This window comes from Phaeobacter gallaeciensis, assembly GCF_001678945.1.
Lineage (GTDB): Bacteria > Pseudomonadota > Alphaproteobacteria > Rhodobacterales > Rhodobacteraceae > Phycobacter > Phycobacter gallaeciensis_A.
In genome coordinates, this window is sequence record NZ_CP015124.1 from 1,714,048 (window position 1) to 1,771,231 (window position 57,184).

A 57,184-nucleotide genomic window follows, 5' to 3' on the forward strand; every position below is an offset into this window, starting at 1 on the left:
AGCCGATCTATCATCGCTCGACCCCGGACTGGCTGCCCCACGAGGCACGTCTCGCGTCAGCATTCGAGCAGTTGAACCAATTGGGGCTGTAGCAGCGCCGGAACGAAGTGTTCCAATTAACACATGGCATCCTGCGGCAGTGCATCAGCTGCACTGCTGCCCCCGCCTGATGCGGCAAAAATCAGGCTCTAATTGGGGTAGTTCAACGCTTTTCATTGATTCGGGCACTGTCTATAGTCCGCACAAAATCGCTCCCGCGGCGCGGGGAACCAAAGGGATCATTGAATGGCGCATATCATTGTCGTCGGCAACGAAAAGGGCGGTGCGGGGAAATCCACCGTCTCCATGCATGTGGCAACCGCTCTGGCACGGCTGGGGCACAAGGTGGCGGCGCTGGATCTGGATCTGCGGCAACGCTCGCTTGGTCGGTATCTGGAGAACCGCAAGGCCTTCATGACACAGGCCGGGCTGGAATTGCCCATAGTGGATCTGCACGAATTGCCGGACATTGACCCCGACAGCCTGCAACCGGGCGAAAATATCTATGATCACCGCCTGTCCGCTGCAGTCTCCAGCCTTGAGCCGGACAATGATTTCATTCTGATCGACTGTCCCGGCTCGCACACCCGGCTGAGCCAGGTGGCGCATTCGCTGGCCGATACGCTGATCACGCCGCTGAACGACAGTTTCGTCGATTTCGACCTGCTGGCCCATACCGATGACAAGGGCGACAAGATCACCGGCCCGTCGGTCTATTCGGAAATGGTCTGGAATGCGCGCCAGTTGCGGGCGCAGGCCGGGCTGAAACCCATCGACTGGATTGTGATCCGCAATCGCGTCGGCACCCAGCGCATGGTCAATAAGGAAAAGATGGAGCGCGCCATCAACATGCTGTCCAAACGGATCGGCTTTCGCGTTGCGCCGGGCTTTTCCGAGCGGGTGATTTTCCGCGAGCTCTTCCCGCGCGGCCTGACCTTGCTGGATCTCAAGGACGTGGGCGTCAAACAGCTGAACATCTCCAACATCGCCGCCCGGCAAGAGCTACGGGACATGATGAAAGAGCTGAACCTGCCCGGTGTCGAGATCAATATCTGAGTCCTGCCCGGCTCGCTCCCCTCTTTGGCGCCGGATCAGTCCTTACCGAGGCTGATTCAGCGTCTCGTAGATGGTGAACAACTCGATCGGCTCGGCCACGCTGCGCAGCATGTAGCGGCCGAGAGACACCAGATCGTGCCCCGCCTCTGCCCCGGCGCGCTGCACCTCCTGTGACAGGATCACGCTTTGCCCGACCGAGTGGTGCAAGCCGGAAATCCGCGCCGTCTGGTTGACGATCGGCCCGATCACGGTGAAATCCAGCCGGTTTTCCGAACCGATATTGCCATAAAGAATGTCCCCGGCGTGCAGCGCCAGGGTGAACCCCGGCGCAGGCAGTCCTGCCTCGGCCCGCTCGATATTGCGCAGGCGGATCTTCTGACGCAGCTCACTCGCCGCATCCAAAGCCGCCTTGGCGTCCTTGCTGAGCGAGCCGAGGTTGAACATCGTCAGCATCCCATCGCCCATGAACTTCAGGATATTGCCCCCGTGGGACTGGATCACGGTCACGGCAATGCCGAAATAATCGTTCAGCATGTCGATCACCTCGGGGCCCGGCACCTGCTCGGCGAGGCTGGTAAAGCCTTTGAGATCGAACAGGCAGATGACCGCGTTGATCCGGTCCGACGACCCGCGCTGGATTTCGCCAGACAGCACTCGCCGCCCGGCATCGCGCCCCAGATAGACCTGCAACAGATCCTTGGCCATCTGCTGGTTTGACATCGACTTCAGCGCCAGACCCAGATGCGGCGCGATACTGCGCAGCAAGGACAAATCGCGTTCGCTGAAACCGTCCGGGTGATCGCTGCTCAGGGAAATCAACACCCCTTCGGACGGCCGGCTGGGATCCAGCGGGACCTTTTCGTCGGAAAAACGCAGGCCAAAGGCGAAATAGTCGGTCACGCCCTGCGCCCGCAGATCCCCCAGCATTGGGAAACGGATGACATGCTGATCATTCAGATCCGAGCGGAATTCCTCCAGATCCTCAGCCAGAAGATGGAACAGCGGGCTTTGCAGCCAGGCATCGCGCGGCGCCTGCCGGTGCTCGTAGCGTTCCTGAGACATCCCACCAGTGCGGGTCCAGCTGAACCCGATCCCGCCGAACTGCGGGTGAAAGGCGCGTTGCGCCAGATGAAACCGCCACAGGGGCATGCCGAGGGCGACCATCTGCTCGCAAAACGCCTGCAGGAAACCTTCGCGCTCATGGCTGCGCAGCCCTTGCTCGGTCAGCCAGGAGATCAGGGCGGGGGCTCGGCTGTCTGTCTGATCCACGGGAAAGGGTCCTCGGTTTGCGCGGGTGTTTTGCCAGTATCCGGCACTCTCTGTGTCCGGCAGTATCTGGGGTGCCGAAGCCCGAATGTCTATTCCTCGATTCCAGCCAGTTGACGCAACATGCGCCGCAGGGTCTGTTCCTCTTCTGGGCTGAACCGGGCCGCCAACTGCTTGTCATAGCTTGCCGCCTGCCCGCGCAGGTCGCGATAAGCCGCCTCCCCCGCCGGGGTCAGCTTCAGGTGCTCTGACCGCCGGTCCGCCGTATCCCTGTTGCGGGTGATGAAGCGGCGCTCAGTTAGCTTGGCCACCGCGCGGCTGATCTTGGTCTTGTGGATCTTGGCGCGCTGACCGATCTCCTTGGCCGTCATGGTGCCATAGGTGCCAAGGTGGAACAGTACCCGCCATTCGTTGCGCAGCATCCCATAACGGTTCTTGTAATAGGACTGAAAGGCAAGCGAGCTTTCCTCGGCCGCACGGTTCAGAAGGAACGGCAGGAAATCCTGCAAAGCGAAATCATCTTTTTCGGTCATTTGCCCCTCCATACCCTTGTTAGTTACAAAATCAACTATTACCCCGGCAAGCGGAAAAGGAGGAACGCGCCATGAATCGACCCACAAATCCCCATGAGATGATCCAGGCCCCTTCGCTTGCTGGCCCGCACGAGGGCTATATGCCCGGCTTTGGCAACGACTATGAAACCGAGGCTCTGCCCGGCGCCCTGCCCCAGGGCATGAACAGCCCGCAGAAATGCAATTACGGCCTTTATGGTGAGCAGCTGAGCGGCACCGCTTTCACCGCCGAGCGCGTCGAGCGCACCTGGTGCTACCGCATCCGCCCTTCGGTGAAGCACTCGCACCGCTATGAAAAAATCGACCTGCCCTATTGGAAATCCGCGCCCTGTGTCGATCCCGATGTGACCTCGCTCGGTCAGTATCGCTGGGATCCAGTGGCCCACAGCGGCGAGCCGCTGACCTGGCTGACCGGCATGCGCACCATGACCACCGCAGGCGATGTGAATACGCAGGTCGGCATGGCCAGCCATGTCTATCTGGTCACAGAATCGATGAAAGACAGCTATTTCTTCTCGGCCGACAGTGAGCTCTTGGTCGTCCCGCAAGAGGGCCGTCTGCGCTTCTGCACCGAACTGGGCATCATCGATCTGGAGCCGAAGGAAATCGCCATCCTGCCGCGCGGCCTGCTGTATCGGGTCGAGGTTCTGGAAGGCCCCGCACGCGGTTTTGTATGCGAAAACTACGGTCAGAAGTTCGAACTGCCGGGCCGTGGCCCGATCGGCGCCAACTGCATGGCCAACCCGCGCGACTTCAAGGCACCCGTGGCCGCCTATGAGGACCGCGAGGTGCCCTCGACCGTGACCATCAAATGGTGCGGCCAGTTCCACGAGACCAAGATCGGCCATTCGCCGCTGGACGTGGTCGCCTGGCACGGCAACTATGCGCCAGTGAAATACGACCTGCGCACCTATTGCCCGGTCGGCGCCATCCTGTTCGATCACCCGGATCCCTCGATCTTCACCGTGCTCACCGCGCCCTCGGGCCAGCCGGGCACCGCCAATATCGATTTCGTGCTGTTCCGCGAACGCTGGATGGTGGCCGAGAACACCTTCCGCCCGCCGTGGTATCACAAGAACATCATGTCCGAGCTGATGGGCAACATCTACGGCCAGTATGATGCCAAGCCGCAGGGTTTCATCCCCGGCGGTATGAGCCTCCATAACATGATGCTGCCGCATGGGCCGGACAAGAATGCCTTTGAGGGCGCGTCGAACTCGAACCTCGGCCCGGAGAAGCTGGAGAACACCATGTCATTCATGTTCGAAACCCGCTTCCCGCAGCACCTGACCGAATTCGCCGCCAAGGAGGCGCCGCTGCAGGACGATTACATCGACTGCTGGTCCGACATCGAAAAGAAATTCGACGGCACGCCGGGCCTGAAGTAAGCCTGTAGCCACAGCCGTTTTGCGCCAGGGTGATCCCGGCGCCTGCACATAACGTTTTGGGAGACACCATGCCCCTTTTGAAATCCTGGGTCGCCTCGGCCAATTCCGCCGACACGCCCTTTCCGCTGAACAACCTGCCCTACGGCGTCTTCTCCGTCGGTGACGAAGACCCGCGCTGCGGCGTCGCCATCGGCGACATGATCCTTGATATGCAGGCCGCCGAAGAGGCTGGCCTCGTCGACCTGACCGATTACGCCCTGTTCGAGGTCCCCTTCTGGAACGACCTGATGGAAGAAGGTCCGGCCGTCTGGACCGCCCTGCGCAACCGTCTGACCGCGCTCCTGTCCGAAGGCGCCGCCGAGCAGGCCAAAGTCGAACCGCTGTTGGTGCCGCAGGCCGAGGCGCAGATGCATATGCCCTTCATGGTCAGCGAATACACCGACTTTTACGCCGGCAAACATCACGCCATGAACGTCGGCACCATGTTCCGCGGCCCGGAAAACGCGCTGCCGCCGAACTGGCTGCACATCCCGATCGGCTATAATGGCCGCGCCTCCTCGGTCGTGGTGTCCGGCACCGATGTGCGCCGCCCCTGGGGCCAGCTGAAAGGCCCGAATGACGACGCCCCCCGCTGGGCGCCCTGCGCGCGTTTCGACATCGAGCTGGAAATGGGTGCCATCGTCGGCGTCCCCTCCGAAGGTCCGATCACGGTGCAGGAAGCGGACGACAATATCTTTGGCTACGTGCTGCTGAACGACTGGTCGGCGCGCGATATCCAGGCCTGGGAATACCAGCCGCTTGGCCCGTTTCAGGCCAAGGCAACCGCCACCACCGTCAGCCCCTGGATCGTGACCAAGGCGGCGCTGGAGCCTTTCCGCTGCGACACGCCCGCGCGCGAAGTTGAGCTCCTCGATCACCTCAAGGACTGCGGACCGATGCTCTATGACATCGATCTGGAGGTGACCATGGCGCCAGAGGGCAAGGACGCCAGCACCATCGTGCGCACCAACTACAAGGAAATGTACTATTCCGCCGCGCAGCAGCTGGCCCATCACACCACCTCGGGCTGCCCGATGAACGCGGGTGACCTGCTAGGTTCCGGCACCATCTCGGGCGAGACCAAGGAAAGCCGCGGCTCGCTTCTGGAACTCAGCTGGGGCGGCAAGGAGCCGGTCACGCTGGAAACCGGCGAGGAACGCTCCTTTATCGTCGATGGCGACACGCTGACGCTGAAAGGCGCGGCCAAGGGGGATGGCTACACCATCGGGTTCGGCGAATGTGCGGGCAAGATCCTGCCCGCGCTGGACGATCCCTATAAGCGCTAGACCGTGATCGCCCTCGATCATATCCAGATTGCCATCCCCAAGGATGGAGAGGCCAAGGCCCGCGCCTTTTGGTGTGAGGGCCTTGGTCTGGCCGAGATCGAAAAGCCGGAGGCGCTGAAAGTGCGCGGCGGCCTGTGGCTGTCTCTGGCCGGATCCGAACTGCATCTGGGCGTGGAAGAGGGGTTCACCCCTGCGCGCAAAGCTCATCCGGGCTTTGCCGTAGACGACATAGACACCATTGCTGCGCGGATCACGGCCACCGGCCAATCACCGCGCTGGGATGACACCATAGAAAGCCGACGCCGGTTCTTCGCCGAAGATCCATTCGGCAACCGGCTTGAGTTTCTGCAAAAGGACTAAACACATGGCAAAGGCATTCGCGTCGCAAGGCGACATGACGGAAAAGAAGATCAGCTTCACCGAAGTGGGCGAGGGCCTTTATGCCTTCACCGCCGAGGGCGATCCAAACTCGGGCGTGATCATCGGCGATGACTCGGTGATGATCGTCGAGGCGCAGGCCACCCCGCGTCTGGCGAACAAGGTGATCGAATGCGTGCGTTCAGTGACGGACAAGCCGATCACCCATGTCGCGCTGACCCACTATCACGCGGTGCGGGTTCTGGGCGCCTCCGCCTTTGGTGCGCAGCAGATCATCATGGGCGATGCTGCCCGCGCCATGGTCGTTGAACGCGGACAGGAAGACTGGGACAGCGAATTCCAGCGATTCCCGCGCCTATTCGAAGGTCACGAAAGCATCCCGGGCCTGACCTATCCCACCACCACATTCTCGGAAGACATGACCGTCTATCTGGGCAACCGCCGCGTCGACCTGATGCACCTGGGCCGCGCCCATACCGCAGGCGACATCGTGATCCACGTGCCGGATCAGAACGTCATGTTCACTGGCGATATCGTGGAATACCACTCAGCCTGCTATTGCGGCGACGGTCACTTCAGCGACTGGGGTGATACGCTGGATGCGATCAAATCCTTTGACGTCGACGCCATCGCGCCGGGTCGCGGGGATGCGCTGGTCGGCAAGGAAATGGTCAACGCGGCCATCGAGAACACCCGCGACTTCGTCGAAAGCACCTATCGCCCCGCCGCCCGCGTGGCTGCCCGCAACGGCACCCTGAAAGAGGCCTGGGACGCGGTGCGCGAAGAGTGCGATCCCAAGTTCAAAGACTACGCGATCTACGAACACTGCCTGCCCTTCAACGTTGCCCGCGCCTATGACGAGGCCCGCGGTATCGACACCCCCCGCATCTGGACCGCCCAGCGCGATCTGGAAATGTGGGACGCCCTGCAGGGGTGAGCGGCGTTCCGCAATCGCTCCAGTGGAGCGATTGGGTCGCGAACGGGCGGAGCCCCGGGTTCCATCCAACCTGTGGGGCGGTTTGATCCAGATCGTACCGCCCCGCACAAAGACATGAGACGATGACAACAGCCTCCCGGCCAACCCCATGGCCGGGAACCGGAGAAGCTGTGCCAAGCGGCACCCTTTGGGAGGACACCAGATGAACAAGATCTTTGAAGTGCCCCTGTACCCGTATGAACGCCATGCGGATCAGGACGCCCCGGCGCCGGTGCGGCGCAAGGTGGTGATCATTGGCGCAGGCCCGGTCGGCCTTGCCGCCGCCATCGACCTGGCCCAGCAGGGCATCGAGGCGGTGATCCTGGATGATAACGACAAGGTCAGCTTCGGCTCGCGCGCGATCTGTTTCGCCAAGCGCCCGCTGGAGATCCTTGACCGCCTGGGCTGCGGTCAGCCGATGGTGGACAAGGGCGTGCAGTGGAACATCGGCAAGGTCTTCTTCGATGATCGTCAGGTCTATGACTTCAACCTGCTGCCCGAAGAGGGCCACCAGCGCCCGGCCTTCATCAACTTGCAACAGTATTACTTCGAAGAATACCTGGTGAACCGGGTCAAGGAGCTGCAAGCGGAAGGCGCCCCGATCGAGATCCGCGGCCGCAACAAAGTCTCTGCCATCGGCACCCACCCCGATCACGTGACGCTGGAAATCGATACGCCCGAAGGGTCTTACAATATCGAGGCAGACTGGCTGATCGCCTGCGATGGCGCCGGCTCTCCAACCCGGCAAATGCTGGGGCTCGATTTCGTGGGCCGCGTGTTCGAGGACAACTTCCTGATCGCCGATGTGATCATGGAGGCCGACTTCCCCACCGAACGCTGGTTCTGGTTCGACCCGCCCTTCAACAAGGGCCAGTCGGCGCTGTTGCACAAACAGCCTGATGGCGTCTGGCGCATCGACCTGCAGCTGGGCTGGGACATCGACAAGGAGCGCGAGAAACGCCCCGAGAACGTCATTCCCCGCCTCAAGGAAATGCTGGGCGAGGATGTGAAATTCGAACTGGAATGGGTGTCGATCTACACCTTCCAGTGCCGCCGCATGGAGAACTTCCGCCATGGCCGCGTGTTGTTTGCGGGCGATGCAGCGCATCAGGTCTCTCCCTTTGGGGCGCGCGGTGCGAACTCGGGTCTGCAGGACACCGATAACCTGTGCTGGAAACTGAAACTGGTGATGGAGGGCAAGGCCCCCGAAAGCCTGCTCGACAGCTACGATCAGGAACGGGTCTATGGCGCCGATGAGAATATCCTGAACTCCAGCCGCTCCACCGATTTCATTACCCCGAAGTCGGAAATGTCCCGCGTGCTGCGCGATGCGGTTCTGGACCTCAGCGAACATTTCGAATTCGCCCGCCCGCTGGTGAACTCGGGCCGCCTGTCGGTGCCTTGTACGTATGACGGATCGCACCTGAATTCCGCCGATGCGCTGCCCAATGGGCCGGAGCGCACCCGTCCCGGATCGCCCTGCCCCGATGCGCCGCTTGGTGGTGAGTTCCTGCTGCCGAAACTGGCGGACAAGTTCACTCTGCTGACCATCGACGCCGAGGCCCCCGACATGATCGAGGAAGACGGTATCGAAGTCACCCGGCTGGCGCTGTCGGTCAAGGACGACCGCACCCTCGCCCTGAAGGAACGTTACCTCGGCGACAATGCCAGCGGCGTTTACCTGATCCGCCCGGATCAGCACGTGGCCGCCCGCCGCCCCTCCTATGACGACAACCAGTTCCGCGCCGCCATCCGCCGCGCCGTGGGCAAGGAGTAACACGGATGTCCGACCAACTGATCCTGACCCCGAACATCGACGGCGCCGACGATTTCTACGCCGATCTTCTGGCCGCACACGAGGGCCTTTCCAAGGCCGACAGCGACGCGCTCAATGCGCGGCTGGTGCTGGTCCTGTCCAACCACATTGGGAAACGCGCGATCCTGAAACAGGCGTTGGCTGCCGCCGCGCTTCAGCCTTCGGAGGAGAGCAAGTGAAAATCGAGAAAATCCACCACGTCGCCTATCGGTGCAAGGACGCCAAGGAAACGGTGGAGTGGTACAACAAGATGCTGAAGATGGACTTTGTCCTGGCCATAGCCGAGGATCACGTCCCGTCAACCCATGAACCCGACCCTTACATGCATGTCTTCATGGATGCGGGCGACGGCAATGTCCTGGCCTTTTTCGAATTGCCGACCAAGCCGGAAATGGGCCGTGACCCCAACACGCCGGAATGGGTGCAGCACATCGCCTTCAAGGTGAAGGACCGCGACACGCTGATCGAATTCAAGGACCATCTTGAAACCAACGGTGTCGAGGTGCTGGGTGTGACGGATCATTCGATCTTCCACTCGATCTATTTCTTCGACCCGAACGGCCACCGGGTGGAACTGGCCTGCCCAGATCCCAAGGAAGAGGCGCTGCTGGAAAAACTGGACGCCGTGAAATGGGAGATGCTGGAGGAATGGTCAAAGACCAAGAAGGCGCCCAAACACGCAGACTGGCTGCACGCCAAGGAACTGAGTAACGTCTGAACAACAGACCGAAACACAAAGACCGCATCCGGGGATCCCGGGTGCGGTTTCATATCAGGCAGGCACAAGAGGGAGAGACTGATGACGGATGTGGTGCTTTTTGATTACTGGCGGTCGTCGGCCAGCTACCGGCTGCGCATCGCGCTGAACCTTGCCGGGATCGAATACCAGTCCATCCCTGTCGATCTGGTAAAGGGAGAGCAACGCAGCCCCGAACATCTGGCGCGCAACCCGCAGGGCTTTGTGCCGGTGCTGGAGATCGACGGGCTGCGGCTGACGCAATCCTTGGCAATCCTGGATTATCTGGACCAGACCCGCGAGTTGAACCTCCTCCCCAATGCCCCGGCAGAGCGTGCCAAGGCGCTGGCGCTGGCGCAATCCATCGCGGTGGACCTGCACCCGGTCTGCAACCTCGCCGTTGCCCGCCATGCCACGCAGCTCAGCGGCGGACGCGAGGATATGCCCAAGGCCTGGATGCAGCATTTCATCCGCCCCGGATTGCAGGCGTTCGAGGCGCTGCTGTCGGGGTTTGAACAGGCCCCCTATTGCACTGGTGATGCGCCGGGGCTGGCTGATATCTGCCTGATGCCGCAGGTCTACAATGCCCGCCGCTGGGAAGCGGATATCTCGGACATGCCACGCCTTTTGGCGGTCGAGGAAGCCTGCGCCCAGCATCCAGCCTTTGCTGCCGCCCACCCGGACGCGGTGCAACCCACCGCTTGACCCCGGCGCGCCGCTTCCCCTTACTGTCGGCAACGACAATGGGGAGCGCAGCATGAGCAAACACGGATATGACAGCGGGCGGCTGAACCTGCCTTTCGTCGGCATCTGCACCTTTGGCAAATACCCTTACGTGGAAGACTGGGACGCCATCGATGCGGATGCGGCCGTTCTGGGGGCGCCGTTCGATTTCGGTGCCCAGTGGCGGTCGGGTGCACGCATGGGGCCGCGCGCCATCCGCGAAGCCTCGACCCTGTTCAGCTTTGGTCATGCGGGCGCCTATGATTTCGAGGATGACATCACCTATCTGGACCCGGCCAAGGTGACCATCGTAGACATTGGCGATGCGGATATCATCCATACCGATACCCTGCAGAGCCACGCCAATATCGAATACGGCGTGCGTAAGATCCTGAAGGCCGGTGCCCTGCCGGTGGTGCTGGGCGGCGATCACTCGGTGAATATCCCCTGCATCAACGCCTTTGACGATCAGGAGCCGATCCACGTGGTGCAGATCGACGCGCATCTCGATTTCGTCGACGAGCGTCACGGGGTACGCTATGGCCATGGCAACCCGATGCGCCGCGCCGCTGAAAAACCCTATGTCACCGGGCTGACCCAGATCGGCATCCGCAACGTCTCCTCCACCGCCAAGGACGGCTATGATGCCGCCCGCTCAATGGGGTCGGACATCCAGTCGGTCCGCCATGTGCGCAAGATGGGCACCGAGGCGCTGATCAACCGCATCCCGCAAGGAGAGCGCTATTATCTGACGGTAGATATCGACGCCTTCGACCCCTCAATCGCACCGGGCACCGGCACTCCCAGCCACGGCGGGTTTCTCTATTACGAGGTGTTGGAGATCATCGACGCGCTGGCGCAGCGGGGCGATATCGTCGGGCTTGATCTGGTGGAGGTGGCGCCGGATTACGATACCACCGGCTGCACATCCATTTTGGCGGCGCAACTGCTGATGAACACCATCGGGCGCATCCTGCACCACCGCGATTGAACCTGCTTCGGCGGCTTTATTCTGCGGCGCTTTTGAGGCTGGCCATCAGAGTGTGGAACTTCTCGCCCTGCACCGCGACGTGATCGCGTAGGGCGTTGGCAGCGGCTTCGCCGTCGCCCCGGACCAGCGCCTGCACCACGGCCTTGTGTTCATCCATGGACTGCGCCAGACGCCCGCGAAACCGCAGCTGCTGGCGGCGAAAGGGCTTCAGGCGTTTGTGCAACTTGCAGGCTTCCTGCTCCAGAAACCCATTGCCGGATTCGCGGTAGAGGATGCGGTGGAAACGCTCGTTCTCCACGTAATAGGCATCCGAATCCTGTGCATCGACCGCTGCCTGGCATTTAGCATTGGCATCGTTCAACTCATCCAGCGCCTGATCCGAAATCCGCTTGGCCGCCAGCCGTCCACAGACCGCTTCCAGCTCGGCCATGACTTCGAACATTTCCATCAGTTCGACCGGGCCGGGCTGACGTACAAAGGCGCCGCGTCGCGGGATCAGCTGTACCAGACCAGAGAGCGCAAGCCGCTGAAATGCCTCACGAAGCGGCGTGCGTGAAACGCCGAACTGTTCGGCCAGGCGCACCTCGTCCAAGCGGTCGCCATCCGCAAATGTGCCGTCAAAGATCAGCTCTTCCAGCTCTTCAGCGATACTATCTGCACGACGTTGCCCCATGGATTGTCAGTAGCACTCCGGTTTTGAAAATTCAACATGACTATTCTTGTATACAAAAATATTGACTTGAAAAACACCTGATGTTTACGTTCGGGCATCTCCAGCCATCAAAGGTTGGAATTTCTGGGAGGAAAAAATGAAAACCATGCTGAAAGCTGCGGTCGCTGCCGCGGCGCTCTTGTCGTCGGCCGCGCTGGCCAATGCCACCGAACTGCGCCTGTCGCACCAGTGGTCGAACAAGGACATCCGCCACAAGGTCGCGCAGATCGTCGCCGATGAGGTGGCCGCCGCCGATGTCGATCTGGACATCAAGATCTTCGGCTCCAAATCGCTGTTCAAACCGCGCGAGCAGTATAAACCGCTCAGCCGCGGCCAGCTGGACATGACCGTTCTACCGCTCAGCTATGCTGGCGGCCAGCAGCCCGCCTATAACCTGACGCTGATGCCCGGCCTGGTGAAGAACCACGACCACGCCGCGCGGCTCAGCAACTCGCCCTTCATGGAAGCGCTTGAGGCCAAGATGGCCGACGACGACGTGATGGTTCTGGTGCACGGCTATCTGGCCGGCGGTTTCGCAGGCAAGGACAAGTGCATCACCAAACCCTCCGACATCGAAGGACTGCAGACCCGCGCGGCCGGCAAAGCCTTCGAACAGATGTTGGCTGGGGCCGGTGCCTCCATCGCCTCGATGGCGTCCTCGGAAATCTACAACGCCATGCAAACCGGCGTTCTGCAGGCTGCTAATACCTCGTCATCGTCCTTCGTGTCCTACCGGATCTACGAACAGGTCAGCTGCTACACCCCGGCGGGCGACGTAGCCCTGTGGTTCATGTATCAGCCTCTGTTGATGAACAAGAGCACCTTTGAGGGTCTGAGCGAAGCACAGCAAAACGCGCTGCTGGCCGCTGCCGAAAAGGCCGAAGCCTATTACCTGGAAGAAGCCAAGAAACAGGACGCCGCCTCGGCCAAGGTCTTTGCCGACGCCGGTGTGGAAATCGCCCAGATGAGCGCCGATGACTTCGACGCATGGCGCAAGCTGGCCATGGAAACCTCCTACAAGAAATTTGTGGATGAGGTTTCGGACGGTCAGGCGCTTCTCGATCTGGCGCTCGCAGTCGAGTGATAACACCCGGCGGGGCGGCCTGAAGCTGCCCCGCCTTTTTTGAATATCTCAGAACTTCAGGAGGCGGGAATGGCAGGACAAAGTGCGGCCACGATCGCAAAAACCGGGAACAATCCGTTCCTGCGGGCCGTTGCGGGCCTGTCCACACTTGCCGGCTGGTGCGCGGCTGCCATGATCATGGCAGCGGTTGCGATTACCTGCCAGATGATCGTGATCCGGTTTGTGCTGAACGGATCCACTGTCTGGCAGACCGAGGCGGTGATCTATCTGGTCATCTCGGCAACCCTGATCGGCCTACCCTATGTGCAGCGGCTGCGCGGCCATGTGAACGTCGATCTGATCCCGATTTCGTTGCCGCCGCGCGCGCGGTTTGGACTGGCGGTTCTGACCTCACTCCTGTCGATCAGCATCATGGCGATAATGCTGTGGTACGGGTTCGAGTACTGGCATTTCGCCTGGGATCGCGGCTGGCGCTCGGACACCGTATGGGGCGTGCGCCTGTGGATCCCCTATCTGGCCATTCCCGTCGGGTTTGCCTTGTTCCTGCTGCAACTGATTGCTGACTTCGTGGCGCTTCTGACCGGCGCCGACAAACCCTTTGGCCTGGATCTCTGACTTATGGACCCACTTGTTCTTGGGGGCATTGTTGCCCTTTCCACAATCCTCGTGCTGTTTTCCGGCGTCTCGGTCGCCCTGGGGCTGCTAATCGTTTCGGCCGGTTTCTTGATGATCTTTGACGGGATGCGCAGCCTTGAGCTGATGCCGGAAATCCTGTTCGGGAAACTGGATAATTTCGCCCTGTTGTCGATCCCGATGTTCATCATCATGGGGTCCTCCATCGCCTCGACCCGGGCTGGAGCGGATCTTTATGAGGCGCTGGAACGCTGGCTGACCCGCATTCCCGGCGGGCTGGTGATTTCGAACCTTGGTGCCTGCGCGCTGTTTGCTGCCATGTCGGGATCCTCGCCTGCGACCTGCGCCGCCATCGGCAAGATGGGCATCCCCGAGATGCGCAAACGCGGCTACCCCGAAGGCGTGGCCGCAGGCTCCATCGCGGCGGGCGGCACTCTTGGCATCCTGATCCCGCCCTCGGTCACCATGATCGTCTATGGCATTGCCACCGAAACCTCGATCGGGCGGCTGTTCCTGGCCGGTGTCATTCCAGGTCTCATGCTGGTGGGTCTGTTCATGGCCTGGTCGCTCTATTCAACCTGGCGCTCGGGCGACACCGAGCGTCTTGGCTCGGGCAGCTATACCTGGGCCGAACGGTTCGAGATCCTGCCCCGCGTGGTGCCCTTCCTGCTGATCATCCTTGGCGTTCTATATGCCATGTATGGCGGCATCGCGACGCCTTCGGAAACCGCCGCCGTCGGAGCGCTGTTGTGCCTGCTGATAGCGATGGTGATCTACAAGCTGTGGAACCCGCGCGATTTGTGGGTGGTGCTGCGCGACAGCACCAAGGAATCGGTGATGATCCTCTTCATCATCGCCGCCGCCGGGGTGTTCTCCTACATGCTCAGCTCGCTCTTCATCACCCAGTCGATTGCCGAATGGATCGGTACGCTGGATGTGAACCGCTGGGTGCTGATGGGGGCGGTCAACGTCTTCCTGCTGATCGCGGGATTCTTCCTGCCGCCCGTCGCGGTGATCCTGATGGCGGCACCGATCCTGCTGCCGATCATCACCACCGCAGGTTTCGACCCGATCTGGTTTGCCGTGGTGCTGACCATCAACATGGAGATCGGGCTGATCTCTCCGCCGGTGGGTCTGAACCTTTACGTCATCAACGGCATCGCGCCGGACATTTCGCTGAAGACCATCCTCACCGGCTCGCTGCCCTTCGTGGCCTGCATGGTGCTGGCCATCGTACTTCTGTGCCTGTTCCCCGGTCTGGCGACGTGGCTGCCCAACCTTGTGATGGGAGGTGCAATGTGACCCTTCTCGCAGATCTTCTTTCCACCGTCTTTGAACGCCGCTACCGCTGGTCGGGCGCGGCGGGACAGGACAACCGGCCCATCGCCGAACTGGCCGAAGATCTGGTTGGATCGGCAGGCGAGACGTCTGAGCTGATGCTGGCGCGCGAGGTGATTTCGGGGTTCGAGCAACTGGAGGACGCGGACAAACTGGCGTTCTTCACCCATATCGCCACCAAGCTGAACATCGACCCCGAGGCGGTGCGCAGCGGGTTGGATGCCTATGAGCAAAGCCCGTCAAAGGCGACCTACCGCGCCTTCATGGCTGCGGTCGAACCCAGGCGGCAGGAGTTGATCCGCCGCCTGAACCGGGTGCCGGGCGCCACCGGTGCGCTGGTGCGGATGCGCGCGGATCTGTTGCGCCTTGGGCGGGGCATTCCCGAACTTGAAGCACTGGATCAGGATTTCCGGCATCTCTTTGCCTCCTGGTTTAACCGAGGCTTTCTGGTGCTGCGCCCGATCAACTGGCAAAGCCCGGCGAACATTCTGGAGAAGATCATCGCCTACGAGGCCGTGCACGCCATTCACAGCTGGGACGATCTGCGCCGCAGGCTGCAACCGGCGGACCGGCGCTGTTTTGCCTTTTTCCACCCTGCGATGCCGGATGAGCCGCTGATCTTTGTCGAGGTGGCGCTGACCAAGGGCACACCGGGATCCATTCAGGCGCTTTTGGCCGAGGATCGCACCCCCATGACGGCGGACGAAGCTGATACGGCGGTTTTTTACTCGATCTCCAACTGCCAGTCGGGGCTGGCCAGTATTTCCTTTGGCAACTCCCTGATCAAACAGGTGGCTGCTGATCTGGCGGCGGAACTGGCGGGGCTCAAAACCTTTGTTACCCTCTCCCCCATTCCGGGGCTTGCGGGCTGGATCGAAAAGGAAGGTTTTGATTGGGATCCAACCGATGCGGACCGGATGAAATCGGACGCCGCCCATTATCTGCTTAACGCCAAAGGGCGCGGTGGCCTGCCCTTTGATCCCGTCGCACGGTTTCATCTGGGCAACGGCGCCATTGTCCATGCGGTGCACGCCGATGCGGATACCTCGGACAAGGGGCGTGCCCAGTCCGGCGGCGCGATGGTCAACTACCTGTATGACCTGAAGAAAGTTGCCCAGAACCACGAACAATTCGCCACCACCCAAAAGGTGGCCGCAACGGCAGAGGTGCGCGCCCTCGCCGCCGCATCAAAGCTGCAAAAAACAGAAGAAAGTTAGCCCATGGCAAATCCTCTTTATGACGGGCTGTTTGGTGCCCATGCCGGAAAATCCACCCCGTTTCTGTATTTGCCCGACGGGCAGGTGGTCAGCCATCAGGCATTTCTTGAGATGGCCGCGCAGATCGCCCATGTCCTGACCGGCAAAGGGCTGCAACCCGGCGACCGCGTTGCCGTTCAGGTGGAAAAATCCCCGGAGGCGCTGGCCCTATATGCGGCCTGTGCGCAGGCCGGTCTGGTGTTCCTGCCGCTCAACACGGCTTATACGGCGGATGAGCTGTCCTATTTCATCGAAAACAGCGGCGCCTCGGTCGTGGTCTGCGATACCGGGAAGGAGGCGACCGTCGCCCCCATCACCAAACCTCTCGGCGCGGCGCTGGAGACACTGAACGCAGATGGCTCTGGCACCCTGATGGACCAGGCGGCGGCGATGCCGACTTCCTATGACACGGTCGACCGGGAAAGCGAGGATCTGGCGGCCTTCCTTTATACCTCTGGCACCACGGGGCGTTCCAAAGGGGCGATGCTGACGCAGAACAACCTGCTGTCAAACGCGGAAACGCTGGCGGCCGAGTGGCGGTTCACCCCGGATGATGTGCTGCTGCACGCGCTGCCGATCTTTCATACCCACGGGCTGTTTGTCGCCAGCAATGTGACGCTGCTGGCGGGGGGCGCGATGATCTTCCTGCCGAAATTCGATCTGGATGCGGTGATCGAGAACCTGCCGCGCGCGACCACGATGATGGGGGTGCCAACCTTCTATACCCGGCTTCTGGGAGATGCGCGGTTCACCGGAGATCTGACCCGGCATATGCGGCTGTTCGTGTCCGGCTCCGCGCCCTTGCTGGCGGAGACCCACGTGCAATTCGAAGAACGCACCGGCCACCGTATTCTTGAACGCTATGGCATGACTGAAACCAACATGAACACCTCCAACCCCTATGAAGGCGAGCGCCGCGCGGGCACCGTCGGCTTCCCGCTGCCGGGGGTGGAGCTGAAGATCACCAATCCGGCGTCGGGCGCCCCCCTGCCCGCAGGCGAGGTTGGCCAGATCGAGGTGCGCGGTCCCAACGTCTTCAAGGGCTACTGGCAGATGCCAGAGAAGACAGCAGCCGAATTGCGCAGCGATGGGTTCTTCATCACCGGGGATCTCGGGATGGTGGACGCGGATGGCTATGTCCATATCGTCGGCCGCAACAAGGACCTGATCATCTCGGGCGGATACAACATCTACCCCAAGGAAATCGAACTGGTGCTGGATGAACAGCCCGGCGTGCTGGAAAGCGCGGTGATCGGCGTACCGCACCCGGATTTCGGCGAAACCGTGCTGGGCGTTCTGGTCCCGGCGCCGGGCGAAACCCCCGACACGGATGCGATCATGGACGCGGTGCGTGACGTTCTGGCCCGGTTCAAACACCCGCGCAAACTGGTGGTGCTGGATGAGTTGCCCCGAAATACCATGGGCAAGGTGCAGAAAAACATCCTGAGAGAGCAGTACCAGGACGCCTTCAAGGTTTCCTGACGCCACGGAAGATGGCCCGGATATGCGCCCCAATCTTGCGGGGTTGTCGGGCAGAATCAGATCTTCTGCAACGCACCCCGGCCGCCCCAACGGCGCCGGGGTGTTGTACTTTTTGACGATCTCAGATGGCGCTTTTCAACAGAAAATAACGGCTCCCGGGCCTGCTCACGACATCGTCAGCCCTGCCTCAGCCGCGGATTTTGGCACATAAAATTCTAAAAACTTCAATCATATACCGCCGCCGCAAGGCCGGTTGGGAGTGAAAGATTATTAATTGGGCAGACTATGTCCGTCTTGACGAAATGTTCACCTGAACGCAAAGTGAATTCATATGAGCGTTACAAAGACAGAATAATGCGCCTCATGTGAGTGATTGAACTCATACGGAATCAATAACGGGGAATTGCTGCGGACAGGACTGATCTGCCGTGGCCTCAGGAGATGAACATGAAACTCAAATCCATTCTTTCGGCGACCACTGCATTTGCCATGGTCGGCACCACCGCATTCGCCGAGAAGGCCGAAGTGCAGTTCTGGCACGCCATGGGCGGTCAGCTGGGCGAAATCGTCGACAAATTCGCTTCCGAATACAACGCTGGTTCGGACAGCTGCCACATCAACGCTGTCTACAAAGGCAACTACACCGAGAACATGACCGCCGCCATCGCCGCCTTCCGCGCCGGTGAGCAGCCGCACGTTGTGCAGGTCTTCGAAGTTGGCACCGCCACCATGATGGCCGCCGGTGACAAGGGCGCGATCTACCCGGTCTACAAGCTGATGGAAGACGCAGGCGTCGATTTTGATCCCTCTGCCTACCTGCCTGCCGTGATCTCCTACTACACCGACACCGACAACAACCTGCTGTCGCTGCCGTTTAACTCCTCCACCCCGGTTCTGTGGTACAACAAGACAGCGCTGGACGCTGCCGGTGTTGACGTTCCCACCACCTGGGACGAAGTCGAAGAAGCCGCCCGCGCCCTGAAGGCAAACGGCGTTGAAAAGCCCTTCTCCTTTGGCTGGCAGTCCTGGTCGAACATCGAAAACTACTCGGCATGGCACAACCTGCCCATGGGCACCGAGGAAAACGGCTTTGCCTCGTTGAAAACCGAGTTCAGCTTCAACAACGACGCGGTTGTGAACCACATCCAGCGTATCGCCGACATGGGCAAAGAAGGCCTGTTCGCATACGGCGGCCGTCGCGGTGACAGCCGTGGTCAGTTCGTGAACGGCGAAACCGCGCTGTGGATCAACTCCTCGGCCTATTACGGTGGCTTCAAGAAAGACATCACCGATTTCGAATTCGGCCAGACCATGCTGCCGGTTGACACCGCAGTGGCGGACAAGCCGCAGAACTCGATCATCGGCGGTGCAACCCTGTGGGTTCTGAACGGTCACGAGCAGGCGGAATACAGCTGTGTCGCCGACTTCTTCCAGTTCGTTTCTGCCCCCGAGCAGCAGGCCTACTGGCACCAGAACACCGGTTATGTTCCGATCACCACCGCGGCCTACGATCTGTCCAAGGAACAGGGTTTCTATGAATCCGATCCGCTGACCGACACCGCGATCAAGCAGCTGTCCCTGAACGCACCGACACCGGCCTCCAAAGGCGTCCGTTTCGGTAACTTCGTGCAGGTGCGTGACATCATCAACGAAGAGCTGGAAGCCGTATGGGCAGGCGACAAAGACGCCAAGACCGCCCTGGACGAAGCTGTAGAGCGCGGCAATGCCCTGCTGCGCAAGTTTGAAAAAGCCAACGACTGATCATCCCCACATGTTGGCTATAGGGAGGTCCCTGGCGGGGCCTCCCCTTTTTGAAAAAGACCACCCCAAAGGTTCCTGCCCGTGCAAAAGCGTGTCGTCTTCCGCTCCCGGTTGCTGCCATACCTGCTGGTACTGCCGCAAATCGCGATCACCATCGCCTTCTTCTTCTGGCCCTCCTATCAGGCGCTTGAAAGTTCATTCTTCATCGAAGACGCCTTTGGGTTTTCCCGTGAATGGGTCTGGCTGGACAACTATTACGAACTGTTCAGCGATCCCGGCTACCTGAAGTCCTTCCGCACGACGCTGCTGTTCGGTTTCTCGGTTGCCTTCCTCGCCATGGCCATCTCCCTGATCCTGGCGGTTGCCGCCAACCGCGTGATCAAGGCCGCGACCGGATACCGGACCCTGCTGATCTGGCCCTACGCCGTCGCGCCCGCCCTTGCCGGTGTGATCTGGTACTTCCTGATGAACCCCTCGCTTGGCATCGTTGCCTACTGGCTGAAAGGGATCGGGATCGAATGGAACCACTATGTGAACGGTGATCAGGCCCTGTTGCTCGTCGTGGTGGCCGCCGCCTGGAAACAGGTCAGCTACAACTTCCTGTTCTTCCTTGCCGGGCTGCAAAGCATTCCCAAGTCCCTGATCGAGGCAGCCGCCATCGACCGGGCCGGGCCGGTGCGCCGCTTCTGGTCGATCACCTTCCCGCTTTTGACGCCCACCACCTTCTTCCTGCTGGTCGTCAACCTCGTCTATGCCTTCTTTGACACCTTCGCCCTGATCCACGCCACCACCGAAGGTGGCCCCGCAGACGCCACCTCGATCCTGGTGTTCCGCGTCTACAACACTGGCTTTATTGGTCAGGACTACGGCTCCTCGGCTGCTCAGTCGGTGATCCTGATGGGCATGGTGATCCTGATGACCTTCATCCAATTCCGTTACGTCGAGCGCAAGGTGCAATACTGATGGTCGAAAATCGCCCCATTCTGACGTTCTTTACCCATGCCATCCTAATCGCCGGCGTCCTGTTCCTGTGCTTTCCTGTCTGGATGGCGCTGGTTGCCTCGACCCACGGTCCCGGCGCACTGTCGCAATCGCCGATCCCGCTGTGGTTCGGGGATCAGGCCTGGGAAAACTATTCCCAGCTTCTGGCCGGTGGCCTGCCCGAGGCCGGCGGTGTGCCAATCGGCATGATGATGTTCAACAGCCTGATCATGGCGCTGGTCATAACCTTCGGTAAGATCTTCATCTCGATCCTGTCGGCCTATGCCATCGTCTATTTCCGCTTCCCCTTCCGCATGGGCTTTTTCTGGATGATCTTCGTCACCCTGATGCTGCCCGTCGAAGTGCGGATCCTGCCCACATTCGATGTGGTGGTGAAGATGGGTCTTCTAAACACCTACGCGGGCCTCACCGTGCCGCTGATTGCCTCGGCCACGGCAACCTTCCTGTTCCGCCAGTTCTTCCTGACCGTCCCGGATGAGCTGGTCGAGGCCGCCCGCATCGACCGCGCAGGTCCGATCCGTTTCTTCAAGGACATCCTGCTGCCGCTGTCGCGCACCAATATCGCGGCGCTCTTCATCATTCTCTTCATCTACGGCTGGAACCAGTATCTCTGGCCGCTTCTGATCACCACCGACGAAAGCCTCTACACCGTCGTCATGGGCATCCAGCGCATGGTCAACTCGGGCGAGTCGCTGCCGGTCTGGCACTACATCATGGGCACCGCCGTCCTTGCCATGATCCCTCCGGTTCTGGTCGTCGTTCTAATGCAAAAGCTCTTTGTCAAAGGGCTGGTCGAAAGCGAGAAATAAATGGCTACTCTCAACATCAAATCCCTGGGCAAGACCTATCCCGGCGGCGTTACTGCCGTATCCGATGTGAACGCGGATATTGCCGACGGAGAGTTCATCGTGCTGGTCGGCCCGTCGGGCTGCGGCAAGTCCACCATCCTGCGGATGATTGCGGGCCTGGAAAGCATCACCGCAGGTGATCTGAGCATCGGTGAGCGCCGTGTGAACGATCTGGAACCGGGTGAGCGTGACATCGCGATGGTGTTCCAGAACTACGCGCTTTATCCGCATATGTCGGTGCGCGGCAACATGGAGTACGGCCTCAAGAACGAAGGCCTGCCGAAGGACCAGATCGCCGAACGCATCGCCGAGGCCGCCCGCACCCTGCGGCTTGAGGAATATCTCGACCGCAAACCGGCGCAGCTCTCGGGTGGTCAGCGCCAGCGGGTCGCCATGGGCCGCGCCATCGTGCGCGATCCCAAGGTGTTCCTGTTCGACGAACCGCTGTCGAACCTCGATGCCAAGCTGCGCACCCAGCTGCGCGCCGAGCTGAAGGCCCTGCACCAGCGCCTTGGCGCCACCTTCATCTACGTGACCCACGATCAAGTCGAAGCCATGAGCCTTGCGGACCGGATCATCATCATGAACGCGGGCAAGGTGGAGCAGATCGGCACGCCGATGGATCTCTACCTGCGTCCTGCCAGCCGGTTTGTTGCCGATTTCATCGGCAGTCCCGCGATGAACGTGGTCGAAGGCACCGTCACCGAGGATCGCCGCAGCCTGCTGGTTGATGGCAGCCGCGACATCCGCTTTGCCGATGAGATCCCCACAATGGCAGGCGCCAAGATCGCCATGGGCATCCGCCCCGAGCATCTGTCGCTTGATGCCTCGGGCGCAGCGCAGTTCCATCTGGAAGTCGATTTCGTCGAACAGCTGGGCGCAGATACCGTGGTCCACGGCAAGGTCTCCGGCACCTCGGTCCCGCTGGCCGTGCGCCTGCCCGGCGTGCAGCAGCATGACAGCGGCGAGACGCTGGAACTGGGCTGTGGCGCCGATCAGCTACACCTGTTCGATCTGGCCTCTGGCAAACGACTGGCCTGAGGACGGATCATGCAGTTGCCCAAGATATTCGGACATCGCGGCGCCCCGGATGTTCTCCCCGAGAACTCTCTGGACGGGTTCGCGCATACCATCGCCTCCGGCGCGGATGGGATCGAGCTGGATGTGCTGTTGACCAGCGACGGCGTGCCCGTCGTCACCCACAATCACCATCTTCTGGCCGACACCACCCGCGACAGCGCGGGTGTGTTCCTGTCAGAGGAAGGCCCGGCCATCGGCGCGCTGACCTACGAGGAGCTTTGCGCTTTTGACGTGGGCGGTATTCGTCCGGGTTCGGAGTACGCGAAGAAGCACCCGCAGCAGCAGGACCTGCCCGGCGCCCGTGTGCCCCGCCTGTCCGAGGTGCTGGATCTGGTGGCCAAGGCCGACCGTCCCGTCGATGTTCTGGTCGAGCTGAAGCACGACCCCGAAGACGCCGCAGAACCCGCGCCCGAGGATTTCGTGCGCGCTGCGGTCGATGTCATCACCGCCACGGGAACCCAGGATCACTGCCTGATCCATGCGTTTGACTGGCAGATCCTGTCGGCGGCTAAACGCGTAGCACCGCAGTTCCGCCGCTCGCACCTGTCGATGAGCCGCGAAATCCACGCCTCTGGCAACCTCTACGACGGCTCGCCCTGGCTGGACGGCGCCCCTGCCGATCCAGAGGCGATGCTGCGCCATCTTGCCGACACCGGCGCGACTGTCTGGAGCCCGCTGTTCTGGGAATTGACGCCTGCCCATCGGGAGCTGGCCCGGAGCCTTGGCCTGCAGGTCATGGTCTGGACCATGCGCGGCGCAGATGCGATCCGCAAAGGTCTGCTGGCGGATGTGGACGGGGTGATCACCGACGATCCTGCACTAGCCGTGCGCCTGCGCAAAGAGCTGTCGGAAGCCGGGGAATTGGCATCATGACCCCCGAAATGGCTTTCGCCAGATACGAGGAAATCCGCGCCCACCTGCCCGTCAGCAGCCACAAGGGGCAGGCCAAGCCCGTCTCGGGCATTGACCAGGTGATGGATCAGACCGACGCCTTCGTCTTTGACGCCTATGGGGTGCTCAACGTTGGCGACAGCCCGATCCCCGGCGCCCATGAACGGGTGCAGCAGTTGCGCAATAGCGGGAAATCGCTGCTGGTTCTGACCAATGCAGCGAGCTTTACCCGCACCCAGACAACTGAGAAATTCGCCCGTCTCGGCTTTGACTTTGCCCCGGAAGAGATCATTTCCAGCCGCGAGGTCTGCGAGACCTGCCTGACCGACATCGCCCCGGACGGCACCTGGGGCGTGATGGCGCCAGCCGGGTTCGAAGCCGCCGAATTGCCGGTGGCCGCCGTGGCGCTGGAGGATACGCCCGACACCTATGACGCCGCCGATGCCTTCCTGCTGCTCAGCACCTCGGACTGGACCGACGTGCGGCAGGAGATGCTGCGCGCCAGCCTGGCGCGCAATCCGCGCCCGCTGGTGGTGGCCAACCCGGATCTGGTCGCCCCGCGCGAAACCGGGCTGACGCTGGAACCGGGGTTCTACGCCGTCGCCCTGCGGGATCAGCTGGGTATTGCGCCGGTGTTCCACGGCAAGCCCTTCCCCTCGGTCTATGCTGCAGCGCAGGCCCGACTTGGTGACATAGCGCCGCAGAGGATCACCATGGTTGGCGACACCCTGCACACCGATGTGTTAGGGGCGCAGGCGCAGGGCTGGAACACCGCCCTGATCACAGCGCACGGGCTGTTCGCCGGTCACGATGTCACCGGCTACATCGAGCGCAGCGGAATTGTCCCGGACTGGATCGCGCCGTCGATCTGATCCAACAGTGGAAGACCTCGGACGGCGGCAACAGAAACGGAAGCCCGGATGAGCGACCTCAACGACCGTCAACGCCAGATCATGGAACAGCTGCGCGCTTCGGGCCAGCAATCCATCAACGAACTGGCTGCTGAATTCGGTGTCGCCACCCAGACCATCCGCCGCGATATCAACGATCTGTGCGATCAGGGGCTGGCGCGGCGGGTGCATGGCGGCGTGGCGCCGCCGTCCAATCCGCTGAACCTCAACTTTCACGCCCGCGCCACGCTGAACGAGGACCGCAAACGCGCCATCGCCAATGCCGCAGCGGCGCTGATCCCCGAAGGCTCGACCGTTCTTCTGGGCATCGGCACAACGGTCCAATACGTCGCCGAGGCGCTGACCCAGACCCCCGACATCACCATCGTCACCAACAATCTGGAAGTTGCCCGGCTGATGTGCAACGCGCCCTCCTGCGATGTGCACGTGGTAGCAGGGCAGCTGCGCCCTGAGGACCGCGATCTGGTTGGAGCACAGGCGTTGGAAGGCTACCGGAAGTTCGTCGCGGATTTCGGCGTGATCGGCGCCGGGGCGCTGGATCCCGAATACGGTATCCTCGATTTCAAACACTTCGACGCCGAGGTCAGCAACGCGATCCGCGCCAGCGCGCGGCGGATGCTGCTGGTGGCCGACCATACGAAATGGAGCCGCTCTGCCGCCCACCGCGTTGCGGGGTTCGATACGATGGATCATTTCATCACCGACCGCCTGCCCGAGGACGTCGATTGGTCCGGGCCGCCCGTGACGCTGGCCAGCGGGACAGGTCACAGCCGCACAGGCTGACGAAAACGGACAGCAACAAGTCGGAGAGGCCTCCCGGCGAACATGCAGGGCCGTCCTACCGGGACCGCAGATTTCAGAACGGGTTCAGAGCATCGGGCCAGCGCCGGGGATGTTCGGTAATCAACAGCAGCACGTCCGCCCCCTTCAGCGTCTTGCGCGCATCCTCGATCATGCGCAGGTTCAGCTTGTCGATGTCTGATGCTGACATGGGACGGCGAGGATCGTAGTAGACAGTCACCAGGAACGTACGGCCCAGTTTGGTCACCGACATGTCCTGCAATTCGCCGCCATCCTCGGCGATCGCGGACCGCAGGCTGCGCCGGGCGCTCGCGACATACTCCGGCCGCGCGCTCGCGCCGGCCAATTCGCCCAGCCCACCCCGGAATTCACGCACATAGGAACCGATGGCCAGCAGACAGAGCAAGAGTACAATCACTGAATCGCCAACCGGCGCAACCGGTGCCAGCGGGCCATCCCGGAACATATAGATGGCGCCCAGACCGGCACCCGCAGCAGCCGTGATCAGCCCGTCAAACATCGCGGCCTTTGCCTCAAGCCGCAGGATCGCGCTGCGCTTCCCCGTTCGACGCCAGGTAAAATGATGGAACCCCCACAGGATCGCGCAGACCAGCCCGATCCCTGCAAAGTAGATGATCATGGGGGCAAAATTCAGCGGCTCAGGCGTCATGCCACTGAGGTAGTTGTAAACGTTCTTGATCGCATTCGTGATGGCGAACAGGACCAGTCCCAGAAGGGACAGCGACCGGAAGGTGGAGAAGATCGCTTCGTCCGCAGCATAGCCATAGGGGCGCGCCTTGTCGGGGCCTGCATCAATGCGGCGGCTGATCCGCCGTCCAAGAAGCGCGGAACCGAATCCGATCAGGGAGAACAGACCGTCCATCATGATCGCGTTGGAGTTCGATAGCACACCCGCCACCAACCCTGCTGCGGCCATGAACAGGTTGCCCCACATGGCCACGCCCAGCGAACGGCTTTCAAGGCGCTTTGTGTTATCGCCGTTCTGCGTAGCCATATCGCGCTTTCCCAATGTGACACCCGTTTCGCTGCATCCCTATCCTGCCATCGAATGTCTGCCAACACCCGCAAGGCATGCCTGCCTTCCGCGCAACCATAGAAAAAGGCGGCCCCTCAGAGCCGCCTTTTCATTTTCGCTTCAGACCAAGGTCAGTCGCCACTGCCCTCGCCGCTCAGCGTGCTCGGAGCAAAGACATTGCCAAAGCCGGAGTTGTTGCTGTCCTCCGTCGCGGGCGCCTTGCTTTCTTCCTCCTCGCCGCCGCCAGTCAGGGCATTGGGGCTGAAGACTCCGCCAAAGCCGGAGTTGTTACCAGAGGGCGCTGCCTGAGGTTTCGGCGCGGTTTCGGCCTCTTCCGCCGCCTTGCGGGCCGCTTCTTCGGCGCGGCGCTGGCGTAGTTCCTGGATGCGCAGCTCGGTCTCGATGCGCTTTTGCTCCTGCACATCGGCAATACATTGCGCGGGGCTGTAGACCGTGGCGGTGCCGACAACGACAACCGTAGCGCAGGCCAGAACCACCAGGACCACCGCCGCCCAGTTCGAGCTGAGAAAACCCGGAACGCGGAACTTGCCGCTTTCCAGCTCTTCGACCGTAGCGCCCTTGCGGGCCGTGGCCACCAGTTCCTTGCGGCGGATGTTCGCCTCGTTGAACAGCGCGGCAAAGACGGTCAGCACCACGATGATAAAGGCCAGGGCCGAGATCGCAGGCGTGATGCCATAACGGACCTTTTGGGCCAGTTCGATGGTCAGCGTCGGATATTCGCCAAAGGTGAAGGTGGTGGTGTTGTAGTTCTCGAAACTGGCGAGAAAGGCCAGAACCGCAGCCGAGGCAATCGCCGGCTTCATGAACGGGAGCAGCACCTTGCGGAAGGCCTGCGCATGGGTGGCGCCAAGGTCCAGCGCCGCCTCGGTCAGGGCCACGTCATAGCGTTGCAAGCGTGCCACCAGCACCAGCATACAATAGCTGGCGATAAAGGTCGACTGACCGATCACCGTCAGGAACAGCCCGTTTGACAGGAAGCTGTCGGCGCCAAGACCCACCATGCGGTTGATCCGGTCCCAGAACACCAGCGTCGAAATACCGATGACAACGCCGGGGATCAGGATCGGCGCGATGATGATGGTGTAGTATGTGGCGCGCAGCTTGGGCCAGATCTGGGTCAGCATCAGTGCCCCGGCAAGCCCCATCGCCACCGACAGTACCACCGTGCCCGCCCCTACCAGAATCGAGTTCTTGATCCCGTTGAGGATACGCTCGTCCTGAAACAAGGCCGAGAACCATTCGAAGGTCAGGCATTCCCAGGGCGTGGCCCGCGGGAATTCGGGGCTGTTGAAGGCGGTGACCGACATGATCACCAAGGGGCCCAGCAGATAAGCAAAGAAGATCGCCAGATAGATCCAGAGGCTGGCGCGCATCAAGGAGAAGGACTTCATTTGCCGATATCCCCCATGTTGACCTTGAACAGGCGCATGATCGCCAACACCAGCAGGATACAGGTCACCAGCAGCACCACCGCATAGGCCGCGCCCTGTGGCCAGTCACTGTTGTCATTGAACTGTTGATAGATCAGCTGCGTAAACCAGAGCGACGATGGGCCACCCAGGATTTGCGGCGCCGCCAGCGCCCCTGCCGACAGCATAAAGACCATGGTGCAGCCCGAGGAAATGCCCGGTTTGGCATAGGGGATGACCACGCGGCGGTGGATCATCGGCCAGCTGGCCCCCATGTCCCGCGCCGCCTCGATCTGGTTGCGGTCAAGGCTTTCGATCACGTTGTAGATCGGAAAGATCATCAACAGGATGTAGGCATAGCCAAGCCCGGCATAGAGCGCGATATCGTTGCGAATGAAATCAAAGGGTGTGTCGAAAATCCCCAGCCCCACCAATGCGTTGTTCAGTACCCCGGTTTCGCCAAAGATGATGCGCAGGGCAAAGGCGCGCAGGATCTCATTGATCCAGTACGGAATGATCAGCATCAGCGCAAAGATGCGGATGTGATTGCCCTTGGTCTGCGCCAGATAATAGGCAATCGGATAGCACAGGATCAGGTTGAACAGGGTCACGAATACGGCTGCGATCAGGGTCCGGTAGAACACCCGCAGATCGACTGCGTTATAGTCCTGACTGCCGCCCTCGGGGCCGTAGATCAGGTATTTGTAGTTCTCGACAGTATAGACATCCTTAGGTCCGCCGATTTCCGGCGGTGGCAGGTTGGGCCGGAACGAGAAGTCGAGCATCGACAGCTGCGGCAGGATGATGAGGCCCACGGTCCAGAACAGGACCAGACCCAGCATCAAAGACCCCATGCCGACGCCGTTGCGGTTGAAGAATTCCCTCAGAAAACGAGGCATCACGATCGCCTCCTATTCCGTGGCCAGTTCGCCAGCAGGCAAAGCCACGGCGTTCTGGACATCATATTGCAGGGTCATTGCCTCGCCCTTGTGGCTGTCAAAGGACTGGCCAAGGTTGGGCAGGGAGACCTTCAACTCCTTGCCGCCGTCGCCTTCCATGAAGATGTTGAAGACGTTGCCTTCGAATTCCTCGTTGGTGACAGTGGCGGTGACAAAGTGATCACCAGAGGCGCCCGCAGGCGCGAGGGCAAAGGCTTCGGGGCGGATGAACAGCATGGCATCGTCACCCGGCTGCATCTTGCCGTGATTGGCGGTGGAGATGCGGGCCAGCAGATCACCGGAGCGGTTGGTGCTGATCAGGGCCGTCTCGCCCGAGACCTGTTTCACCTTGCCGCGAAAGACATTGTTTTCCCCGACAAAGGAGGCGGCAAAGGCAGTGGCGGGGTCGTTGTAAACCGATTTCCCATCGCCGATCTGGTCGATAACGCCAGCGCGCATCACCGCGATATTGTCGGACATGGTCAGGGCCTCGCCCTGATCGTGGGTGATGTAGATGAAGGTGATGCCGACCCGCTTCTGGATCTCGCGCAGCTCGGTGCGCATGTGCTGGCGCAGTTTCAGGTCCAGAGCCGACAGCGGTTCATCGAGCAGCAGCACGTCCGGCTCGGCGCACAGGGCGCGGGCAATGGCAACCCGCTGGCGCTGGCCGCCGGACAGTTCCGAGGGCAGCTTATCCCCCTGCCCCGGCAGCGCGATCATGTCCAATAGCTCATCGGCGCGCTTGCGACGCTCGCGGGCGGAGGCGCCCTTGATCTCCATGGAGAAGGTGATGTTTTCCCAGACCTTCATCAGCGGAAACAGCGCCAGGTTCTGAAAGATCAGCGCGGTGGGGCGTTTGTTCGGGCCGATCCCCTTCATGTCCTTGCCACCGATCAGCACCCGGCCATCGCTGGGCTCCAAGAAGCCCGAGACCGCCCGCAGAATGGTGGTCTTACCGCATCCCGACGGTCCGAGGAAGGAGAAGAAATCGCCCCCGTTGATGTTCACATTCGCGTCGCGGACCGCGACGAAATCCCCAAATCGGATCCAGAGGTTCTCAAGATCTACACCGACCCCAGCACTCATATGGCCTCTCCTCAGATTGCACCCCTCCGGTCCGGTGGCAGACCACCGGTCGGCGCAGGATGCACCCGTTCAATTGTCATTGCGTCTTGCGCCATCTGGCGCGCGGCTGGCCCTCCGGATGCACCGGAAGGCCAGTTTTATCAGGCGCGGATCAGGCGCTCTTGAACTTGTTGACGAACTCGGTGCGCACGTCGGCGTACCAGGGCGCCTCGGCCGGCCAGGGGTTGAGATTGGCCAGGCTGTCGCCGGGATAGGCTTCGGCGAAGTTCTTCTTGTAGGTGTCGCCCGAGTAGGCATCTGCGCCCAGAACCGGCGAGTTGTAGCCATGGCTGTCGATGGCCACGCCCGCGGGCTCCTTGCGGTAGGCGAACTCGATGAAGGCATAGATCTGTTCGATGTTCTGCGCGCCAACCGGCATCGACATGCCATCGACCCATGCCATCGCACCTTCGACCGGCGCCTGGTAATGCACCGGTTCGCCCGCGGATTTCAGCGCCAGCGGCGGGCCATCCCAGGTCTGACCAACCACGACGCCTTCGTTCAGCAGACCGTTCTTCTGGGTATCGGCATCGTTCCAGATCAGCTTGATCCGGTCCTTTCGCGCCACACACCAGTCGGTGATCTGGCCCCAGACCTTGCGCATGGTCTCTTCGTCTTCGTAGGCGGCCCAGACAGAACCCGGCTCCATCTCACCCGAAGCTTCCATGTACAGACCGGCGCCCAGCATCATCGAATGCGCGCGGCCCATGGTCTTGCCGGCGTTCTCTTCGCTCCAGACATCGCCATAGGAGGGCGCATCGCCCGCAGGCAGCCATTTGTCGGTACGGTAAGCGATACCTTCGGTGCCCCAGATATGCGGCAGCCAGTGCGAGCCCTTGCCGCCAAAGTTCCAGGCGTCGGTACCGATCTTGGCCATCGCCGGGTTCACCGCGTCGATGTTCACCTTGCTCATGTCAAAAGGTTGCAGCAACTCCAGCGGGCCCCACTGCAGCGAGCGGTTGTTGGTGGGCGATACGATGTCAAAGCCCTGCCCCTTGGTCGCCTTCATCTTGTTGATGATTTCCTCGTTCGAGCCGATACCGGTGTAATTCACCTTGATACCGGTTTCCGCCTCAAAGGCTTCGAGGAAGGAAGGCGGCAGATAATCCGACCACATCAGAATGTTGACTTCACCCGAAGAGGCCAGCGCGCTCTTGGAATAAAGCGGTGCGGCCAGCGCAGCTGCGCCTGCTGTCTTCAGCACGGAACGCCGGGTGACGGTGTGTTTTGCAGTCATTGTTTGGATACTCCCTATTGGATTATTGGTCGTGTTTTTATTTTCGTTGTCTCAAGTAACAAAAGCTTGCGGTTGGCCTGTCTCAGTCGACAGTGACAGTTTCAAAAATTGATAAGGCCAGAATGTCGCAGCGCGACGCCCAAATGGGTCCAGATTCGCCCAAAAGCCCCTGTTTATCTTGATCTTAATGCGCCGCATTGGAAATGTGGCCGCTAACACTTTGCGCGCCGCCCGGCGTTGCGTCAACGCCCATGCCCGAAGATTGAGCAGTCGGCGCGGCTTGATGCCCATCACAAAGACGTTCCGATCAGTGCAACGCCCCCCGCCATCAGAACAGCCGCTCCCAGACGGCGGATCCAGTTGCCCTCTTTCAGGAAAACGAATCCGATCAGCGCGGCAAAGATGACCGAGGTTTCACGCAGCGCCGAGACCGCCCCGAGGGGGGCAAAATTCTTGGCATAAAGAACCAGACCATAGGCTGTCATCGACACCAGACCGCCGCCGATCCCGATGATCCAGGTGCGCGGGCGCAGGGCTGCCAGAGTGTTCCGCTTGCGCAGCCCGATGAAACCGGCAACGAAGAGATGCAGAAAGGCGCCCCAGGCCCAGTAGCTGAGCGTATTGCCAGACAGGCGCACCCCCAGACCATCGGTCAGCGAATAGGCAGAAATGCAAAACCCGGTACCAACGGCATAGCCAAGCGCCGCCCTCCCCACGCCGCTTTCGACACCCGAGCGCAGCGCCTGCCAACTGCTGAGCTGGATGCCCAGGGCGATCAGCGCAATACCGCCCCAGGCCTGCAGCGGCAGCACCTCCCCAGCAAAAATCATCGCCCAAAGCGCCACCAGCGCCGGAACAATGCCCCGGGCGATGGGATAGACGACGCTCAGATCGCCATGGGCATAGGCCCGCCCAAGCATGTAGAAATAGCCAAAATGTATCAGCGTGGAGGCCAGCACGTAGGGCATGCTTTCCGGCGCGGGCAAGGGCAGGAGCACCACCATCGCCGCGCCGGGGATCACATGACCCAGCGCCACAAGCCCGAGCATTGTGGTGCGGTCGGCGGCGGTTTTCACGATTGCGTTCCAGACCGCGTGCAGCATGGCGGCAGACAGGATGATCGATACGACGAATAGGGTCACGGCCGCAGGGCACCTTTCATGACAGGAGAGTTCAGGGCATTTCCGGCGGCGATCACTGTCAGCCTGCCGGTTCCGGTGTCATGTCCTCGATCAGACGCGTCTCCAGCAGCTGCCCGTTGCGATAGAGCACCGGATAGGACACCGCCGCGATATGACTGTTGAACTCCCGCAGCGCCCGCAGCGTCTCCAGATGGATGTCCGAGGATTCAAAACTATCAGCCACCCCGCGTTGCAGCCGTTTCAGGTGCCGTTTGCGGCTGTCGCGCTCCATCCGCTTGACCTCGGTCTTTTCCAGGTTGAGCAGCCGCGCGCTTTCCAGATCGTCCGAGATCAGCACGTTCGAAGCCAGCCGCAGATTGGCCATGATGGCTTCATGCATGCGGGTGATTTCGCTCCAACCGTCGCTGGAGAACCGTAGGCCCTTACGGTTCAGATCCCCGGCCAGCGCCGCCAGCCGCGCGGCAGCAACATCGCCGGCGGTTTCCAGACGGATCGCATATTCGACCATCTCCCGTGCAGTTTTCAGCTCGGCCCTGTCAAAGCTGTCCTCGGGGATGCCCGCCACATAGGAACGGATCCCGGACAGGCAGGCGTTGACCTCATGATCGAGCGCCTGAACTGCCTTGATCTGCGCAGCGTCACCACTGCGGTAAAGTTCGGGCAGCGGGCGGAACATCGACTCGATCAGGCCAGACATGCGCAGCAACTCGCGCTTGAGATCGGCCACCGCCTGCGCCGGGGAGGCATAATCGCCCGGCACCAGCGCGCTGACCGGACGGCCCGGCACCACATCCTCGGGGGCGGCTGGTTCAGGTAGCAGCCGGATCATCAGCCCCTGCATGGGACGGCACAGCGGCAGGGCCACGCACAGAAGCGATGCGTTGAAGGCGAGATGCGCATAAACCAGCGTCTGCCCGCCTTGCAGATCGCCCAACAGCCCCTCGCGCAGGGCTTCGTTCGCCGCCACAAGACAGATCACCGCCCAGCTGCCACGCAGCCCGAGATTGGCAAAGGGGATCCGCCGGGCCTTGATCGCCATGCCCCGGCTCAGCCAGATCGGAATGAAGGCCGAGCCGAAGTTCGCCCCCAGCACCAGCGACAGACCGGCAGCAAAGGGCAGCGCTCCGATCTGCACCAGCGTGACGCACATCAGGATGGCCGCGACCGAAGAATGCATCACGAATGCCAGCGCCCCCCCCACAAGGAAGGCAGTGATGTAATCGCGCGCCAGATAGCCCGCGATGGCAGGCAGAAAGGCGCTGTCGCGGATCGGATCCATCGCCTCGCGCAGGAAACGCAGAGAGATCAAGATAAAGGCAACCCCCAGCAGGATCCGCCCCAACTGGCGGGGTTTCTTGGCTTCAGTCTTCACGAACAGATAGCCACCGATGGCCAGCAAAACCGGCACCAGCCAATCCAGCCGGAACGACAAAATCTGAATGATCAGCGCCGAACCGAGATCGCCGCCCAATACGATGGCCAGACCTGCCGGAAAGGCGAGATAACCACTGGCGGCAAATCCCGTCACCAATAGCGCCACCGCAGCCGAGCTTTGCAGCACCAGCGCCAAACCGATCCCGGACAGCCCGGCCTGCACCTGACTGTCGGCGCCGGTCAGCAGCCGCTGGAAAGAAGCGCCATAGCTGCGCTCGATGCCGGTGCGCACCATGCGCACGGCAAACAACAGCAGCATCGTCGCCCCGGCCAGGCTGATCAGAAAGGTCAGTATCGCCATGTCTGTCTTCGTACCTCAGTCTTCTTTTTCATTATCTGCCTGCTCAGCGATGACGGCGCTGATCCCCCAATCCGCCAGCGCCTTTGTCAATTTCTTCCCAGGCGGCAGGTCGGTCACGAGAAGGTCCAGTTCCTCCGGCGCCGGGCCGCGATGGGGGGCCGTCTTGCCGAATTTGGGATGCGCCAGCACCACGATCACCCGTTCAGCACCCTCTGCGGCCACCTGAACCAGCCGTGCCTCGGGGGCGTTCTGGTACAAAACTCCGTGTTTGGCCGACAGCGCATCCGCCGACAGAACCGCCACATCGAACGCAAACCGACCGGCCTGCTGCTCTGTCACCGGTCCGAAGGTGCCCCGTTCATCGCCCTGCATTTCGCCGCCCAGAACATGCACCCGGTTGCCATTGTGGTTCGACAGGACCTGCGCCACGCCGATGGAATTGGTCACCACCGTCAGCCCCACCTTCTGCCGCAACGCCTCCGCCACAAAGGCAGTGGTGGATCCGACATCCAGAAACACCGTCATGCCATCACCGATCTCCGCAGCCGCGGCCTCGGCGATGCGGAGCTTTTCTTCCGGGTTTTCACCGATGCGGCGAAAAAAACTGGCGCCTGCCTGCGCGCCTGTCAGATGCGCCCCGCCATGCACCCGTCCGATCAACCCCGCCTTGGCCAGCGCCTTAATCGTGCGACGCACGGTTTCTTCCGACACATCCAGCACCCGCGCCAGTTCAGCGTTACGCCCCGATCCGCCCAGATGGCGCAGGGCGTCCATCAGTTCGGCTTCGCGGCGTGATAAAGTCGGAGCAGTCGGCATGCTGGTCGGCCTCAATACCCAAGATGGAGCGCGTTTTAGACCTTAAAATGGCCAAAACCACAAGTTAAATCCACACAAATACACAAATATCGGTCAATAATCACATAATTGTGTGGTGCAGAAAAGGCTTTCCAAACCCCGAAGGGCGGGATTATCTGGCAAAAGACAGCCTGAAAAGAGACGCGCCATGGCCCAACCGGATCAACCCCGGAAGAATGTTCTGTTCATCCTCATCGACCAGCTGCGGGCCGATTGCCTGACCGGCGCCCTGGCCGAGCATGTGGAACTGCCGAATCTGCGCGCCTTCATGGAAACCGCCGTCACCTTCGAGCGCAATTACACGGTGGTGAACCCCTGCGGCCCTTCGCGCGCCTCGATCCTGACCGGGCAATACGCGATGAACCACCGCTCGGTCCGCAATGGCACGCCGCTGCGCCACGATGCGCCGACGCTGGCCGGAGAAATGCGCAAGGCAGGCTATCTGCCGATGCTGTTCGGCTATACCGACACCTCCCGCGATCCGCGTGTGCATCACCCGAACGACCCGGCGGTGCAGACCTATGAATACCACATGGCCGATTTCCACGAGATGTTGGAGATGCGGCTCGAAATGTCCTACCCGTGGCGCTCCCACCTGATGAACAAGGGCTACACCTTTGACGACTACTGGGATCTCTACAAACCCGTCTCGCCCACTGGTGGTGCGCCCCGCCTCAACGATCCGGCCCCCTACCGCGCCGAAGACAGCGACACTGCCTTTCTGACCGACCGGTTTCTGGCCACCATGCCCGCCTATGGCGATCAAAGCTGGTTCGCGCATCTGACCTATATCCGTCCGCACCCGCCGCTGGTGGCGCCTGCGCCCTATAACGATATGTACGATCCCGCTGCGCTGCCCCTGCCCAGCCGGCTGGCCGATGCAGAGGCCGAGCGCGCCTTGCATCCGTTTTTCGGCCCGGCCATCGATGCGGTGACGCCCGCCTCCACCGTGCTGGGCTTTCCCGATCTGGGCGCCGATGACGACGTGGTACAGACACTGCGCGCGATCTACCTGGGGCTGGCAAGCGAGGTGGACGCCCATATCGGACGGGTCCTGCAGTTCCTGAAGGACAGCGGCCAGGAGGACAACACCCTTGTCATCATAAGCGCCGACCATGGCGAGATGCTGGGAGACCGGCACAGTTGGGGCAAGTTCTCGGTCTATGACGCAGCCTATCAGACGCCCCTGATCGTGCGCCTGCCGGGCAATGGCGCGCGCGCTGGGAGCGGGGTGCAGGAGATCACCGAGTCGATCGACCTGACGCCCACCATTCTGGACTGGGTCGGACAGGAGATCCCAAATGCGATGGACGGCACCTCCCTGTTGCCGCTGCTGCGGGGTGAGGCACCTGCGGACTGGCGCCGTTACTCCTATTCCGAACTGGACTTCGCAGACCCCGCCACCACCGGCGCAGGCGCCTTTGGCATCCGGCCATCGGAGGCCTCTCTCGCGATCCTGCGCGATGAGCGGTTCACCCTGGTCGAGTTTGCGGCCGACCTGCCGCCCATCCTGTTTGATCACCAGGGCGCGGGGGAAATGGCGAATGTGGCCAGGGATCCCGCCCTGCAGGCGGATCTGGCGCGGCTGACCCGCACCATGCTGCGCCACCGGATGAAGAACGCCGACCACACGCTATCGCTGCACGAGATCACCACCGACGGGCCGCGCGCGCACCGGCGCCAGCGCCCCGGCGGTTGACGCTGCACGCCTCTATCGGGCAGAAGATTTTGCGAATTTAGCGATAACATCCCGGCGCCGCCCGGATGCCGCGATCTGACAGGGATGATGCCCATGACCGACCTCCGTGACACCGCCCTGAAACTGTTCTCTGCCGCCGTGGAACGCGCCGATCCAGCGCTCGCCCTGCGTCGCCAGATCACCGCGCATCCGCTGCCGCCCTGCCCCGAGGGCGGGCGCACCCTGATCCTCGCCGTGGGCAAGGCCGCTATCCCGATGATGCGCGAGGCGCTGGAGCATATTCCGCAGCCCCGGGCGGCCCTTGTGGTGACCAACCCGGAAAACATCTGCGATCTGCCCGGGGCGCGCGTGCTGGCGGGCAGCCATCCCGTCCCGGATGAGGCCAGCGCCGCAGCGGGCGCCGCGGTGATCGACTTTCTTGCGGACACCAGCCCGCAGGATCGGGTGATTGCCCTCATGTCGGGCGGAGGATCTGCCCTGATGGTGGCGCCTGCACCGGGTCTGACCCTCGCGGACAAGGCAGAGGTCGGGCGTCTGCTGCTCGCCTCGGGGCTTGAGATCAACGAGATGAACCTGGTCCGCCAGCAGCTGTCAGACCTGAAGGGCGGCGGGCTATTGCGCCATGCGGCACCCGCCCCGGTGACGGCCTATCTTCTGTCGGATGTCATCGGCGACGACCTGCGCGCCATCGCCTCGGGGCCGACGGTGTCCCCCATCGGCACCCGGAGTGACGCTCGCGCGGTGCTGGAGCGGGCGGGCATCTGGGAGGATTGCCCTGCAGCGGTACAGGCGCATCTGTCAGCCCCCGAAACGCCTGCCAATCTGCCAGAGGCTGAGAATATCCTGATCGGATCGAACCGGCATAGCCTAGCTGCCATGAAACAGGCGGCAGAGGGGTGGCAGGCAGAGATCGTCAGCGATCATCTGACCGGAGATGTGGCGGAAGCCGCCGAAACCGTGATCGCGGTCGCGCGCAACGCCGCAACTGACCTGCCCGTCGCGCTGATCCTTGGCGGGGAAACCACAGTGCGGCTGGCCGGTGACGGCTTGGGCGGGCGCAACCAAGAACTCGCGCTGCGGGTGGCGCAGTTGGGCGCCGCGCAGCTCACTGGCAACTGGCTGTTCCTCTCGGGCGGCACCGATGGGCGCGATGGACCGACCGATGCAGCAGGCGGCCTTGTCGGCCCCGGCACCTGGCAGGCCATCCGGGACGCCGGGCAGGACCCCGAGGCGCTTCTGGCCAATAACGACAGCTACGCCGCGCTCAAGTCCGCAGATGCATTGCTGATGACCGGCGGCACCGGCACCAATGTCGCCGATGTCCAGGTCTTCCTGCGCCTGCCCGATTAAGCCTCGGCCCAAAGGCCTAACGACGCCCTAGAGGTCGATCTTGTCCAGATCGTTCAGCAAGTCGAGCAGTGCCTCATAACGCTCCTCACCCATCTTGTTCCGGGTCCGGGCGGCCAGTTCCATGCTGGCACCGATATTGTCATCGATGATCTGCTCTCCTGCTGCGGTGATCGTGATCACCTGACGGCGCCGGTCGCTCTCGTCGCGGCTGCGGCTGATCAGCTGTTTTTCCTCAAGCTTTTGCAGAATGCGGGTCAGGCTAGGCAGCAGCAGGCAGGCCTCTTCCGAAATCTGGGTCGGGTCTGTAGGCCCGCTTTCCTGCACCACGCGCAGCACCCGCCACTGCTGTTCAGTGAGGTTCACGTCGCTCAGGAGCGCTCGAATCGGGCCCATGACCCGCTCACGCGCCCGCAACAAGGCAATCGGCAGCGAACGGTCGGTGGATGGCAGTGCTTTTGTCATGTGCGTTTATCACCTCAAAATCAGGCAAAACGCAATTGGAATGGACGATATCCCACACAGTTGACCACCGGCGCGGATTTTGTTACACATGTTAATGATCTAGGGAGGAGCACGGATCAATGCCTCATATCACGGTGGACTATTCCCCGAATGTCGCAGGCTATGCGGATATTGCCGGTCTGTGCAACCGGCTGCGCCTTGCGGCGGCGGACACCGGCGTGCTGCCCCTGGCCGGGATCCGGGTGCGCGCCTTTGCCGCGACCCATTTCTCGATTGCCGATGGCGATCCGCAGCACGGGTATGTGGACATTGCAGTCCGCCTGCGCGGCGGCCGCGATCTGGACACCCGCAAACGCGCCACGACGGAGATTTTTGAGGCCGCGCGGCGTTATCTGGAACCCGCCATGCAGGCCCACTCCCTCGCGCTGTCGTTTGAGATGCGCGACATCGACCCCGATCTTTCCCCCAAATGCGGCACCATCCGCGACCATATGAAGAAGGCAGAGCAGTGATGAGCGATCTGGCCAGCAATATCGAGAAACTCAGTGGCTATCTGGCGCGTTTCAAGGACACCGGTATCCAGAACCGCATCGACGGGCAGGACGTGACCGGATCCGGCGGTGTGTTCCAGTCGACCTCCCCGGTGGACAAGAGCGTGATCTGCGATGTGGCGCGCGGCTCTGAGGCCGACGTTGACCAAGCCGCTGCCGCTGCCAAGGCGGCTTTCCCCATCTGGCGCGACACGCCCGCCACCGAGCGGCGCAATATCCTCCTGCGCATTGCCGATGCAATCGAGGCCCGCGCCGAGGAAATCGCGCTCTGCGAATGCTGGGACACCGGCCAGGCCCTGCGGTTCATGTCCAAGGCCGCCCTGCGCGGGGCTGAGAACTTTCGCTATTTCGCCGATCAGGTGGTGCAGGCCCGCGATGGCCAGCACCTGAAATCACCGACCCTGATGAATATCACCACCCGCGTGCCGATTGGCCCGGTGGGGGTGATCACGCCTTGGAACACGCCCTTCATGCTGTCCACATGGAAGATCGCGCCGGCCTTGGCGGCGGGCTGCACCGTGGTCCACAAACCGGCCGAGGATTCGCCGCTGACCGCGCGCCTTCTGGTCGAGATCGCCGAGGAGGCAGGCCTGCCGCCGGGTGTCCTTAACACCGTCAACGGCTATGGCGAGGACGCGGGCAAGCGCCTGACCGAACATCCCGATATTAAGGCCATCGCCTTTGTTGGCGAAAGCCGCACCGGGAGCCTCATCACCAAACAGGGTGCCGACACGCTGAAGCGGGTGCATCTGGAGCTGGGCGGCAAGAACCCGGTCATCGTCTTTGACGACGCCGATCTGGACCGCGCGCTGGATGCGGTGATCTTCATGATCTATTCGATCAACGGCGAACGCTGCACCTCTTCCTCGCGTCTGTTGGTGCAGGACAGCATCCGCGACGAATTCGAGGCCAAGCTGGTGGAGCGCGTCAATCGCATCAAGGTGGGCCATCCGCTCGACCCCACCACCGAAATCGGTCCGCTGATCAGCAAGGAGCATTTCGACAAGGTGACCTCTTATTTTGACATCGCTCGCGCAGATGGCGCAACCGTCGCTGCGGGGGGTGAGACGGTGGGGGATGAGGGTTATTTCGTGCGCCCCACCCTGTTCACCGGCGCCGACAACCAGATGCGCATCGCGCGCGAGGAGATCTTTGGCCCGGTGCTGACCTCGATCCCGTTCAGCACCGAGGAAGAGGCGCTGGAGATCGCCAATGACACGCCCTACGGGCTGACCGGCTATGTCTGGACCAATGACCTGACGCGCGCGCTGCGCTTTACCGACCGGCTCGAAGCTGGGATGATCTGGGTGAACAGCGAAAACGTGCGCCACCTGCCGACGCCCTTTGGCGGGGTCAAGGCATCCGGCATCGGGCGCGATGGCGGCGACTGGAGTTTCGAGTTCTACATGGAGCAGAAACACATCGGCTTCGCCACTGGCCAGCACAAGATCGCGCGCCTCGGCGCCTGATCGCCCCTTCGGAAACGCGCGCAACCTTTCGGGAGGAGACCCATGGGAGAGATCGTTCTTGCCGCCAAGATGACCCACGTGCCCACCATGCTCATGTCCGAGCAGGAGGGCCCCATCAAAGGCACCCGCCAGCCCGCCATCGACGGGCACCGTGAGATCGCCCGCCGGGCCAAGGCGCTTGGCGCTGATACGGTGGTGATCTGCGACACCCATTGGGTGATCAACGCGGGCTTTCACATCAATGCCAACACACGGTTTGAGGGGCTTTTTACCTCGAACGAGTTCCCGCAGTTCATCCAGGATCTGCCTTACGGCTATGACGGCAACCCCGAGCTGGGTGATGCCATCGCGAAAGAAGCCTCGGACCGGGGCGCCTATACGCTGGCGCATCATCTGGACAGTCTGGAGCTGGAATACGGAACCCTTGTCCCGATGCGGTTCATGAGCCGCGAGCACGACATGAAAGTCGTCTCGGTCGCGGCCTGGGCCACGGTACATGGCCATGACGAAAGCCGTATTGTAGGTGAGGCGATCCGCGCCGCGGTCGAGGCCTCGGACAGCAAGGTGCTGCTGGTCGCCTCCGGGTCCTTGTCCCACAAGATCTGGGCCAACAAGGATTACGCCGCCAACAATGGCACCTTCACCATCAGTTCGGAGTTCAACCGACAGATGGACCTGCATGTGCTGGAGATGTGGAAGAATGGCGATCACGCGACCTTCCTGAAAATGCTCAGCGAATATGCGCAATTCTGCTGCGGCGAAGGCTCGATGCATGACACGGCGATGCTCTATGGCGCGCTGGGATGGGATGCCTATGATGGCAAATGCGAGGTGGTGACGCCCTATTTCCCCAGCTCCGGCACTGGCCAGACAAACGTGATTTTCCCGGTTTGAACGCCGGATCAACAAGGAGGCACAGATGCCCGTTCCCGCCCCCGTTCTATACCCGCCCTTCAACATCGTCCGCCTCAGCCATGTGGAATATGCGGTGACGGACCTTGCCGCCAGCCGCGCCTTTTACGTGGACACGCTGGGCCTTCAGGTGACGCATGAGGACGACACCCGTATCTATCTGCGCGCGATGGAGGAACGCGGCCACCACTGCATCGTTCTGGTGCAGGCAGACAGCGCATCAGTGGCGGTTCTGGGGTTCAAGCTGTTTGACGAGCCGGATCTGGACAAGGCTGCGGATTTCTTTGCCGCCAAGGGGCTGCCAGTCGAATGGGTGGAGCGCCCGCATATGGGCCGCACATTGCGCACCCGCGATCCCTGGGGCATCCCGCTGGAGTTCTACGTCAAGATGGACCGGCTGGAGCCGATCCACCAGAAATACAGGCTCTATAACGGGGTAAAACCGCTCCGCATCGACCATTTCAACATGTTCTCGGCCGACGTGGACACCAGCGTTGCCTTCTACAACGAGATCGGTTTCCGCGTCACCGAATACACCGAGGATGACGACAGCGGGAAGGTCTGGGCCGCCTGGATGCACCGCAAGGGCGGCGTGCATGACGTGGCCTTTACCAACGGACTGGGACCGCGCCTGCACCACACGGCCTTTTGGGTGCCGAACCCGCTGGCCATCATCGATCTGTTGGATCTGATGGCGACCACCGGTTACGTGGACAATATCGAGCGCGGCCCCGGACGGCACGGGATCTCCAACGCGTTTTTCCTGTATGTGCGCGACCCGGACGGGCACCGGATCGAGATTTACTGCTCGGATTACCAGACTTGCGATCCCGACCTTGAGCCGATCAAATGGTTGCTCACGGATCCGCAGCGCCAGACCCTTTGGGGGGCGCCAGCGCCGCGCAGCTGGTTCGAGGAAGGGTCAAGTTTTGAAGGGGTAGAGCCACAGCCCAGCGCCCTGACCGCGCAGCCGATCATTGCACCGTAGAACAACATCAGGACAGCGACTGACCTTGGGGAGGCGAGAAGCGCCTTCCCAGGGGGAAGGTCAGGCGCGGTCCGGGCCAAGGCCCGTACATTGGAGCTTAACTTATGAAATGGGATGAATTCTCAGACTGGGGCCGCAAGGTCGCCGACTGGGCACAGGACTATCACCTGACCGTGGGCGAAAAACCCGTGCGCGCCCGCACCGAGCCGGGCGACGTTCTGAACGCCCTGCCAAGCCGCCCGCCCGAAAGCGGCGAAGGTATGGAAGAGATATTTGCCGATTTCGAAGAGATCGTGATGCCCGGCATCACCCATTGGCAGCACCCGCGCTTCTTTGCCTATTTCACCTCGAATGCCGCGGCGCCCTCGGTGCTGGCGGAATTCCTGGTCTCGGCCATCGCACCGCAATGCATGCTGTGGCAGACCTCTCCGGCGGCGACCGAGATGGAAACCCGGATGATGGATTGGCTGCGTCAGGCGCTGGACCTGCCCGAGCCGTATCAAGGCGTCATTCAGGACAGCGCCTCTTCGGCCACCCTGGCGGCGGTGCTAACCATGCGGGAAAAGGCGCTGAATTGGAAAGGCAACGAAGAAGGCCTGTTCAGCCAGAAGCCTCTGCGCGTCTATTGCTCCTCCGAAGTGCATACCTCGATCGACCGCGCGATTTGGGTCGCGGGCATCGGCCAGCAGAACCTAGTGCGGGTGCCGATCAAGGGTGATTGGCGCGGTATGGATCCCGCAGCGCTGGAGGCGGCGATCAAGGCCGACATCGCCGCAGGATTGCAGCCGACAGGGGTGATCCTCTGCGTCGGCGGCACCGGCACCGGCGCCACCGATCCCGTCGACAAGGTAATGGATGTGGCCGAGAAATACGGCCTATATACCCATGTGGATGCGGCCTGGGCGGGATCAGCGATGATCTGCCCCGAATATCGCCACTACTGGCCCGGCATTGATCGCGCCGACAGCATCGTCTTCAACCCGCACAAATGGCTCGGGGCGCAGTTCGATTGCTCGGCCCATTTCCTGAAGAACCCCGACGATCTGGTGCAGACGCTGGCGATCAGCCCCGAGTATCTGAAGACCCACGGCAAGGACGGCATCATCAACTATTCCGAATGGTCGGTACCACTGGGCCGCCGCTTCCGGGCGCTGAAGATCTGGTTCCTGATCCGCACCTATGGCCTTGAGGGGCTTCGGGAGAGACTTCGCAACCATGTGAACTGGTCGGTGCAACTGCATGACAAGCTCGCCGCGACGCCGGATTTCGAGATCGTGACCCCGCCCATGTGGTCGCTCTGGACCTTCCGCTATGCACCCAAGGGAGCCAAGGATCTTGATGCGCTGAACCTTTCGCTGGTCAATGCCATCAATGACGACGGGCGGATCTACCTGACGCAGACCCGCGTCGATGGCGATCTGGTGATCCGCTTCCAGGCGGGTCAGTTCGAAACCACGGAAAGCGACGTGATGATGGCCCATGATGTCATCACCGAAATCGCCGCCAGCCTGATGAGAGGAGCCGATTGATGCGATTTGCCACCTATAGCGCCAATGGCGAGACTTATTACGGCGCTGTCACGGACGAGGGCATGGCTGCCCTGTCGCCCGGGTTCCCACATTGGCCGACCCTGCGCGATGTGATCGCCGCCGATGGGCTGCATGATCTGGCAGTGGCTGCCAAAGGTCACCCGGTGACCCACCCGAATGGCACATTCACCTACCAGATCCCCGTGCCCAACCCGGAGAAAATCATCTGCGTCGGGGTGAACTTCCCTGACCGCAATGCCGAATACAAGGACGGCCAGGAAGCGCCGCCGAACATGTCCCTGTTCATCCGCTTCCCGCGCTCTTTCAGCGGGCAAGGCCAGCCGCTGATCCGTCCGCCGGAAACACCGCAGCTGGACTATGAAGGCGAGATCGCGATTGTCATCGGCAAGGGTGGGCGCCGCATCAAGGCCGAGAACGCCTATGACCATATCGCCGCCGTGACCCTTTGCAACGAGGGCACCCTGCGCGACTGGGTGCGCCATGCAAAATTCAACGTGACCCAAGGCAAGAACTGGGACAACTCCGGCGCCATGGGGCCGTGGCTGGTGCCGTTCACCTCCGCGGCGCAGCTGGATGATGTACGTCTCACAACTCATGTGAATGGAGAGCTGCGCCAGGACGACCGTACCAGCCGGATGCTGTTCCCGATCCGCCGCCAGATCGAATATATCTCGACCTTCACCACGCTGGTGCCCGGCGATGTGATCGTGACCGGCACCCCCACCGGCGCGGGCGCGCGGTACGATCCGCCCCGGTTCCTCAAACCCGGTGACGTGATCGAAGTGGAGGCCGAAGGTATCGGCACGCTCACCAACACGGTAGAGGACGAAGCATGACCCCCGACCAGCACGCAGAGGCCGCCGCGCGCCTGCTGACAGCCGAAGAAACCGGCCAGCAATGCGGGCTACTGTCCCTCGCCTATCCCGGCATGACGCTGGAAGATGCCTACGCCGTGCAAAAGGCGCTGGTAGCGCAAAAGCTGGCGCAGGGGCGCAAGAAGATCGGCTGGAAGATCGGCCTCACCAGCCGCGCCATGCAGCAGGCGCTGAACATCACCACCCCCGACAGCGGCGTACTGCTGGATGACATGGCCTTTGAGACAGGCAGCACCGTGCCCGCCGGACGGTTCATCCAGCCGCGCGTCGAGGCCGAGATCGCCTTTGTAATGAAAGCGCCCCTTGCAGGTGCTGACTGCACGCATGAGGACGTGATTGCCGCAACGGACTATGTGGCGCCCTCGCTTGAGATCCTCGACACGCGCATCCTGCGCGCCGATCCCGCCACCGGGCAGGCGCGTATCATCACCGACACCATCAGCGACAATGCCGCCAATGCGGGCGTGGTTCTGGGCGAGACGCGTCACGACATCGACGCGCATGATCTGCGCTGGGTCGGTGCCATCGCCACCCGCAACGGCACGGTCGAGGAAACCGGCCTTGGTGCCGGGGTGCTGAACGATCCCGTCACCTCGGTCCTGTGGCTGGCGCGCCGCATGGCGGAATATGGACAACAGATCGAAGCCGGGGATATCGTCCTCTCGGGGTCGTTCATCCGGCCCATCGAATGCCCGCCGGGCAGCGAGATCACCGCCGATTTTGGCCCCTTTGGCCAAGTCGCCATTTCATTCGCCTGACCGCCCCAATTTGACCAAAGAGGTTTTCCATGCCCGCACCCAAGAACAGCTTCAAACAGGCCCTCGCCGAGGGCAAACGCCAGATCGGTTGCTGGATGAGCTTTGCCGAACCCTCCGTGGCCGAGATCATGGGCACCTGCGGCTTTGACTGGCTGGTGGTGGATGGCGAACACGCGCCCAACGACATCCGCTCGATCCGGGACCAGCTGATGGCGCTTGAAGCCTCGGACAGCCATCCGGTGGTGCGCGTCCCGATTGGCGAAACTTGGATCATCAAACAGGTGTTGGATGCGGGCGCCCAAACCGTTCTGGTGCCCATCGTCGAAAGCGCCGAACAGGCCGAGGAATTGGTGCGCGCTTGCAAGTACCCGCCCCATGGCACACGCGGTGTCGGCGCTGCAGGGGCGCGGGCCAGCCGGTTCGGATCGGTCAGCGAATACATCCAGACCGCAGATCAGGAGATATGCCTGCTGGTGCAGGTGGAAAACCGCGCTGGGATCGCCGCGCTGGATGACATCCTACAGGTCGAAGGCATCGACGGTGTCTTTATCGGCCCGGCAGATCTGTCGACCGACATGGGCCACCAGGGCAATGCCGCCCACCCCGAAGTGCGCGCGGTGATCGCGGGCGCGCTGGAACATATCCGCGCTGCAGGCAAGGCGCCCGGCATCCTTGGCGTCACCGAAGAGGCGACACAGGCCTATTTCGACATGGGCGCACAGTTCCTTGCGGTGGGTCTGGATGTGCTGATCCTGGCCCAGAACGCCCGCAAGCTGGCCGCCGACTGGAAGGCGCGCTAAGCCTCAATTGCCTCCCTATCAGTCCCATTGGCGCAGAGGTTCTTCATTCGCAGGCCCGCAGTGGTTTCCCCGCTGCGGGCCTGCTACGTATTTCCCTGCAATTGACCGGTTTTACCTTCCGCCAGTAGCCTGCAATCACAGGAGCGAGAGCGCGCCAGGACCAAGGGAAAACCCCGAAAGAGACCGGCGCGACATCAGGGAGGACAACTATGAAACGCGCTATTCTTGCGGGTATGGTGTCGGCGCTTGCCTTGGCTTCGGCCGCAGCAGCAGACATCAAGATCGCCCATATCTACGGCAAAACCGGCCCTTATGAGGCCTACGCCAAACAGTCCCATGACGGGCTGATGCTGGGGCTGGAATACGCCACCGGCGGCACCATGGAGATCAACGGCGAAAAGATCGTCGTGATCGAAAAGGACACCCAGCTGAAGCCGGAAAACGGCAAGGCCCTCCTGGAAGAGGCCTACGGCGATGACGAAGTCGATCTGGCCATCGGTCCGGTCAGCTCGGGCGTGGCATTGGCCATGCTGCCGGTTGCCGAGGAATACGAAAAGCTGCTGATCGTGGAACCCGCCGTGGCCGACAGCATCACCGGCGCCAACTGGAACCGCTATATCTTCCGCACCGGGCGCAACTCGTCGCAGGACGCGGTCTCCAACGCCATCGCACTGGCCGGTGAAGACACCCATATCGCCACGCTGGCGCAGGACTATGCCTTTGGCCGCGATGGCATCGCCGCCTTCAAGGAAGCGCTGGAAAGCGTCGGAAGCGACGTTGCGCACGAAGAATACGTGCCCACCGACACCACCGACTTCACTGCAGCCGCCGAGCGGATCTTCAACGCGATGAAGGATCTGGACGGCAAGAAAAAGCTGTTCGTGATCTGGGCCGGTGGCGGCAACCCGATGAGCAAGATCAACGCCATGGACCCCAGCCGGTTCGGCATTGAAATGGCAACGGGCGGCAACATCCTGGCGGCGATGAAGGCCTACAAGGAATTCCCCGGCATGGAAGGCGCGACCTACTACTACTATGAGATCCCGCAGAACCCGGTGAACGACTGGCTGGTGAAAGAGCACGAAGCCCGCTTTGGCGCACCACCGGATTTCTTCACCGCAGGTGGCATGACCGCCGGTATCGCCGCGGTCGAGGCCATCAAGAAGGCCGGTTCGACCGACACCGAAGAGTTGATCACCGCGATGGAAGGCATGGAATGGGAAACCCCCAAGGGCACCATGATGTTCCGCGCCGAAGATCACCAGGCTCTGCAGCCCATGTATCACTTCAAGATCAAGGTCGAAGACGGCGTTGAATGGGCGGTCCCGGAACTGGTGCGCGCGCTGAGCATCGACGAGCTGCCGATCCCAATCCGCAACCAGTAACCCTTCAGAACCAGCGGTCCGGGGCGCCATGCCCCGGACCGCCTTTTGTCCGGCCTGGCCATCCATGGCCCATTTCCGCAGCCCCGGTGCCCGTTGTTTCAGGCCCCCCGGCGCGGGCAGACCAGAGACTGACATGACTTCCTCTCCCATATTGAGTACCCGTGATCTGACGGTCCGATTTGGCGGCCACGTGGCTGTCGATGCGGTGACCTGCGATTTTCATCCCGGGCAGCTGACTGCGATTGTCGGCCCCAACGGCGCGGGCAAGACGACCTATTTCAACCTGATTTCAGGCCAGATCCCTGCCAGCGCCGGGCGCGTCTTCCTGCATGACCGCGATATCAGCGGCCAGTCGGTCTCTGCCCGCACCCGCGCCGGGATCGGCCGGGCCTTTCAGCTGACCAATCTGTTTCCCAACCTGTCGGTTCTGGAAAACGTGCGTCTGGTGGTGCAGGCCAAATCGGGCCGCAGCTTCAACCTCTGGTCCATGGTCTCGCGCCACGGCGATCTAACCGCCGAGGCCGAGGCGATCCTGCAGCGCGTGCGCCTGCTGGAACAGCGCGAACAGGTGGTTTCAGAGCTGTCCCACGGCAATCAGCGTAAACTGGAAGTCGCGCTGCTGATCGCGCTCGATCCCGCTGTCTATATGTTCGATGAACCCACCGCAGGCATGAGCGTTGATGAGGCTCCGGTGGTGCTGGACCTGATCGAGGAACTGAAAGACCAACGGAACCGCACGATCTTGCTGGTCGAACACAAGATGGACGTGATCCGCACCCTCGCCGACCGCATCATCGTTTTGCACAACGGCGCCCTCGCCGCTGATGGTCCCCCGGCCGAGGTTATGGCCTCGGATGTGGTGCAGGAGGCCTATATGGGCCGGGGCCTCGAAGGAGTACTGGCCGATGTCTGATCCTATCCTGAAACTCGAAGGCGTCTATACCAACATCGCGCAATATCACATCCTGCAAGGGGTGGATCTGCAGGTGCCGCGCGCTGCCGTGACCATGCTTCTGGGCCGCAACGGGGTCGGTAAGACCACCACCCTGCGCACCATCATCGGCCACTGGCGCGCCCATAAGGGCCGCATCCTGTTCGATGGCGAGGACATCACCAAACTGCCCACCCCGGCAATTGCCCGCTTGGGGCTGGGCTTCGTGCCTGAGGACATGGGAATCTTCGCTGATCTCACGGTCGAGGAAAACATGGTGCTGGCCGCCGTCTCCGGCCCGATCAACTCGGCCCGGCTCGACTGGATCTTTGCCGCCTTCCCGCCGCTCAAGACCTTCTGGAAATCCGAGGCCGGGAACCTGTCGGGCGGGCAAAAACAGATGCTGTCGATTGCCCGCGCCATGGTCGAGGAACGCAAGCTTTACCTCATCGACGAGCCGACCAAGGGTCTGGCGCCCGCCATCATCTCGACCATGGCACGCGCCCTCAAGGATCTGAAGGATCAAGGCGCCTCGGTGCTGTTGGTGGAACAGAACTTTGCCGTCGCCAAGGCGCTGGGAGACAGTGCCAATGTGATGGACGACGGGCGGATGACCTGGTCCGGCGAAATGCAGGAGCTGGCAACCGATGCGGCCCTGCAGGAACGCCTGATGGGCCTCAGTCTGGAGGCACATTGATGACTGTCCTGACGCCAATCCGCCCTGCACAGCAGATAAACCTATCGGGAGGCCAGCCATGAGCGCCGCACCTGAACACGCCCCCAAGATGGCCGACGTTTCACTGCGCGACCGTATCGCACCGCATATGCCAGTCCTGCTGGTGCCGCTGATCGCCATCGCCGGGTTCCTCGCCATCCAGAACCCCTCAAGCTGGCTGACACTGACGGTGTCGGGTCTGGCCATGGGGATGATGATTTTCATCATGGCCTCGGGCCTGACGCTGGTCTTTGGCCTGATGGATGTGATCAATTTCGGCCATGGTGCCTTTGTCTCGGTCGGGGCCTTTGTCGGCATTTCGGTGCTGCTGCTCCTTGGGCATATGACCGAGGCGCCCTCGCTGCTATTGAACCTTACGGCGCTGCTGGTGGCGGTGCTGGGCGCCATGATTGCCACTGGCATCATGGGCTGGGCCTTTGAAAAGGTGATCGTGGAGCCGGTCTACGGCCACCACCTGAAACAGATCCTTGTCACCATGGGCGGGCTGATCGTTGTGGAACAGCTGATCGTCGTGCTCTGGGGCCCCGAGGAAATCTACATCCTGCGTCCCGAGGCGCTGAAAGGCGCGATCACCTTTGCCGGGGCCGCGATCGAGAAATACCGTCTGGTCGCCGTTGGTGTGGGCCTTGCGGTGTTCCTCGCCATGCGCTGGGTGCTGCGACGGACCAAGATCGGCCTGATCGTGCGGGCCGGGGTCGAGAATGGCGAGATGGTACAGGCGCTCGGCTACCGGCTGCGGCTGGTCTTTGTCGGCGTCTTCATCGCCGGGTCCGCGCTCGCGGGTCTGGGCGGCGTGATGTGGGGCCTCTACCAAGAGGTCGTCACCGCCCATATGGGCAATCAGGCGATGATCCTGATCTTCATCGTGGTGATCATCGGTGGGCTTGGCTCGGTCGAGGGCTGTTTCATCGGCGCCCTGCTGGTCGGGCTTTTGCAGAATTACATCGCCTTCATCGAACCCAAGGCGGCGCTGATTTCCAATATCGCCCTGATGGTCACCATCCTGATGTGGCGCCCGATGGGCATGATCCCGGTGGTAAAAGCAAAATGATACGTACCCTTCTTTCGGGCGATATGCCCCGCTCCGTGCCGCTGGCGCTTATTCTTGGTGTGATCCTTGTCTGCCTGGCGCTGGCGCCCTTCCTCTTTCCCGGCGTGCGCACGGTGGATACGGCAGCACGCATCTGCATCTTCATTGTGTTGGTCGCCAGCTACGACCTGCTGCTCGGCTATGGCGGTATCGTCAGCTTCGCCCATACGATGTTCTTTGGTATCGGCGCCTACGGGGTAGCGCTGGCCTCGACCCATCTGGGGCGCGGCTTTGACTCCATCGCCATCGGCGCCATCGCCGGAGCAGGCGTTGCAGCGCTTCTGGCGCTGGTGATCGGCCTGTTCTCCCTGCGGGTGCGGGCGATCTTCTTTGCCATGATCACGCTGGCGGTGGCTTCGGCTGTCGCGGTGCTGGTCAGCCAGCTCTCGGGCCTGACCGGCGGCGAAGACGGGCTGACCTTCAAGACCCCGCGCGAACTTGGTCCGGCCTTCAAATTCGGCAAGGAAGCCTTCGACGGCCAGCTGTTCGGAGTAAAGCTGAACGGCAAGCTCCTGGCCTATTACTTCGTTTTCATTGGCGCGCTGGTGCTGTTCCTCGGCCTGTTGCGGGTGGTGAACTCACCCTTTGGCCGTGTCCTGCAGGCAATCCGCGAAAACGATTTCCGGGCCGAGGCAATCGGCTACAAGGTGGTTTACTACCGGGTAGCGGCCACCTGCCTCTCGGCAGCAGCAGCTGCCCTCGCTGGCGCGCTCTATGCCGTCTGGCTGCGCTACGTGGGGCCGGACACCTCACTGTCGATGGAGATCATGATCGATATCCTGCTGATGGTAGTGATCGGCGGCATGGGAACCATGTATGGCGCAGTCGTTGGCGCAACGCTCTTCGTGCTGGCACAGAACTATCTGCAAAACCTGATGGGCGCCGCGTCCGAGCTGACCAGCGCTCTGCCTCTGCTACCGGACCTGCTCAATGCGGACCGCTGGCTGTTGTGGCTGGGCGTCCTGTTCATCCTCAGCGTCTATTTCTTCCCGACCGGTATCGTAGGCCGCCTGCGCAACAGCGGATAGGGTCCCCGGGTCAAGGGCGGCGCAGCCGCCGCACCACAGGTGCGGTTCACCCTTGACGCGGATACATACCCAATAATCGATCTGGCGTCTTGAGAGGCAGAATAGCCCCTCAAGGCGCCTCTCAGCAAATCCCTGCGCCGCGCAAGCGGCGCCAGACCCAACCAACAGAGAAGGATCTTCGATCCGGCGATGGTGGGCGGGAGCCCACGGCTCGCCCGCCTGACCTCAGGCACCGCTATCGAGACATTCGGGGCTAGACAGACAAACAGGGCGCCAAGAGAGAGCGGCACCCTGTTCAAAAAACTGCGCAAATATCAGCCCGGCACCGTCAACGCCGCCAACCACCAATCCCAAGGTAGGGATGCAATGTCCGACCTCTGCCAAAGGGGGGGCAGGATGGCGGGCCGGACGGGACTGGTTGTCAGCGACGTCAGGGACAGTGCAGGATCTCAAGACCCCGCGGGAATAAGTAAACCTTACCGTATTTCGGAGGCTGCGCCTATCTGCCCGAAGGGGCAAACAGCCGGGCCATTTTTGCGTTAACCTAGCCAAAAGGATAGATGTTGCTGCTGGTACGCGGCAACGCGCTGTGGACCGGGGGCTGGGGGCTGATACGTTGCGGGCCGGTCCGCCTCTCACCACAGCCACCACAGGAGGTGCCCCCCTCCGGACAGCCGCTCTCTCTCGGCGCCGCTCAGAATGCGCTAGTTGCGCACCGGCAGTTTGCGCACTGCGCGGGTCGGGGCGGTTTTCTTGAAACGCTGCTCCAGCTCTTCGACAGGGTAGCCGAGGAAGCTGCAGGTGCAGATCTGCACGTGACTGTGACCATCATAAAGATGCATGTGGCCTTTGGCACGCTTCATGTAGAATCCCTTGGCCTGCAGGGCGCTGCGCAGCTCGGACCAGCTGGTCGCATCATCGAAAATCGGACACAGCGATATACGCAGCTGGATCATCATCTCGGTGTCCAGGCGGCTTTGATCGCAGGCGCTGGACCAGGCAGTCTGGGCCATGGCTGCATCGCCGGTCGTCACGGTTTCACGTTCAAAATCATGGGAGTACATGGCAGCGTTCCTCGTTTTCTCTGGCCCTTACCAGCATGGTCTTGTTTGTGACCACAATGGGGCGGCTGCCGGATGCAAATGGGGCCACTTCTTGCGAAATGGCCCCAGTTTTATTTGGTTTTTAGAGCAAGTTGAGCTGCAACTCAGCCCTTTTTCAGAACCTCACGGCCCAGGAGTTCGGCAATCTGCACCGCGTTCAGCGCTGCGCCTTTGCGCAGGTTGTCACTGACGCACCACAGGTTCAGACCATTGTCGATGGTGCTGTCCTGACGGATCCGGCTGATGAAGGTGGCATAGTCGCCAACACATTCGACCGGGGTCACGTAGCCACCGTCTTCGCGCTTGTCGATCACCATGATGCCCGGCGCTTCGCGCAGGATGTCGCGCGCTTCGTCTTCGTCCAGATGGTCTTCGAACTCGACGTTCAGCGCTTCGGAGTGCCCAACAAAGACCGGCACGCGCACACAGGTCGCGGTGACCTTGATGGCGGGATCGACGATCTTCTTGGTCTCGGCGACCATCTTCCACTCTTCCTTGGTCGACCCGTCTTCCATGAAGACGTCGATATGCGGAATGACGTTGAAGGCGATCTGCTTGGGGTAAACCTTCGGCGGCACATCCTGAGTCGGATTGTAGACGGCCTTGGTCTGGTCCCACAGCTCATCAATCGCTTCCTTGCCCGAACCGGACACCGACTGATAGGTGCTGACGATCACGCGCTTGATCTTGGCGCGGTCGTGCAGCGGCTTCAGCGCGACGACCATCTGCGCGGTCGAACAGTTCGGGTTGGCGATGATGTTTTTCTTGGAATAGCCGTGCACCGCCTCGGGATTCACCTCGGGCACGATCAGCGGGATGTCCGGATCGTAACGGTACAACGAGGAGTTATCGATCACCACGCAACCCGCAGCCGCCGCCTTGGGCGCATACTTCTTGGTCGCGTCCGAGCCGATGGCGAACAGCGCCATGTCCCAGCCGGTGAAATCGAAGGTGTCCAGATCCTGGGTAGTGAGGGTTTTGTCGCCAAATGTCACTTCGGTTCCCAGGGATTTGCGGCTTGCCAGAACGGCAACCTCATCCACCGGAAACTGGCGCTCGGCCAGAATGTTCAGCATTTCGCGGCCCACGTTACCCGTGGCGCCCGCGATAACGACGCGATAACCCATATTAGTTTCTCCAGTTTTGCCCGGCCTCGTGGCCGGCTGCGGTGTCATATAGGGATTGCGCCAGAATTTAAAGGGCCACCATCACACCATCACCATCAATCCAGGCTATCACGGCTGAACAGATAGATCACACAGCCAAGGAGCAGGGAGGCCGCGAAAAACCCAAACAGGGCAATGTACGGCGCTGCAGGATCGCTCCCTTGCGCCATCTCTGCGTGAATGCGGCCGCTGGCAAATTGCATCAGCCCAACGCCACCGATGCCGAAAAAGTTCAAGAGCGTGACTCCGCGCCCCACCAGATGCGCAGGCACGAAGGCCCGGCCATGGGCGATCACCACCGGGAAGGAGGCCCCGAAGAAGCCGATCCCCGCCATCAGTGCGACTGGCACCCAGACCGGCGCGCCGGTCAGCACAATCAGGGCCACAAGGCCAAGAACCACCGCCATGCTGCCGCCCCAGATCACCCATTTGCGCGTGCTCAGCATCCGGTCCAATGGCCCGTAGACAAAGGTGCCGAGGATCATCGCCACACCCATGATCAGGGTGATCAGCCCGATCTGACCGGTCTCCATCCCGTAGACATCGGAAAAATAGGGACCGATCCACAATCCCCGGATCGCAGCTACCGGTGCGTAACTGACCAGCATGATGGGAAAAATCGTCCAGAGCACCGGCATTTTCAAAAGGTCGAGCACCGAGCCTTTGACCTCTGTATGGCTCTTTGGCGGGTCCTTGACCGTCAGCCAGATCCCCGCCGCCACGCTGGCAGAAACGGCGGCCAGCCCGACCAGCGTCGCGCGCCAGCCGACCAGCTCTACTGCCAGCGCCGTGGGATAAGAGGCCACCAGATTGCCAACTGATCCAACCCCAAGCATCAGCGCCGCCAGAGTCGCAAACCGCACCGGCGGATAGGTCTGTGCAAAGATGAAATAGGAGGCCATCAGAACTGGCGAACAGCCGATCCCGATCAGGAACATCGCGACCGCAATGTGAAACGGCCCGCTTGCCAGGGCGAACACAAGCGCGCCGCCCCCACCACCCAGCAACAGCAAAACCGCTGCGCTACGTCTGGGGCCGATATGGTCCAGCGCCCAGCCGACGGGCAACTGCATCGCCGCGAAGGCCAGGAACCACATCCCCGATGCAAAGGCGAGATCGTCCGGTTTCACCCCAAGATCAGTGCCCAGTACCCCTGTGAGAACCGCCAGAAAAGCTCGGAAAAACTGGCTCAGCACATAGGCCAGGCACAGCAGAATCAATCCCGCCTGCATTCATATCCCCCCGATGCTTCTGTTGCGCGGCTCATGCCCGTCGCAAGAGGAGCATTAAATTACGCTGGTGTAACTTGCATGTTTGCCAGATCACTACAATTCCTTTGGAGACCGATATCCCTCGGAACGATTGGAACGGCCAAGGATGCGATGACACGGCAGGACAGGTTTTATGAACAGCTCCCCAAACACGGAGCCTTCTCGGCCCTGGCCCGTCCAGAGGTCTTTGTCCCGCTACCGCAGCACTGGGTGGTATGCTGCACCGACATCGTAGCCTCTACCGACCTGATTGCCGCCGGGGAATACAAGACCGTCAACATGGTGGGCGCCTCGGTCATTGCCGCCATGATGAACACACTCGGCGATACCGCCTTTCCCTATAGTTTCGGTGGCGACGGGGCATCCTTTGCGGTCGCTCCTGAGCACGCGGGCACCGCGCGCGAAACTCTGGCGCGGCTGCGGGATTGGGTCAGAGATGAATTCGGCATCACCCTGCGGGCGGCACAGATGCCGATCGAACGGATCCGCGCCGAGGGGTTGAACGTGACCGTTGCCCGCTATGCAGTGTCCGAGGATGCAGATTACGCGATGTTCTCGGGCGGGGGTCTGGCCTGGGCCGAACAGCAGATGAAGGCGGGTGCCTACAGCATCGGCGCGGCAGAGACGGAGGAACCTCCGGACCTGACCGGCCTTTCCTGCCGCTGGAGCAATACGCCCGCCCGCAACGGGCTGATTATGTCGCTGGTTGTCCTGCCCGTTGCAGGCACCGGACCGCATCAGTTTTCACAGATTGCATCCGAACTGCTGGAGCTGACGGCACAACTGGACCGCAGCGGACACCCGGTCCCGGTCAGCGGCCCCGCTCTGAAGTTTCCGCCGCCCGGGCTGATGATCGAAGCGCGTCTTTCGCGGGGCTATATCCCGCTGTCCTTGCGCGCCCTGTGGCTGACCGCAGGGTCCGCCATTGCAAGGTTTCTGTTCGGGCGTGGCAAACCAACCGGCAGTTTTGATCCCGATCACTATCTGTCCGTGCTCAGCGCCAACTCTGACTTCCGAAAATTCGATGACGGGCTGAAGATGACCGTCGATTGTAGCCCTGCCGTGCGGGACCGGGTTCTGGACCTGTTGGAGAGAACACAACAGGCCGGGCAGATTCGCTTCGGCCTGCACGAACAGGACGCAGCCATGGTGACCTGTATCGTGCCCTCTGCCATGCGGGATGATCATGTGCATTTCGTCGATGGGGCTTCGGGCGGCTACACCCAAGCCGCCGCTGACCTGCAACGCCGGACCCAGTCCTGAACCGGCTCTGGCCTGAGCTTACCCCCCATGTGAGTCCCGTTCAGACCTGTTGGAATGCTCCAGTTTTGGGATCATAGCATTCCAGACCACCTTCACCGATGTCCGTCCACAGACCATGCAGGCTGAGCGAGCCTTCGGAGACCGCCTCTTCGATGAAGGGAAAGGTCATCAGATTCTCAAGCGATGCGACAACCGCCTGACGCTCGAACTGGCGCGCCTGATTCTCTGCATCGTCGATGTCTTCGACCAAAGTGAACTTCGGCTTCAGGATGTCCATCCAGCGACCGACGAAACTTTCCTTCGCCTCCAACCCGGGCGCGTGGCCCTTACACATATCGATACAGCCTTGCACGCCTCCGCATTGGGAATGACCCAGCACGATCAGATGCGCCACCTTCAGTACCGTAACCGCGTATTCGATCGTGGCACTGGTGCCGTGGTGGTCGCCATCGGGTGCATAGGGCGGCACCAGATTCGCGATATTGCGATGAATAAAGAACTCACCCTGGTCCGCGCCAAAGATCGAGGTGACGTGAACGCGGCTGTCGCAGCAGGAAATCACCATCGCGCGCGGGCGCTGCCCTTCGGAAGCCAGACGCCGGTACCAGCCCTGGTTTTCCTGATAAGCCGTCGCTTTCCAGCCGTGGTAACGCGTCACGAGATAGCTCGGCAGAGGCTTGGCGTATTGCATATGGTGCATTCCCTGATTTGAACCCTGACAGGGGTGATAGCCTGCATTGTCAGCAAATTCGAGAGATTCCAGCATCAGCCTGGAAACCTTTTGACAACTCTTGAGGGTCAAATTGGTCATCGTGCCGTGGGGGCATAGTGAACTGGGGTGAATGTGGTGACCAATATACTCACTGTCATGCATAAGGAAAACGTGCGTCTGGATCCGGGAAAACTTTCCGAGCTGTATTCACAGCTGGGCGAAACCGGAGCCGAGGACGTTGTTTGCCGTGCAATTGAAGAACTGGCGGTCCGCCTTTCGCATTGCGAACGCTTGTGGCGTCAGAATGATATGGAAAATCTGCGCAAGAACGCGCGCTCACTGATCGCGATTTCGGATCAGATCGGCATGACCGCGATGGCGGCCATCGCCGGCGATGTGACCGACGCCGTCGACAGCAAGGATTCGCCGGCCATTGCGGCAACGGTGTTCCGCCTGCTGCGCGTTGGCGAAAGATCCCTGACCGCAGTCTGGGAACAGCAGGACCTCTCTATCTGAATCCGA

Annotated in this window: 56 protein-coding genes (1 of these 56 cut by a window edge); 40 read left to right on the forward strand and 16 right to left on the reverse strand. The window is 61.6% G+C overall.

Features of this window, described 5'->3' with window-relative positions; all coding sequences use genetic code 11:
* Together JL2886_RS08275 and JL2886_RS08280 are read left to right on the forward strand one after the other, a co-directional pair.
* Window positions 1–92 carry the final stretch of a tetratricopeptide repeat-containing sulfotransferase family protein gene (locus JL2886_RS08275; RefSeq protein WP_082996039.1) on the forward strand. 1,627 nt of this gene lie to the left of the window's left edge, so only the last 92 of its 1,719 coding nucleotides appear in the window; the start codon falls outside the window, past its left edge; its stop codon occupies window positions 90–92.
* 193 nt (window positions 93–285) lie between these two features.
* Complete coding sequence (locus tag JL2886_RS08280) at window positions 286–1,095, forward strand: division plane positioning ATPase MipZ (RefSeq protein ID WP_065271575.1); 810 nt, start codon at window positions 286–288, stop codon at window positions 1,093–1,095.
* Window positions 1,096–1,137: 42 nt separating this feature from the next.
* On the opposite strand, the gene JL2886_RS08285 is transcribed toward JL2886_RS08280, so the two are convergent.
* Window positions 1,138–2,364: an adenylate/guanylate cyclase domain-containing protein gene (locus JL2886_RS08285; RefSeq protein ID WP_065271576.1), complete on the reverse strand. Its 1,227-nt coding sequence runs from the start codon at window positions 2,362–2,364 to the stop codon at window positions 1,138–1,140.
* 89 nt (window positions 2,365–2,453) lie between these two features.
* The gene (locus JL2886_RS08290; protein WP_065273598.1) at window positions 2,454–2,894 is read right to left on the reverse strand and encodes a MarR family winged helix-turn-helix transcriptional regulator; all 441 of its coding nucleotides are present in this window, start codon (window positions 2,892–2,894) and stop codon (window positions 2,454–2,456) included.
* Between the two features lie 71 nt (window positions 2,895–2,965).
* Between JL2886_RS08290 and hmgA the strand changes: the two genes are divergently transcribed.
* From hmgA to speB, 9 genes are all read left to right on the forward strand, one after another.
* Entirely contained in the window at window positions 2,966–4,321 is a 1,356-nt protein-coding gene (hmgA, locus tag JL2886_RS08295) for a homogentisate 1,2-dioxygenase (protein ID WP_065271577.1), read from the forward strand.
* Window positions 4,322–4,389: 68 nt separating this feature from the next.
* A complete protein-coding gene (gene fahA, locus JL2886_RS08300) occupies window positions 4,390–5,646 on the forward strand; it encodes a fumarylacetoacetase (protein ID WP_065273599.1) in 1,257 nt (418 codons plus the stop codon).
* A 3-nt stretch (window positions 5,647–5,649) separates the two neighbouring features.
* Entirely contained in the window at window positions 5,650–6,006 is a 357-nt protein-coding gene (locus JL2886_RS08305; protein ID WP_065271578.1) for a VOC family protein, read from the forward strand.
* Between the two features lie 4 nt (window positions 6,007–6,010).
* On the forward strand, window positions 6,011–6,961 hold the full coding sequence (locus JL2886_RS08310) for an MBL fold metallo-hydrolase (protein ID WP_065271579.1): 951 nt from the start codon (window positions 6,011–6,013) through the stop codon (window positions 6,959–6,961).
* A 202-nt stretch (window positions 6,962–7,163) separates the two neighbouring features.
* On the forward strand, window positions 7,164–8,777 hold the full coding sequence (locus JL2886_RS08315; RefSeq protein ID WP_065271580.1) for an FAD-dependent oxidoreductase: 1,614 nt from the start codon (window positions 7,164–7,166) through the stop codon (window positions 8,775–8,777).
* Between the two features lie 5 nt (window positions 8,778–8,782).
* Window positions 8,783–8,995 (forward strand): DUF2783 domain-containing protein, encoded by a 213-nt coding sequence (locus JL2886_RS08320; RefSeq protein ID WP_065271581.1) that lies wholly within the window; start codon window positions 8,783–8,785, stop codon window positions 8,993–8,995.
* Complete coding sequence (locus JL2886_RS08325) at window positions 8,992–9,534, forward strand: VOC family protein (protein ID WP_065271582.1); 543 nt, start codon at window positions 8,992–8,994, stop codon at window positions 9,532–9,534. The genes JL2886_RS08320 and JL2886_RS08325 overlap by 4 nt, the downstream gene beginning before the upstream one ends.
* Before the next feature lie 81 nt (window positions 9,535–9,615).
* Window positions 9,616–10,257 carry a maleylacetoacetate isomerase gene (gene maiA / locus JL2886_RS08330; protein ID WP_065271583.1) on the forward strand — a complete coding sequence of 214 codons (642 nt, stop codon included), beginning with the start codon at window positions 9,616–9,618 and terminating at the stop codon, window positions 10,255–10,257.
* A gap of 52 nt (window positions 10,258–10,309) precedes the next feature.
* Window positions 10,310–11,266, forward strand: a complete 957-nt coding sequence (gene speB, locus JL2886_RS08335) for an agmatinase (RefSeq protein ID WP_065271584.1) — start codon at window positions 10,310–10,312, stop codon at window positions 11,264–11,266.
* A 16-nt stretch (window positions 11,267–11,282) separates the two neighbouring features.
* Here speB and JL2886_RS08340 read toward each other — a convergent pair whose 3' ends face one another.
* Window positions 11,283–11,939 (reverse strand): GntR family transcriptional regulator, encoded by a 657-nt coding sequence (locus JL2886_RS08340; protein ID WP_065271585.1) that lies wholly within the window; start codon window positions 11,937–11,939, stop codon window positions 11,283–11,285.
* Between the two features lie 136 nt (window positions 11,940–12,075).
* On the opposite strand from JL2886_RS08340, the gene dctP reads away from it, so the two are divergent.
* The 12 genes from dctP (at window position 12,076) to JL2886_RS08400 (ending at window position 25,047) form a co-directional block, all read left to right on the forward strand.
* The gene (gene dctP / locus JL2886_RS08345) at window positions 12,076–13,062 is read left to right on the forward strand and encodes a TRAP transporter substrate-binding protein DctP (protein WP_065271586.1); all 987 of its coding nucleotides are present in this window, start codon (window positions 12,076–12,078) and stop codon (window positions 13,060–13,062) included.
* 69 nt (window positions 13,063–13,131) lie between these two features.
* Window positions 13,132–13,677 carry a TRAP transporter small permease gene (locus tag JL2886_RS08350; RefSeq protein WP_065271587.1) on the forward strand — a complete coding sequence of 182 codons (546 nt, stop codon included), beginning with the start codon at window positions 13,132–13,134 and terminating at the stop codon, window positions 13,675–13,677.
* A 3-nt stretch (window positions 13,678–13,680) separates the two neighbouring features.
* Complete coding sequence (locus JL2886_RS08355) at window positions 13,681–14,997, forward strand: TRAP transporter large permease (protein WP_065271588.1); 1,317 nt, start codon at window positions 13,681–13,683, stop codon at window positions 14,995–14,997.
* Entirely contained in the window at window positions 14,994–16,250 is a 1,257-nt protein-coding gene (locus JL2886_RS08360) for a malonyl-CoA decarboxylase (RefSeq protein ID WP_065271589.1), read from the forward strand. The genes JL2886_RS08355 and JL2886_RS08360 overlap by 4 nt, the downstream gene beginning before the upstream one ends.
* Before the next feature lie 3 nt (window positions 16,251–16,253).
* Complete coding sequence (locus tag JL2886_RS08365; RefSeq protein ID WP_065271590.1) at window positions 16,254–17,771, forward strand: malonate--CoA ligase; 1,518 nt, start codon at window positions 16,254–16,256, stop codon at window positions 17,769–17,771.
* 447 nt (window positions 17,772–18,218) lie between these two features.
* Window positions 18,219–19,532 (forward strand): sn-glycerol-3-phosphate ABC transporter substrate-binding protein UgpB, encoded by a 1,314-nt coding sequence (ugpB, locus tag JL2886_RS08370; RefSeq protein WP_065273600.1) that lies wholly within the window; start codon window positions 18,219–18,221, stop codon window positions 19,530–19,532.
* A gap of 81 nt (window positions 19,533–19,613) precedes the next feature.
* Window positions 19,614–20,495, forward strand: coding sequence for a sn-glycerol-3-phosphate ABC transporter permease UgpA (gene ugpA / locus JL2886_RS08375; RefSeq protein ID WP_065271591.1), 882 nt, complete (start codon window positions 19,614–19,616; stop codon window positions 20,493–20,495).
* Window positions 20,495–21,343, forward strand: coding sequence for a sn-glycerol-3-phosphate ABC transporter permease UgpE (gene ugpE, locus JL2886_RS08380; protein WP_065271592.1), 849 nt, complete (start codon window positions 20,495–20,497; stop codon window positions 21,341–21,343). The genes ugpA and ugpE overlap by 1 nt, the downstream gene beginning before the upstream one ends.
* Window positions 21,344–22,423 (forward strand): sn-glycerol-3-phosphate import ATP-binding protein UgpC, encoded by a 1,080-nt coding sequence (locus JL2886_RS08385; protein WP_065271593.1) that lies wholly within the window; start codon window positions 21,344–21,346, stop codon window positions 22,421–22,423.
* A 9-nt stretch (window positions 22,424–22,432) separates the two neighbouring features.
* On the forward strand, window positions 22,433–23,335 hold the full coding sequence (locus JL2886_RS08390; RefSeq protein WP_065271594.1) for a glycerophosphodiester phosphodiesterase family protein: 903 nt from the start codon (window positions 22,433–22,435) through the stop codon (window positions 23,333–23,335).
* Window positions 23,332–24,225, forward strand: a complete 894-nt coding sequence (locus JL2886_RS08395; protein WP_065271595.1) for a TIGR01459 family HAD-type hydrolase — start codon at window positions 23,332–23,334, stop codon at window positions 24,223–24,225. Before JL2886_RS08390 ends, JL2886_RS08395 begins: the two co-directional genes overlap by 4 nt.
* A gap of 48 nt (window positions 24,226–24,273) precedes the next feature.
* Entirely contained in the window at window positions 24,274–25,047 is a 774-nt protein-coding gene (locus tag JL2886_RS08400) for a DeoR/GlpR family DNA-binding transcription regulator (RefSeq protein ID WP_065271596.1), read from the forward strand.
* Window positions 25,048–25,120: 73 nt separating this feature from the next.
* On the opposite strand, the gene JL2886_RS08405 is transcribed toward JL2886_RS08400, so the two are convergent.
* The 8 genes from JL2886_RS08405 to JL2886_RS08440 all read right to left on the reverse strand — a co-directional run bounded on the left by JL2886_RS08405 (window position 25,121) and on the right by JL2886_RS08440 (window position 34,524).
* On the reverse strand, window positions 25,121–26,080 hold the full coding sequence (locus JL2886_RS08405; RefSeq protein WP_065271597.1) for a cation transporter: 960 nt from the start codon (window positions 26,078–26,080) through the stop codon (window positions 25,121–25,123).
* A 152-nt stretch (window positions 26,081–26,232) separates the two neighbouring features.
* Entirely contained in the window at window positions 26,233–27,513 is a 1,281-nt protein-coding gene (locus tag JL2886_RS08410; protein ID WP_065271598.1) for an ABC transporter permease, read from the reverse strand.
* Window positions 27,510–28,430, reverse strand: coding sequence for an ABC transporter permease (locus JL2886_RS08415; RefSeq protein WP_065271599.1), 921 nt, complete (start codon window positions 28,428–28,430; stop codon window positions 27,510–27,512). Before JL2886_RS08415 ends, JL2886_RS08410 begins: the two co-directional genes overlap by 4 nt.
* A gap of 12 nt (window positions 28,431–28,442) precedes the next feature.
* Window positions 28,443–29,555, reverse strand: a complete 1,113-nt coding sequence (locus JL2886_RS08420; protein WP_065271600.1) for an ABC transporter ATP-binding protein — start codon at window positions 29,553–29,555, stop codon at window positions 28,443–28,445.
* 151 nt (window positions 29,556–29,706) lie between these two features.
* Window positions 29,707–30,831 carry an extracellular solute-binding protein gene (locus JL2886_RS08425; protein ID WP_065271601.1) on the reverse strand — a complete coding sequence of 375 codons (1,125 nt, stop codon included), beginning with the start codon at window positions 30,829–30,831 and terminating at the stop codon, window positions 29,707–29,709.
* Window positions 30,832–31,121: 290 nt separating this feature from the next.
* Window positions 31,122–31,973: a DMT family transporter gene (locus JL2886_RS08430; RefSeq protein ID WP_065271602.1), complete on the reverse strand. Its 852-nt coding sequence runs from the start codon at window positions 31,971–31,973 to the stop codon at window positions 31,122–31,124.
* 58 nt (window positions 31,974–32,031) lie between these two features.
* The gene (locus JL2886_RS08435; protein ID WP_065271603.1) at window positions 32,032–33,708 is read right to left on the reverse strand and encodes a Na/Pi cotransporter family protein; all 1,677 of its coding nucleotides are present in this window, start codon (window positions 33,706–33,708) and stop codon (window positions 32,032–32,034) included.
* Window positions 33,709–33,723: 15 nt separating this feature from the next.
* On the reverse strand, window positions 33,724–34,524 hold the full coding sequence (locus JL2886_RS08440) for a DeoR/GlpR family DNA-binding transcription regulator (RefSeq protein ID WP_065271604.1): 801 nt from the start codon (window positions 34,522–34,524) through the stop codon (window positions 33,724–33,726).
* Window positions 34,525–34,711: 187 nt separating this feature from the next.
* Here JL2886_RS08440 and JL2886_RS08445 point away from each other — a divergent pair, with 187 nt between their 5' ends.
* Window positions 34,712–36,262, forward strand: a complete 1,551-nt coding sequence (locus tag JL2886_RS08445) for a sulfatase-like hydrolase/transferase (RefSeq protein ID WP_065271605.1) — start codon at window positions 34,712–34,714, stop codon at window positions 36,260–36,262.
* 93 nt (window positions 36,263–36,355) lie between these two features.
* Window positions 36,356–37,612 (forward strand): glycerate kinase type-2 family protein, encoded by a 1,257-nt coding sequence (locus JL2886_RS08450; RefSeq protein ID WP_065273601.1) that lies wholly within the window; start codon window positions 36,356–36,358, stop codon window positions 37,610–37,612.
* Between the two features lie 27 nt (window positions 37,613–37,639).
* Here JL2886_RS08450 and hpaR read toward each other — a convergent pair whose 3' ends face one another.
* A complete protein-coding gene (gene hpaR / locus JL2886_RS08455; RefSeq protein WP_065271606.1) occupies window positions 37,640–38,074 on the reverse strand; it encodes a homoprotocatechuate degradation operon regulator HpaR in 435 nt (144 codons plus the stop codon).
* 119 nt (window positions 38,075–38,193) lie between these two features.
* On the opposite strand from hpaR, the gene JL2886_RS08460 reads away from it, so the two are divergent.
* The 13 genes from JL2886_RS08460 (at window position 38,194) to JL2886_RS08520 (ending at window position 51,147) form a co-directional block, all read left to right on the forward strand.
* A complete protein-coding gene (locus tag JL2886_RS08460) occupies window positions 38,194–38,586 on the forward strand; it encodes a 5-carboxymethyl-2-hydroxymuconate Delta-isomerase (protein ID WP_065271607.1) in 393 nt (130 codons plus the stop codon).
* Window positions 38,586–40,094, forward strand: coding sequence for a 5-carboxymethyl-2-hydroxymuconate semialdehyde dehydrogenase (gene hpaE / locus JL2886_RS08465; RefSeq protein WP_065271608.1), 1,509 nt, complete (start codon window positions 38,586–38,588; stop codon window positions 40,092–40,094). The genes JL2886_RS08460 and hpaE overlap by 1 nt, the downstream gene beginning before the upstream one ends.
* Before the next feature lie 42 nt (window positions 40,095–40,136).
* A complete protein-coding gene (gene hpaD, locus JL2886_RS08470; RefSeq protein ID WP_065271609.1) occupies window positions 40,137–40,988 on the forward strand; it encodes a 3,4-dihydroxyphenylacetate 2,3-dioxygenase in 852 nt (283 codons plus the stop codon).
* A 25-nt stretch (window positions 40,989–41,013) separates the two neighbouring features.
* On the forward strand, window positions 41,014–41,994 hold the full coding sequence (gene hpaD / locus JL2886_RS08475) for a 3,4-dihydroxyphenylacetate 2,3-dioxygenase (protein ID WP_065271610.1): 981 nt from the start codon (window positions 41,014–41,016) through the stop codon (window positions 41,992–41,994).
* Window positions 41,995–42,098: 104 nt separating this feature from the next.
* Window positions 42,099–43,523 (forward strand): pyridoxal phosphate-dependent decarboxylase family protein, encoded by a 1,425-nt coding sequence (locus JL2886_RS08480; protein WP_065271611.1) that lies wholly within the window; start codon window positions 42,099–42,101, stop codon window positions 43,521–43,523.
* Window positions 43,523–44,380, forward strand: a complete 858-nt coding sequence (locus JL2886_RS08485; RefSeq protein WP_065271612.1) for a fumarylacetoacetate hydrolase family protein — start codon at window positions 43,523–43,525, stop codon at window positions 44,378–44,380. The genes JL2886_RS08480 and JL2886_RS08485 overlap by 1 nt, the downstream gene beginning before the upstream one ends.
* On the forward strand, window positions 44,377–45,177 hold the full coding sequence (gene hpaH, locus JL2886_RS08490; protein ID WP_065271613.1) for a 2-oxo-hept-4-ene-1,7-dioate hydratase: 801 nt from the start codon (window positions 44,377–44,379) through the stop codon (window positions 45,175–45,177). The genes JL2886_RS08485 and hpaH overlap by 4 nt, the downstream gene beginning before the upstream one ends.
* 29 nt (window positions 45,178–45,206) lie before the next feature.
* The gene (locus JL2886_RS08495; protein ID WP_065271614.1) at window positions 45,207–45,977 is read left to right on the forward strand and encodes an HpcH/HpaI aldolase family protein; all 771 of its coding nucleotides are present in this window, start codon (window positions 45,207–45,209) and stop codon (window positions 45,975–45,977) included.
* A 209-nt stretch (window positions 45,978–46,186) separates the two neighbouring features.
* A complete protein-coding gene (locus JL2886_RS08500) occupies window positions 46,187–47,362 on the forward strand; it encodes a substrate-binding domain-containing protein (protein WP_065271615.1) in 1,176 nt (391 codons plus the stop codon).
* Between the two features lie 133 nt (window positions 47,363–47,495).
* Window positions 47,496–48,275, forward strand: a complete 780-nt coding sequence (locus tag JL2886_RS08505; protein ID WP_065271616.1) for an ABC transporter ATP-binding protein — start codon at window positions 47,496–47,498, stop codon at window positions 48,273–48,275.
* Window positions 48,268–48,990 (forward strand): ABC transporter ATP-binding protein, encoded by a 723-nt coding sequence (locus tag JL2886_RS08510; RefSeq protein WP_065271617.1) that lies wholly within the window; start codon window positions 48,268–48,270, stop codon window positions 48,988–48,990. Before JL2886_RS08505 ends, JL2886_RS08510 begins: the two co-directional genes overlap by 8 nt.
* Before the next feature lie 58 nt (window positions 48,991–49,048).
* Window positions 49,049–50,080, forward strand: coding sequence for a branched-chain amino acid ABC transporter permease (locus JL2886_RS08515; protein ID WP_065271618.1), 1,032 nt, complete (start codon window positions 49,049–49,051; stop codon window positions 50,078–50,080).
* Window positions 50,077–51,147: a branched-chain amino acid ABC transporter permease gene (locus JL2886_RS08520; protein ID WP_065271619.1), complete on the forward strand. Its 1,071-nt coding sequence runs from the start codon at window positions 50,077–50,079 to the stop codon at window positions 51,145–51,147. Before JL2886_RS08515 ends, JL2886_RS08520 begins: the two co-directional genes overlap by 4 nt.
* A gap of 704 nt (window positions 51,148–51,851) precedes the next feature.
* Here JL2886_RS08520 and JL2886_RS08525 read toward each other — a convergent pair.
* The 3 genes from JL2886_RS08525 to JL2886_RS08535 all read right to left on the reverse strand — a co-directional run bounded on the left by JL2886_RS08525 (window position 51,852) and on the right by JL2886_RS08535 (window position 54,648).
* Window positions 51,852–52,211 (reverse strand): aspartate-semialdehyde dehydrogenase, encoded by a 360-nt coding sequence (locus JL2886_RS08525; protein ID WP_065271620.1) that lies wholly within the window; start codon window positions 52,209–52,211, stop codon window positions 51,852–51,854.
* Window positions 52,212–52,354: 143 nt separating this feature from the next.
* Window positions 52,355–53,377, reverse strand: coding sequence for an aspartate-semialdehyde dehydrogenase (locus JL2886_RS08530; protein WP_065271621.1), 1,023 nt, complete (start codon window positions 53,375–53,377; stop codon window positions 52,355–52,357).
* 95 nt (window positions 53,378–53,472) lie between these two features.
* A complete protein-coding gene (locus JL2886_RS08535) occupies window positions 53,473–54,648 on the reverse strand; it encodes an MFS transporter (protein ID WP_065271622.1) in 1,176 nt (391 codons plus the stop codon).
* Window positions 54,649–54,798: 150 nt separating this feature from the next.
* On the opposite strand from JL2886_RS08535, the gene JL2886_RS08540 reads away from it, so the two are divergent.
* Window positions 54,799–55,950 carry a DUF3095 domain-containing protein gene (locus JL2886_RS08540; RefSeq protein WP_065271623.1) on the forward strand — a complete coding sequence of 384 codons (1,152 nt, stop codon included), beginning with the start codon at window positions 54,799–54,801 and terminating at the stop codon, window positions 55,948–55,950.
* Window positions 55,951–55,990: 40 nt separating this feature from the next.
* Here JL2886_RS08540 and JL2886_RS08545 read toward each other — a convergent pair whose 3' ends face one another.
* Complete coding sequence (locus JL2886_RS08545; protein ID WP_065273602.1) at window positions 55,991–56,641, reverse strand: carbonic anhydrase; 651 nt, start codon at window positions 56,639–56,641, stop codon at window positions 55,991–55,993.
* Between the two features lie 177 nt (window positions 56,642–56,818).
* Here JL2886_RS08545 and JL2886_RS08550 point away from each other — a divergent pair, with 177 nt between their 5' ends.
* The gene (locus tag JL2886_RS08550; RefSeq protein ID WP_065271624.1) at window positions 56,819–57,178 is read left to right on the forward strand and encodes a hypothetical protein; all 360 of its coding nucleotides are present in this window, start codon (window positions 56,819–56,821) and stop codon (window positions 57,176–57,178) included.
* Window positions 57,179–57,184: the final 6 nt, after the last annotated feature.

Coding starts and splice junctions, on each gene's coding strand:
- JL2886_RS08280 (WP_065271575.1), top strand. CDS start 286: ATGGCGCATATCATTGTCGTCGGCAACGAAAAGGGCGGTGCGGGGAAA.
- JL2886_RS08290 (WP_065273598.1), bottom strand. CDS start 2,894: ATGACCGAAAAAGATGATTTCGCTTTGCAGGATTTCCTGCCGTTCCTT.
- hmgA (WP_065271577.1), top strand. CDS start 2,966: ATGAATCGACCCACAAATCCCCATGAGATGATCCAGGCCCCTTCGCTT.
- fahA (WP_065273599.1), top strand. CDS start 4,390: ATGCCCCTTTTGAAATCCTGGGTCGCCTCGGCCAATTCCGCCGACACG.
- JL2886_RS08310 (WP_065271579.1), top strand. CDS start 6,011: ATGGCAAAGGCATTCGCGTCGCAAGGCGACATGACGGAAAAGAAGATC.
- JL2886_RS08315 (WP_065271580.1), top strand. CDS start 7,164: ATGAACAAGATCTTTGAAGTGCCCCTGTACCCGTATGAACGCCATGCG.
- JL2886_RS08320 (WP_065271581.1), top strand. CDS start 8,783: ATGTCCGACCAACTGATCCTGACCCCGAACATCGACGGCGCCGACGAT.
- maiA (WP_065271583.1), top strand. CDS start 9,616: ATGACGGATGTGGTGCTTTTTGATTACTGGCGGTCGTCGGCCAGCTAC.
- speB (WP_065271584.1), top strand. CDS start 10,310: ATGAGCAAACACGGATATGACAGCGGGCGGCTGAACCTGCCTTTCGTC.
- JL2886_RS08340 (WP_065271585.1), bottom strand. CDS start 11,939: ATGGGGCAACGTCGTGCAGATAGTATCGCTGAAGAGCTGGAAGAGCTG.
- dctP (WP_065271586.1), top strand. CDS start 12,076: ATGAAAACCATGCTGAAAGCTGCGGTCGCTGCCGCGGCGCTCTTGTCG.
- JL2886_RS08350 (WP_065271587.1), top strand. CDS start 13,132: ATGGCAGGACAAAGTGCGGCCACGATCGCAAAAACCGGGAACAATCCG.
- JL2886_RS08355 (WP_065271588.1), top strand. CDS start 13,681: ATGGACCCACTTGTTCTTGGGGGCATTGTTGCCCTTTCCACAATCCTC.
- JL2886_RS08365 (WP_065271590.1), top strand. CDS start 16,254: ATGGCAAATCCTCTTTATGACGGGCTGTTTGGTGCCCATGCCGGAAAA.
- ugpB (WP_065273600.1), top strand. CDS start 18,219: ATGAAACTCAAATCCATTCTTTCGGCGACCACTGCATTTGCCATGGTC.
- ugpE (WP_065271592.1), top strand. CDS start 20,495: ATGGTCGAAAATCGCCCCATTCTGACGTTCTTTACCCATGCCATCCTA.
- JL2886_RS08385 (WP_065271593.1), top strand. CDS start 21,344: ATGGCTACTCTCAACATCAAATCCCTGGGCAAGACCTATCCCGGCGGC.
- JL2886_RS08390 (WP_065271594.1), top strand. CDS start 22,433: ATGCAGTTGCCCAAGATATTCGGACATCGCGGCGCCCCGGATGTTCTC.
- JL2886_RS08395 (WP_065271595.1), top strand. CDS start 23,332: ATGACCCCCGAAATGGCTTTCGCCAGATACGAGGAAATCCGCGCCCAC.
- JL2886_RS08400 (WP_065271596.1), top strand. CDS start 24,274: ATGAGCGACCTCAACGACCGTCAACGCCAGATCATGGAACAGCTGCGC.
- JL2886_RS08405 (WP_065271597.1), bottom strand. CDS start 26,080: ATGGCTACGCAGAACGGCGATAACACAAAGCGCCTTGAAAGCCGTTCG.
- JL2886_RS08410 (WP_065271598.1), bottom strand. CDS start 27,513: ATGAAGTCCTTCTCCTTGATGCGCGCCAGCCTCTGGATCTATCTGGCG.
- JL2886_RS08415 (WP_065271599.1), bottom strand. CDS start 28,430: ATGCCTCGTTTTCTGAGGGAATTCTTCAACCGCAACGGCGTCGGCATG.
- JL2886_RS08420 (WP_065271600.1), bottom strand. CDS start 29,555: ATGAGTGCTGGGGTCGGTGTAGATCTTGAGAACCTCTGGATCCGATTT.
- JL2886_RS08425 (WP_065271601.1), bottom strand. CDS start 30,831: ATGACTGCAAAACACACCGTCACCCGGCGTTCCGTGCTGAAGACAGCA.
- JL2886_RS08435 (WP_065271603.1), bottom strand. CDS start 33,708: ATGGCGATACTGACCTTTCTGATCAGCCTGGCCGGGGCGACGATGCTG.
- JL2886_RS08440 (WP_065271604.1), bottom strand. CDS start 34,524: ATGCCGACTGCTCCGACTTTATCACGCCGCGAAGCCGAACTGATGGAC.
- JL2886_RS08445 (WP_065271605.1), top strand. CDS start 34,712: ATGGCCCAACCGGATCAACCCCGGAAGAATGTTCTGTTCATCCTCATC.
- JL2886_RS08450 (WP_065273601.1), top strand. CDS start 36,356: ATGACCGACCTCCGTGACACCGCCCTGAAACTGTTCTCTGCCGCCGTG.
- hpaR (WP_065271606.1), bottom strand. CDS start 38,074: ATGACAAAAGCACTGCCATCCACCGACCGTTCGCTGCCGATTGCCTTG.
- JL2886_RS08460 (WP_065271607.1), top strand. CDS start 38,194: ATGCCTCATATCACGGTGGACTATTCCCCGAATGTCGCAGGCTATGCG.
- hpaE (WP_065271608.1), top strand. CDS start 38,586: ATGAGCGATCTGGCCAGCAATATCGAGAAACTCAGTGGCTATCTGGCG.
- hpaD (WP_065271609.1), top strand. CDS start 40,137: ATGGGAGAGATCGTTCTTGCCGCCAAGATGACCCACGTGCCCACCATG.
- hpaD (WP_065271610.1), top strand. CDS start 41,014: ATGCCCGTTCCCGCCCCCGTTCTATACCCGCCCTTCAACATCGTCCGC.
- JL2886_RS08480 (WP_065271611.1), top strand. CDS start 42,099: ATGAAATGGGATGAATTCTCAGACTGGGGCCGCAAGGTCGCCGACTGG.
- JL2886_RS08485 (WP_065271612.1), top strand. CDS start 43,523: ATGCGATTTGCCACCTATAGCGCCAATGGCGAGACTTATTACGGCGCT.
- hpaH (WP_065271613.1), top strand. CDS start 44,377: ATGACCCCCGACCAGCACGCAGAGGCCGCCGCGCGCCTGCTGACAGCC.
- JL2886_RS08495 (WP_065271614.1), top strand. CDS start 45,207: ATGCCCGCACCCAAGAACAGCTTCAAACAGGCCCTCGCCGAGGGCAAA.
- JL2886_RS08500 (WP_065271615.1), top strand. CDS start 46,187: ATGAAACGCGCTATTCTTGCGGGTATGGTGTCGGCGCTTGCCTTGGCT.
- JL2886_RS08505 (WP_065271616.1), top strand. CDS start 47,496: ATGACTTCCTCTCCCATATTGAGTACCCGTGATCTGACGGTCCGATTT.
- JL2886_RS08510 (WP_065271617.1), top strand. CDS start 48,268: ATGTCTGATCCTATCCTGAAACTCGAAGGCGTCTATACCAACATCGCG.
- JL2886_RS08515 (WP_065271618.1), top strand. CDS start 49,049: ATGAGCGCCGCACCTGAACACGCCCCCAAGATGGCCGACGTTTCACTG.
- JL2886_RS08520 (WP_065271619.1), top strand. CDS start 50,077: ATGATACGTACCCTTCTTTCGGGCGATATGCCCCGCTCCGTGCCGCTG.
- JL2886_RS08525 (WP_065271620.1), bottom strand. CDS start 52,211: ATGTACTCCCATGATTTTGAACGTGAAACCGTGACGACCGGCGATGCA.
- JL2886_RS08530 (WP_065271621.1), bottom strand. CDS start 53,377: ATGGGTTATCGCGTCGTTATCGCGGGCGCCACGGGTAACGTGGGCCGC.
- JL2886_RS08535 (WP_065271622.1), bottom strand. CDS start 54,648: ATGCAGGCGGGATTGATTCTGCTGTGCCTGGCCTATGTGCTGAGCCAG.
- JL2886_RS08540 (WP_065271623.1), top strand. CDS start 54,799: ATGACACGGCAGGACAGGTTTTATGAACAGCTCCCCAAACACGGAGCC.
- JL2886_RS08545 (WP_065273602.1), bottom strand. CDS start 56,641: ATGCAATACGCCAAGCCTCTGCCGAGCTATCTCGTGACGCGTTACCAC.
- JL2886_RS08550 (WP_065271624.1), top strand. CDS start 56,819: ATGCATAAGGAAAACGTGCGTCTGGATCCGGGAAAACTTTCCGAGCTG.